Below are 57,671 nucleotides of genomic sequence, written 5' to 3' on the forward strand. Positions count from 1 at the left end.
ATGCGGCGTTATCTATTTATCCTTAAATAGATACAATATACCCACAATCGCGGGGTGGAGCAGCCCGGTAGCTCGTCAGGCTCATAACCTGAAGGTCGTCAGTTCAAATCTGGCCCCCGCAACCACTTCTCTCTCACTTGGCAAGTCTTAGATATAGACTCCAAGGATTCACGTCACAAGAGAAATTTGCAGTCGGGCATCGCCTTTAAGAGGAGGCGGCGCTTACGAGGCTATTTATTTCCTGACTTTTCAATAGCTTAAAAATGCAAAAAACCCGCTGGCGGCAACCAACGGGTCTTTGAAAAGGCTTAAACTGCCCTCGCTAATAATGGGATCAGTTTAGGCGACGGGATTGCTTTGTCAAGAACAAAAGCAAATAACCGGCCTGTGCCGACAAAAATATGAATCTGGACGACTCTGTTGTCTGCCCTTCGGGGCCCAAATCCGTTCCAGGCCTTGCCCGACGGACGGAAAGTTATGGCGATTTACTCGCCTTGTGTGACGGTTTTACCGGCTGCAATGATGTGACCACGGCTTCGGTAGTCGGTCTCGTGAGCCGAGGCATTTCCTGTTTATCCCCCTGTTTGACCGATCTTTCCGTTCGTGTTCTCATTCTGCTGATCGAGCATGTTTATGATGTGCGTACCTGGCGCAGTGGCCGCTTGACGGTCTGGCCAGGCAATCGGCGTTTGGCCGAATTGACCGGTAAGAATGAACGGTCGATCCGGCGGGCATTATGTTTGCTGGAGGCCAATCACTGGATTGTAAGGCGGTATTCCGCGTCGAACCGGCGTTCGGATGGCAATGCCGGGATTGATTTGCGTCCGGTCGCGGCACGTCTGCATGAGTTGCGCCAGGCGGCAGACTTTCTCGAACAGAAGATAGAGTCCGCCCGCGAACAGGCGAAGGTCGAACGAGATGATCTGGCGATGATGAATGTGTCAGAAGAGGTGACAAAAGAGTCCGGGGTGGTGGACGCTTCTGTCCACCTTAAATCCTACAAGTTAAATCCCGGTTCTACGAACCTTGTACAAGGCGGGGCTTCGCAGGCAATGCCCGGGCAGAGATCGAGCCCGACAATTTCCAGTCTTGATGTGGATCGGGAAATCCTGTTTTTGATGGTTCAGGCATCCCCGACCTTGCAAAGACAGCTTACGGCAGCCGAACTGTGTGACCTGATGGGACCGGAACCGTCTCGTGCCTCCATTCAGGCGGTTGCGACGGCTGTTAAATCGACCCTTTCCCGCCAGATCAAATTGCGGCCCGCTGTCTGGCAGGTGGCGCTGGCCAAACATGGCTGGGCGGCGCTGGCCGCTGTGATGGTGGCGGTTGACCGTCAGGGCGTGCGCGACCCAGCTGGCTATCTCTATGCCATGCTCAAATCGGCCCGTTTGCGCGATACCGTGCGCCACAATTTACGGGCCATCGAGCAGCAGGAGAGTGGTCATGCATGATTTTCTTCCTGCCGTTCACCAGCCTTCTGACTGCCAGCTTTTATTTGCCCGAAAAGCCCGGGGTCTGGCACATTTACGGCGCTGGAACGGGGCCTGTGATGTCTCTGTTGCCCAGTATTGTGTGATGGCGTGCGATAACGTTTCGCGTCGGGCCGCGCCCTATGGCCTGATCCATGACATCGAGGAAGATGAAACCGGGGATCTTCTTACGCCTGTGAAGCAAAAGATGCGCGAACTCGGAATCTGGCACCGCTTTGAAGCGGAGATCGTTTTGCCGATCCGCAAGTTTTACACGGAACTGGCGGGACTGTGCTGGCCGTGGCCCGCCGATGTGGTGGCGGAAGTTGCCGACATCGACCAGCGTTTGCAGGTGACGGAATATCGTGATGCGGTTGATCGGAACCTGGTCCCGGAACCGTCACCAGCTTTTTTTGAGTTGCGGTTTCCTGCTGATTTTGGCCTGCCGGGTCTGATTTTCCGGCGAGCAGTTCGTCTGTTCGGGCGCGGTGAGGGTCAGGAGAAGATATTGTGCCGAAAACGCAACCTGTGGTATTTTTTTTGCCTGAGGCAAGGCATGTGAAACCCTTCGCCCGAGTGGCGTTTGGCGTGTTCTGTGATGTTGTCGCGAAGTCGTGCGTCTATGTTGGCGCGCGCAAAGCCTGCCAGGCGGTGAGGAAGATATTCTGGTTGGGCATGGAGATCTTGATCCGTCGTATCGAGGTGGTGATTCTGGCACCGATCCTGAGCAGTTTTTGTCGGATGGTATCGGGCGCGGCCCGGGCCAGGTCGGTGCCTTTCAGGGCGCGCAGGCGCAGTTGTGTCATCAGCACATAGGCAAACCCGGCAAAGATCAGGCGCAGCTGGTTGGGTTTGAAGCCATGGGCCGAGGTTTGGTGGCCAAACAGGTCGAGCTGGCAATCCTTGATCCGGTTTTCCATGTCGCCGCGCGGGCAGTAGATGTTCTGATAGATTGCCCGGGCCATGGCATCGCGGTCGTTTGGAAATGCCTTCACTTCGCGGATCACCAGCGGGGTGTTCCAGTTTAGAGAGGTGACCAGAAAGCGGACCCTCTGGTCCCGACCCGGGCGGTGCAGGGTTTTACAGATGACCTGTCGCGGTCGCGGCCAGCTTCCCGATTTGGGTTGATGAGAGAAATGGCCGAATATCTCTACGGCAGCGTTGCTGTCGACCATCGCCACGGCAGCACGGCTCCTGATTTTGCGGGCCTTGTGCAGTAGCCAGGTGTTGCGGGGCAGGCCGAAGATATAATCCACGCGGTTGGCCTCGCACCAGTTCATCAGGTTCTTGCGCGCGAACCCGCTGTCGCCCCGGATCAGAATTTTCACCTTCGGCCAATGCGCGCGGATCTGGCCAACGATCCGCTTGATCGCTTTCTTCGCGCCGCGCGCCCCGTCGGCATTGCCCGCGCGCAGCCGGGATAACAACAAGTGGGGCCCGCAATAAATATAGAGGGGCAGGAAACAGCGGTGTTCGTAATAGCCATTGAAGAAACCGCCGTCCTGATGGCCGTGGGTCTTGATGTCGGTCGCGTCGATGTCGAGTGTGATGTGGTCGGGCGGGACATCGTAGCTTTCCACAAACAGCTCGACATAGAGATCCTGAAGTTGCGACGTTTTTGCCGCGAACTTGTGATAGCGGCGATCCCCTTCGATGAAATCCTGCTCCAGCCGCCCAAGGGTGGACGCGCCGGCTCGTTGCCTTGGCGGATGGCCCTGCTGCGTGTTTGCTGTCGCCATCAGCTTCAGGCAGGGATCGTTGCGCAGATCGTTATGATCCGTGAGATCTTCGTAGCCCAGCGCGATGCCGATGATGCGTTGAGCCAGCAAATCGGGCAGGTGATGCCTCACCCGGGCCGGGTCCCGGTGATCGTCGACATACCGCGCCATGCGCGACCAGAGGTTCAATCGAGCGGCGGTTTCGCGCAGCAATAATCCGCCCGCGTCAGAGGTTATCTCGCCCCCGTCGAATGCCGCCAGAACCCGCCGTCGACCGAAATCCGAGAACTGCATCGAAAAAACACCCTGTTATTTTTTGGAAACCGGGAATTCATTCTAACATCCAGATATCATTGCGAAAATGAGGATAACACCAAAATCTGGTGACGGATCCGGGTTTATGGATCGGGCCGGGCGGCTGTTTCCGGCATGGGAGGGTTGAAAAATGGATTGTGCAATCCACAAACTCGCCGAAGCCCTGCCCAGTGTCGAATTTTATAGTGAATTTGAAAGGTCCTCAGCCAATTCAATGTGGTTTTCTTAACTATTAACTTCCGTTAGATCTCTGGGCTGGGTGCTCACAACTAGCAGAAGAGCTGTGAGTTGCACCAGTGCAGATGATCAAAATTTTTAATTATTCAAGATTATTTGGTTGTTTCTTGTTTTTAGTGTTTTTTTGTTCGCTTCGCTGATTTTTTAGGTTGGATTATTGGTTCGTTTAATAAAGCTCCGAGGATGTTGTGGTGACCAATTGGTATGGTGATTTCGGCCCTTTGGTGGCGAACGTGATTAAAGGGTCTTGGTTCAGTTAATAGAGGTTTTTTCTTTTCATAGATTAAAAAACACTTTTGGGTTTCAAGGGCGGTGAATAATACTTTATCAAACGGGAAATTTTCTTTACTTAATAAGAAGTTTGTCCATTCTCTAAGTAGCTTGTTTGAGTTTGTGTTTTCGCTGTGGCAGATGAGAATGATATCTTTGAAAATATTGGATTTAGCGTAGTCTTCATGTTTTTTTAATTTTTTCATCGCTCCTTCGTAGATATAAAATTCATCTACGAATATTTCCATTTTTTTGTTGGCGTGGTTGATTTTTCCCCCGTTCTTTTTGTTTTCTGCAAATGCTTCGTTGATTTTGTTTATTCCATACGTTTGATCGTTAAAATATGCTTGGACATCTTCTTTGTCCACGGAGGTGATTTCTATGCCAACTTTGAATGAAGGATTTTTTTCATCAAAATCAGAGCGGGGTTCTATTACGTTTATTGCGGCATCTGGTCTATCATTTTGACTTTCATCTATGTTGTAGAATCCGTACAATTTATCTAATTCTGTTTTTGCTAAATCAAGAACCTTGAGTTCCAAGTTTCGTTTTTTCATGGCGTGCTCCTATTTTTAAGTGGGTTTTATTAAAAATATAGTATAATTCAGAATTTTGGGGGCAACAGTTAAATTGAGATTTATGTTTTTTTCTCGAGTAACGGTAGGTGCTACATTAGCTTGGTTTGTGTCTGTTACAATGAAATTATAGCTAGTTTTGAGGTGACGTCTCAATGGCTGCCTTTCTCGCTATTGAACCCGCTAATGTCTGGGTTGTGGATGGGGATACCGTGATGGTGGCCGGGGATCGCGTGCGACTTCTCGATATAGATACACCGGAAATTTACAGTCCACGCTGTAAGTCGGAACTGCAACTTGGTTTGAAGGCGAAGGCGAGGCTTCAAACACTTGTTCACAGTGCGCACGAAATTGCGATCCATTATGCCGACCAAGATGATCGATATGGACGCAAATTGGGAAGTTTGTATCTCGACGGTGAAGATGTAGCTGTCACTCTTTTGGCAGAAGGTTTGGCGCTACGCTGGTATCCAGGCAGGAAGGCCTGGTTGGCACGTAAGACAGTTTGGTGTGGTGATGAATGAGTTCTCGACGGTCGAAGGCATCAGCTTTGCGCCGGAGGAGGATCTTATTGGTTTTGCCTTCTGATATGCTGAGTGTTTCATTGTGAGGCTGATCTTGATGATAGGCCGCAGCCAGGACTTCGCCCTCTGCCGTAAAGCAGAATCAGGGTCCCGGTTCAGGCCTTGACGGCCTGAACATCCCATATTCAGCTTGACGGCATTCACCCTTTTTTGACGACGGGAAGAAGTTGAACCGGCCAGAGCGGTCCTTCGGTTGTCATTCAGAAAAGGGATACCCAAGATGCACACGGTAACAGATCACGATATTCACACTGCCAAACAGATTGCCCGCCAATTCGATGCCGCCATCCGGGCAAATGAGAGCGATGCTGCGCAAAAAGCTGCACAGGCTTTCAGGGCTTTGATCGTGTCAGCCAATGGTGACAGGGGTGAATTTGGCAGTTTTGCCCCGGACGGGGCTGGAGCGGCGATGACAGGAACATTTGCCGCCGAAGACGGCTTCATGCATGTGCATGGCTGCAACGAGGAATACAGGCTAGCCTTAACAGCCCATGGCATTGAAAATCTCAAAAAACTCATCGAAATCCATCGGCGCGACAGCGAAAGCGCCTCGTCTTTTGGGGGAGGGAAAGAGGCTACTTTAGCTGTTTTTCCGAAGCTCTTCCCATTCCCTTACCAGATTCATAACGACAGGCTTAGCGTTCTCAATCATTTCTTGGGGCCCAAACTTGGTTTCTAACTGGGCTAGTCCACGATTCAACGAAGGACCAAGCTCAACGCTTGCTTGGTGAACTGAGAGGTTGCCAGTTTCAAGAGTGGCTAAAACTTGAAGGGAAGGACCCGATGTGCCGTTGTCCAAAACCGAGTGAAAAAAGTTATTTGTAAGGCCAAGATGCTTGGCAATTTTGTTTCCGAACTTGCGTCCTTTGCGCAGTCCGCCTTTTGTCCAGATGAGGATCATGAAAACGATCCACACAGAGAGTAAACCGACTGCTATGTAAGAAAACATTTGAGGCCCCTCGAGAGATGCAATCTTCAATTTCAACTTTATGGCGATAGCATAGCAATGGAAGGTGTTTTCTTGAAAGCATTAAACTGCGAACGGCTGGTAGCCGAGCGTTGGCGACTGTGACACAATCGTGATACACAGGATTTTTAAACCCGCCGCTTACAGTGCTAGCCTATAATCTATGTTTTTCAGTTCTTTATCTGGAAGATGGCGAAGAGGGTGGGACTCTCTACCAAGTTGCCAACAACCCATTGATATTTTAATTCAACCTTCGTACGTTCGGTAGGTTGACGGGTATTCTCAGATAATGCCGTTGTCAACTATTTGTTGTCACTCGCGAGCAATGCGGAATGTCGGCAAGGAAAGTTCAGTTGGACTCACGTGGCGTAAGTCAGTACCGATGATGATTATCGATGTTGCTAAAGGAGGATGTAGATGTCCGATACCAAGCACAACTACAAATGCCCTCTTCATGCAGTTGATCGGCGACTAGAAGATTTGCATCGGCAGTGGCATCAGGCGGAGCAAGCTTACTTTGATCCAGAAGCATTCCGGGTTGCCATCCAGACTGCGATACAGACGGCTAGGACGGTTTCCTTCATTCTTCAGAGTAACAAAGCGATAATTCCGCAATTTGATGTTTGGTATCAAGCGTGGCAGGAACGTTTAAAGGCGATACCTCTCATGCGCTGGATGGTCGATGCAAGGAATCGTATTGAGAAGCAAGGCGACCTTGAGAGCCATAGCTGGGTTCGAGCAGAGATACTTGCTTCCCATCTCAATGAAGGCCCAAGGGAAGACGTTCGTGCAGACCTTTTCGATGGTGCGAAGCACATCCTTGAAAACGTCCCAAAGAACGCCCTCGGAGCGCATATACTAAAAGATGGCGTGCTGCGGATAGAAAGACGATGGGTCGAAAACTCACTACCGGACTACGAATTGCTGGATGCCGTGGCCATTGCGTACGGGCATCTATCGCTCCTGGTCGCGGATGCTCACCGTCATATGGGTCTACTGGAGCCAACGGTCTCAACCGAGAAGGGTGAGCTTCCTTACGACCGAGCTATGGCCGGTGGACGCATGCCATGCATGATTGGGCACCATGAGAACAGGCTCTTGGACATCTGGATCGCGACCGGGCAGTTATTAGAGTTTGAGGCGCATCGCGTGAAGTTGGACGTCGAAAAGGCAAAGGAAGCCGCCAAGCGTTATGGCATTGAGATGACCGAGAATCGCAGTCATGATCTGGATGTTCGTAGCCATGCGCGACATTTCTTTAAGATGGCCCGTCAGCTATTTTTGCACGACGGCCATCACGTTTTCATGATCATAATTTTTAAGAACGGCAAGCCGATCGACATGAGGGAGGTGCGAATTGAGGAGCACGGCCAGAAGTATGTATTTATGCGAAGCCTTGCACATGACGTGCTGCGGTTGGGCGGAGATGCGGTCCTAACAATAAGTGAAATCTGGCGGGCCCAATTCGATAGGAAGCATGCCTACAAAAGGGCGGTCGATATGCCGGACCGAAAAGAAGGTTTGGCTGCCACTTTGGTGATGAAGGAGGGTGAGCCATTCCATCTATACGCAGAAATCAACAGATCAGGCACTTTTGTTCAACTGGAGGAAACCGTCGAATTGGATGGCGGCTTTCCGTATGCATTCGCTCCCATTTATGCCGCATGGGGGCGGCAGCCACCTGGCCCTCCATCAACTGCTGATGTCATAACAGGGAGACGCTCTAGCAGGCTCTCTCGACTTCGACGGATCCTAGGCTCATCTACGGCATTGACGTTGATCGCCAGCCTAAGATCCAACTAGCAGGCACTCACTGATGAACGTCCAAGAGCATCGTACTATAACCTTGAGAGATATTGACGGATGTCAGCCGACGACAGAGTATAGAAAAACCGCCATCAACGGGCTCGCAACCCTCCGGCGGTTTTTCACAGAAAAGAGGCGTCTTCCGGGCGATGAGAAGAATAATCCGCAACATCTTGACGGTCCGTCAGCGCGACCGGAGCAAAAGCCGGACTACTATCTGCCGACCTGCTGACCTGCCGTACTGTCGACGCCATTTGTTCAGGGTGCTGTGCCCAATCCCCTGCCGGATCGCATATTCCCGCACTGACACACCAGAGGCAAAGCTCGCGGCAACAAGACGCTGCTTTTCCTCTGTCGTCAGACGGTGTCCGTTGACAATGTCAGAACTACATATGTCGGCCAAATCCCGATTTCCCAAGCTGTTCGGAGACACCGCTCCCTCTTGCTCCTAAAATCCGGTCTTTTACTCTCTCCCGCAAGGTAGGCGTGAGTGGACGCTTACTCTATATCTTCGATTGCTCTTATCAAGTTAAGGTGGGCTGCACGCAGCGCTTACCTTGATCTGCCGTTTATCTCCGAAACGGGGTTCCTGTCGTATTTTTATGCAGAATGGCTGCCTATGAGCGTGAATGAGGCCGCCGACATCATTTTTTGCCAATATGCTAAAGTGGGAAGATGACGAATATTGACCCGAAATATCGTCAAAGCAGGTTGGATCGGATGCCGGATTTTGTTCAGATTTCCAGCAGCGACTTTCCGGGTGTTCTTACAAAGATCGATAGCACCGGGCAAATCGGGTTTCAGTTTTGAAAGGATACGATTTTTAAACCGGCAAAATTTTGCCGGTTTACTTTTGTTGGCCGAGAATGCGCACCATTGCTGGAATGTCGTATTCAATTTCGCAGGTCCGATACCAGCGTTTGCCATCAGGGTCCCAATGGGCAGTGATGGTGTAGCTTTTCATCGTATTGCGCAATTGGGTGACGGCTTCAGGGTCACGGCTCCAGACCCGCAGTTTTTCAATGTTTTTGGTGAAGCGCGCATGGATTTCCCGAATGTTGGTAGGGGGAGAAAGCTCCGCCAGAGCGCGTTTTTCCCGGTCAATGTCAAGGCGGGTGAGGCGCATTTGTTCGGTATTGTCCTCGAACCAGGCTTTGAGTTCGCTGGTGTCGCTGCCAACGCCAAAGGTGCTCAGGGCATGTTCGGCCCGATTGCGTAAGTCCTCAAGTTTCTGCTGTGACTTTTCGAGATGTCGGACATGGCGCTGGCGTTTGCGCTCTATTTTGTCGCTTTGATAATAGGCGGTAATGTCTTCGGGCTTGAGCCGCAGGGCTGCGGCCAGCACCGCTTCCATCAGATCGGCATAGCGGACAGCCCGATTGGCACATTGATGATGGCGGCAGGCATAGCGGTCTGCCCAGTGTGCTCCCATGCGAATATTGTGATGGGCGCATTTGAGGCGACCGGCAAACAGGGCAAAAACTTTGCCGCCGGTTTTGATTTGCCGTTCCCGCCAGTCGCGGATGCGCGATTTGGCAATGGTGTCTGTTTCGACCGGATCTCGTAACTTCACAGTGGCACGATATTCGGCGGCCTTGCTGGAACGTTCATCCAGCATCGCCTGCACCGCATCGAAAGTTGCATCATCGATAATTTGCAATTCCGGGATCGGCACATGAATCCATTCGCTTTCCGGGCGCATGACCGAGAGTTTTTTGCCGGTTTCCGGGTTCTTGCGATATTGCATCCGGTTAAAGGTGACAATGCCGCGATACAGTGTGTTGCGCAAAAGGCCTGTCTTGCGTACCCGTGTGCCAACCAGTGTGGTGGGTGCCCATTTTCCGCCAGAGGGGGCTGCAATGCCCATCCGGTCCAGTGCATTACAAATGTGGCGCAGTTTTTCGCCACTCTGATACATGGCAAAGATCTTGCGGATGGTTTCGGCCTCGTCTGGAACAATTTTGCGTTTGCCATGTAATAGTCCCCCAGTCTCGTCCAGCCCCCGGACGATTTCGTAACCATAGGTGCGGCCACCCGGTACGCTGCCGCGTAATACGGCGGCGACCATGCCTCGATGGGTCTTATCCGACAGGTCCTTGAGGTAAAGCGCATTCATTGTGCCTTTCAGGCCGATATGCAGCTCGTTGATCACACCTTCGCTGATGGTTTCGACCTCAATGCCGACAAAAACCATTTTCTTGAAGAAATGGGCTACGTCTGCCTGGTCGCGACTGATGCGCGAGAGATCTTCACAGATGATGCGGTCAAACCGGTTGTCGAATGCTGCCATAAGCAGGCTGGAAATTCCGGGCCGGTTTTCCATCATTGCGCCGGAAAAGGCTTCATCGTGATAAATATCGGTGATCTGGTAATTCTTTGCCAGGCAATAGGCTTCACATCTGGATATCTGGTCATGGCTGCTTGTGATCTGACGATCCGTCGAATGACGGGCATAAATGGCAACTCTCACGTATTCCGGCCTATTGCTCTTAAAGGTAATCAGAGGAGGGAGTGATAGGCCGCCAATCATCCACATGAGATGCCACGGTGCAACCTGCAAAACGGATAGGTTTTTGGCGGAAATCCGCCATGTAATATATACATTTCAAATGTTTGCAGGAGATTGCAGAAGTTTGCAGAAGTTTGCACGACAATGCGGGAGTTTGCAGAAGATTGCACGAAGTTGTATAACTCTCCCCTGTCGTTGGTCTGGCAGGATAGGTGTGGTGGGCCCACCACACTGCCCGAGAATGGGCATCCTGCTTATTCGCATGGCGGTGCCATGCTTAACGTGGTCTTAAAGAAGGGTAGAGGGCCGATGATGGAATAGGTTTAGAAATTATCTGAATGTTAAGCCCGCTGTCTACCAAGCTAACCCAATAAGATGGGTCCAGATTTGCTGCCTTATAAGGGAATGCTATGGCGTTTAATGAAGACTCACGAGTGAAGATCCCACTCATTCTTCACCTGATGCGTTTGGGCTATCAATACCTTTCACTTAAAGACCAAACTTGGGATCTTGATACCAATATATTTCCAGCTTTATTCAGTGCAGCGATCACAAAAATCAATCCCGGTATTGAAGAGTCGGATGCAGTGCGTTTGCTGGAAGATGTCAAGTTGCTGCTTGATAACGAAGACCTAGGTCGTGCCTTCTTTGAGCGTCTGTCTGAACGTTCCAATACTAAACTGATTGATTATGAAAATTTTGATCGCAACACTTTCCATGTTGTCACAGAACTGACTTGTCAAAATGGTGATGAAGAATTCCGTCCTGACGTCACTTTGCTAATTAACGGCATGCCGTTGGTGTTTATTGAGGTGAAGAAGCCAAACAATCGGGAAGGCATTCTGGCCGAGCGTGACCGGATCAACAAGCGCTTTCAAAACCCTAAATTTAAGCGCTTTGCCAATATTACCCAGTTTATGATTTTCTCCAATAATATGGAGTATGATGATGGCGATCCAGAACCAGTACAAGGTGCCTTTTACGCCAGTAGTTCTTACCATGAGCCTGTATTTAACTATTTCCGTGAAGAAGAAATCTTAAACCTAACCGCACTACTTAAGCCTCTGTCGGATGAAGACGAACGGAAAGTCTTAAAAGACACCAATCTGGAAGTGATTCGTAGTAACCCAGAGTTTCTGACCAACAAACAGCCCGAGCGTCCGACCAACCGCATTTGCACCTCTTTGTTATCCCGTGAACGCTTTGCCTTCATCTTGCGCTATGCGCTGGCCTATGTGTCAGAAGCCGACGGGCTACAGAAGCAAATTATGCGGTACCCACAACTGTTTGCTACCAAAGCCATCGAACGCAAGTTAAGCGAAGGTGTTAAAAAAGGCATTATTTGGCACACCCAAGGCAGCGGTAAAACCGCCCTGACATTTTACAACGTGCGATTTTTAACCGACTACTTTCAAAAGCAACAGGTTATTGCAAAGTTTTACTTTATAGTTGACCGCCTAGACCTGCTGCAACAAGCGCAACGTGAATTTATCGCCCGTGGCTTAATCGTACACACTATCAACTCACGGGATGCCTTTACCCGTGACATCAAAGCCATGCAGGTGATCCATAACCATTCTGGCAGGCCAGAAATCACCGTGGTGAACATTCAGAAGTTTAAAGATGATCCAGATGTTGTCAGCACTAAAGATTACAACGTCGCGATACAGCGCGTGTACTTTTTAGACGAAGTTCACCGCAGCTATAACCCCAAAGGCAGTTTTTTAGCCAACTTGAGCCAGTCAGATAGCAACGCCATCAAAATTGGCCTAACTGGCACGCCGCTATTGGGGGATGACTACAACTCACGCGCCTTGTTTGGTGACTACATTCATAAGTACTACTACAACGCATCCATTGCCGACGGTTACACCCTGCGCTTAATCCGTGAAGAAATTAGCACTCAATACAAAATCGAATTGCAAAAGGCTCTTGAAAAAGCCGAAGTGAAAATGGGCGATGTTGATCGTAAGCTGATTTATGCCCACCCAAGCTTTGTTGAGCCGATGTTGACTTACATTGTGACCGATTTTGAAAAAAGCCGTGGCGCATTAAACGATTCCATGATGGGTGGCATGGTAATTTGCGACAGCTCAGATCAAGCCAAACAGATGTTTGAAATTTTCAATGGCGTTTATGCCGATGCACCTATTCTGCCGCAAACAACCAATTCAAGTGGCCAGGTACTCGAAGTCGCTGAACCTGCGCCAGCCGCTTATTCTGAATCTGTTAAACAAGCACAAAAGGTAAAAAACGCCGCCCTGATCCTGCATGACATCGGCACCAAAGAAGAGCGCAAAAACTGGGTCGAAGACTTCAAAGCGGGCAAAATCGACTTTTTGTTCGTGTACAACATGCTACTCACTGGCTTTGACGCCAAACGACTGAAAAAACTCTACTTGGGCCGAGTGATCCGCAAGCACAATCTGCTACAAGCACTCACACGAGTGAACCGTACTTACAAAGACTTCCGCTATGGCTATGTTGTGGATTTCGCCGATATTCGTAAAGAGTTTGATGCCACCAACAAAGCCTATTTCGACGAATTGCAGTCGGAACTTGGCGATGAGATGGAGCACTACTCACACCTGTTTAAGTCGCAGGAAGAAATCAAACAAGAAATCGAGCATATCAAAGACGTACTGTTCCGTTTTGATACCGACAATATGGAAGAGTTCTGCAATCAGATCAGCCAAATACAAGATCGCGACACCGTGTTAGCGCTAAAGAAAGCCTTAGGTGATGCGCGCAGCTTGTATAACTTGATCCGCTTGCAAGGCGAGTATGACTTTCTCGATGACCTGGATTTTGCCAAGCTCAATGTGCTTTACCGTGAAACCAGTAACCATCTTGATTTACTCAACCTTAAAAACGACTTGGAAAGCGGCCAAGATACCAGTACCTTGCTCAGCCGCGCCTTAGAAGACGTGATATTCAAGTTTGTAAAAATCGGCGAAGAAGAGCTGGTACTGGCCGACAAACTGAAAAACACCCTGCGCCAAACCCGCGAAGCACTGGCCAGCAATTTTGACCAGCAAGACCCACAGTTTATCAGCTTAAAAGAAGAGCTAGAGCGCCTGTTTAAAAAGAAAAACCTCAGCGAAGTGACTCAACACGAAATGGTTGCCAACATCGACGCGCTCAATAAAATTCACGATCGCGTCAAAGAACTCAACCGCCAAAACAACCAACTGCGGCAAAAATACATGGGCGACGCCAAATACACTCGTATTCACAAGCGCTTGCAAGAGCGCCAGCAAAGCCAAAGCGACATCAGTGAGTCAGAACGTAAAATCTTTGCAGCTTTAGCGGGCGTAAAACAAGATGCCGACGAGCAAGTGCTCAACAACAGCCAGGTGCTCGACAATGAAAGCTACTTCGAGCGCCAAATGATGCCGCTGGTGATTGGCCGCTTTATGAAAGAGCAGAATATCAAACTCAACGCCGACGCCTCACGGTATATTAATCACCTCGTCGTCGCGGAATATTCAAAAGAATTTAATACTGGCAGCCAAGCGTGGTAATGCGAGTAAAACTGATTAGTAAGTAGAAAAAAACAAAATGGTTGAATTAGAATTTCAGCAAAAAACCAAAACCCTGATTGATAGCTTAAAAAGCATCTGTGCTAACTACGGGTTAGGTAACGACGGTAACGAATTTAAAATCATTACCCAAACGTTTCTGTATAAGTTTTTAAACGATAAGTTTGCCTTTGAAGCCAAAAAGCTCGACGACAACATCGCCAAAGCGGAAAAGTGGGAAGAAGCCCTAGCAGCCATGAGCGAAGACGATCTCGACATGCTGCAACTGCAAATGGGCGGCGATACCGCAAGGCTAAAACCGCAGCACTTTATCAGCTACTTGTTTAGCCAACAAAACGCGCCAGACTTTGCCAAACTATTTGACGATACCCTTATCGACATTGCCATTACCAATAACGATGTGTTCGCGGTAAAAACCGATGGCGGTGCAAAAGTGGTGCTGTTTGACCGCATCAGCCAATACATTGCTGATGATTCAAAGCGTGATGCCTTCTGCCGCGCCATTATCAATAAACTGGTGGAATTCAGCTTTGAGCGTATTTTTACACAAAAATTCGATTTTTACGCCACCATCTTTGAATACCTGATCAAAGACTACAACAGTAATTCCGGCGGCAAATACGCCGAGTATTTTACCCCCCATGCTGTAGCACGCATTATGGCGGAAATCTTAGTGCCCAAAGAACAGCGCGGCACCGTGCGCAACGTGGCCTGTTATGATCCATCCGCTGGTTCGGGCACTTTGTTAATGAATGTCGCCCATGCCATTGGTGAAAACCGCTGTAGCATCTACACCCAGGATATTTCGCAGAAATCTTCCAACTTGCTGCGGTTAAACCTGATCTTAAATAACTTGGTGCACTCAATCCCGAATGTGATCCAAGGTAATACCGTGCTCCATCCTTACCATAAGGATGGCAAAGAGTTAAAACGCTTCGACTATATCGTTTCTAACCCGCCGTTTAAGCTCGATTTCAGCGATTTTAGAGACGAGCTAGATAGCAAAGAAAATAAAGAGCGTTTCTTTGCCGGTATTCCCAAAATCAAAGCCAAAGCTAAGGACAAGATGGAAATCTACCAATTGTTCTTGCAGCACATCATTGCCTCTCTTAAATCGGGCGGCAAAGCGGCCGTAGTAGTGCCTACCGGCTTTATTACCGCACAATCAGGTATCAACAAGAAAATCCGCGAACATCTGGTGAAAAACAAAATGCTGGCGGGTGTGGTTTCCATGCCATCTAATATCTTCGCCACCACCGGCACTAACGTGTCCATCCTGTTTATCGACGCCAGCAACGATGGCGATGTGGTTCTGGTGGATGCCTCAAACCTGGGCGAGAAAGTCAAAAACGGCAAAAACCAAAAAACTGTGTTAACGTCGGAGGAAGAGCAACGGATTATCGATGTCTTTAACGCCAAAGAGGCGGTGGAGGATTTTTCCGTCGCGGTGAGCTATGACGACATCGAAGCCAAGAACTACTCACTAAGTGCTGGCCAATACTTCGATGTCAAAATTGAATATGTGGATATTACCCCAGAACAGTTTTCGGAAAAGATGCAGAGCTTTACCAGAAATCTGGATAGCTTGTTTAGCCAGTCTCGTGATTTGGAAACTGAGATTAAAAAGAAGTTGGCGAGGTTGAAGTATGAGTAACCTCAAGAAGTATCGGTTTTGTGACCTATACACAATGTCTTCCGGGATATCCTCTACGAAAGACCAGGCAGGGCATGGTAGCCCATTTCTATCGTTCTCTGTGGTATTCAATAACTATTTCGTGCCAGATGCACTGCCCGACTTGATGGACACATCTGACAAAGAAAAAGAAACCTACTCAATAAAGAGTGGTGATATTTTTCTTACTCGAACCAGCGAAGTGGTTGATGAACTAGCGATGAGCTGCGTAGCTATCAAGGATTACCCGAATGCCTCATATAGTGGCTTTTTGAAACGACTTCGTGCAACACAAGCTGATATCACCTACTCGAAATTCATGGCTTTCTACCTAAGAAGTCCAATGTTCAGGAAAACCATGACAAACAACGCTGTCATGACGCTTAGAGCAAGCCTGAATGAGGCTATATTCTCATATTTGGATCTTTTGTTGCCCGAATATGATGACCAAGTGAAAGCGGGTGATCTTCTTTATCTTTTAAACGAAAAAATTGCACTCAATAACCGCATCAACGCCGAGTTGGAAGCCATGGCCAAAACCCTGTACGACTACTGGTTTGTACAGTTCGACTTCCCCGACGACTCACCAAAAGGTCAAGGCAAACCCTACAAATCCTCCGGCGGCAAAATGGTCTACAACCCAGCCCTGAAACGGGAAATACCGGAGGGGTGGAGTGATGGCACACTGGAAGATCTTGGCCAAATTGTTGGTGGCAGTACACCTTCGACCCAAGATCCTGAAAATTTCTCGACTGATGGCAGGCCTTGGATAACGCCTAACGATTTATCTAATAATCAAGGCAACAAATTCATTTCCCGAGGTGGGCAAGATGTCTCTGCTGAGGGTATTAAAAACGCTTCGTTGAAAATGTACCCCGCAGGTACTGTTTTGCTTAGTTCAAGAGCGCCAATTGGTTACATGGCAATATCAAGAAATGAAGTAACAACGAATCAGGGGTTTAAGTCCTTTATACCAAATAAATTATATTCAACGGAGTTCATCTATTACACGGTTAAAAACTCTCTTAAAGCGATTACTAAATACGCTTCTGGATCGACGTTTAAAGAGGTTTCAGGAGGTACATTGAAAACGGTTAAGGTTGTTTTACCTAGTGGAAATATATGCGATGCGTTTACCGAGAAATCTAAACCTATTTTTAGCCAGCAAGATAATATCGAAAAAGAAAATATACAATTGGCCAAACTCCGCGACTGGCTTCTCCCATTGCTCATGAACGGTCAGGTTACTGTTGGGGAGGTGAGCTAAATGTTAAACCTTACATCACACCGTTTAGTCAGGAGGCAGCACGAAATTTAACGTTGCACACTTAGGCGGTATGGATAAGGACACCGTTGAACTGGGTGATTTAACCGTGATCTAAGGCCCCAATGCTCTGAGCCCTTTAAACTGGATCGTTTTTGATTGGAGTTTTCCGCGCTAGATTTCTGGTTGGAAAAAGGAGCTGAACATATGAAAGCATCGAATTTTTCGGACGCACAGAAGGCGTTTATTTTGAAGCAGGGCGAGAGTGGAATGCCGGTTGCGGAAATATGTCGCAAGGCCGGTATCAGTCAGGCGACATATTTCAACTGGAAAAAGAAACATGCGGGTTTGTTGCCCGACGAGATGCGCCGGCTGAAGGCTTTTGAAGGCGAGAATAATCGGCTGAAAAAGATTGTTGCTGACCTGACACTTGATCGTGAAATGCTTCAGGATGTTATTCGCCGACAGCTTTAAGGCCTGCCTGGAAGCGCAAGCTGGTCGACGCGATGTTGGTGGATTGGGGAATATCAATCAGGCGGGCCTGCAAGGTTTTGCCGTTTGACACATCGACCTATCACTACAAATCCCGTCGGACGGATCAGGCCGCCGTCGAAAGACGGATCAAGGAGATTTGCGAAGCGCGTGTTCGCTATGGCTATCGACGTGTTCACATCCTGTTGCGCCGGGAAGGTTGGGTAATCAATGTGAAAAAAAACGCGTCGAATTTACAAAGAGTTGGGTCTCCAACTCAGAAACAGGCATCCCAAGCGGCGGGTCAAGGCCAAGCTGCGCGAGGACCGGCAGATTGCAGTCGGACCAAACGACATCTGGGCGATGGATTTTGTGCATGATCAGCTTGCCACCGGAACGAAGTTACGCATTCTGACCGTTGTCGATACCCATTCACGCTATTGTCCTGCGATCGACCCTCGGTTTACCTATCGGGGTGAGGACGTGGTTCAGACGTTCGAAAGAGTATGCAAGCAAGCTGGTTATCCAAAGACGATCAGGGTGGATAATGGCTGCGAATTTATCTCTCGTGATCTCGATCTGTGGGCCTATGCAAATAGCGTTACACTGGATTTCTCACGTCCTGGAAAACCGACGGATAACGGCTTCATTGAGGCTTTTAACAGCAAGCTACGGATGGAATGTTTGAACACCCACTGGTTCATGAGCCTTGCAGATTCTCGTGAAAAGTTAGAGAATTGGCGTAGACACTGCAACGAGGATCGTCCTCATTCGGCAATCGGGTACAAGGTCCCAATTTCACTGCATTATCCCGGCGATGCTACCAGCCTGTCACCGTGATAAAAGCCGGAAAACTCTCATCTCCGGCGGTCCAGAATTGGGTCTCAGAGCAATTTAACCAAAGCCTCTACTTATGACTGGAGGAACCTTGGGGCGCAGGTCGGCCCCTATCAGCGCTCACTTGATGAAGGACATACGGTCTTACCTAACGTCTCTACTTATGACAGGAAGAACGTTGGGAGGAAGGTTACTGTCTTTAGAAGGTAACAGGTTTCAGAGAGTGAATGTCGTTTCACCGCTACCTTTATAGACGGGCGGAGACACTTAAACCTCGATCTCGATACCTTGTCTGATGGTATTGCTAATCGGGGTATACAGATCTATTTCGGCATCAGGAGCTGTTAAAGTGACGATGAGCGCATAACGCCCTTGTTGTTCGCAGATTTGACGGTTCCTTCTCTCCTTCCACCAGCCAGAGACAGGCTTGATGCAGATTATGTTGCGGGCAGCGAGCTGTGCACCGGTCCCGCGCCAAACATCGCAATGCAGCGAACCGGCTGAAATACTATTTGGACCCAATAACCATTCGCCGCTATCTGGCTCGGCTGGTGCTCCTGCCCGGCGAGGATTTTCGCGTTCCTGAGCATTGATACGCTGTTTGAACTGGTCTGTGCTCTCACGGGGGCGCTTTAGATCGAACCGAAGGCCAAAGGACTGGTAGCGATGCGGATCAATTGCAGCCGACTTTCCAGGGTTGGGCTCTACGAAATATGATAAGGTGATCTTGAGCTTGAACTCCTGATCGCCGTATTGCTCAAGGACCTCTCGTGGCCAAGGGAGTGGGTAATAATGGCATTCGTTAAAGACAACGCTTTGTTCACGCCTATAAGGCTGGATCGTCCTTTGAGCCATGAGCGCAAGGTCGCTGGTAGCCGATGCTGTAGCACGTCCATAGGACGGCACGCCATAGCCAAAGGTCCGTACAAGCTGTTTTCGTTCCCGCAAACGCCCCTCATTCGTGAGACGCTCTTTCATGCGCTCCGTCCAATCAGCACTATGAACAATGAGCGCGCGAATTGTCTCAGGCCATAAATTTGGATGGTCTGCTTGTAAGCGTGCGGCCAATCTCGCTGCCTGAGCGGTCGCGGCGCTAGTTGCTGCGAAATTGACGATAGGCAGTCGATCCACCTCCGCACCGGTTGACAGCAATTCCAGAGATGGACAATCAATCAGGTCGCGGCCATTGTGTGAGACGGCCCGATTACCGGCCTCGAATACGACTTCCGGCTTTATCGGTGACTTGCCTGAATGCCACCCGGTGGAGTTTCTGGAAAAGGGGCTGATATCGCCAGCTTCCACCACAGGGCGGTGCCCTCTAAAATAGGGATCAGCGGGATCAATGTCCGTCTTGTCGGTATAGCCACCGATTGAGAGAGCATTCCATGCTTGGGCCGGGTCTTCAATAGGATGATCTGCCAGTTCCCCCAAGCGGTCGACCTGCATCGCGTTCCTAACATTGCCGCCGGATATACAGAATAGTCGGCGGGGCCGGTCGGATTCATCGCCTGCAAGGAGGCCTGCCGCCGCGCGATCAACGCAAGCGCTCCAACTGCTCGCCCGTTCGCCTGAGCGGTCGTCATTGGTGACGGCCATACAAAATACGCGTGAGTTGGCGGGATTCTGAATCTCCACCTGCGCCACAGCGTTCAATGTGATTGATCCGTAATGGGATGGCTCATTGGGATCGAAACCATCCGCTGGCATGATCCGCACAGATTCTAGCCGGTGTCTAAGCCGGTATTCTTGCAGGTCTTGTAGACGCGCAAACAGATCGCCATGCAGGGCAAGACCGGCCATTGGAGTGCCGTGGCTTTCTCGGACGTTATCTGCAGATGGCCAACCTGGACGAGCAGCCATAAGGTCTCCTTCAGCCAGTGCCGGTTCAATCAGCACATGCGCCCTGTTAACACCTGTGTCGAGAAGGCACACGCGTGGCACATCCGCTCCGGGCCAGATCGTGCGCTCGGCAAGATCCTCCGCCCAGTCATGCTGGTTGTCGTGCTCATCCTCCAGAAAGAAATTTGGCGTGTCGGAACCGCGACGCAATTCCATGATCCCGTCTGCGACAACAAGCGTAAGCTCAATATCTGCGCGGCGCGCAAGTACGGGAATGACTGTGGATTCCGGAAATTTCAGCCAACGGTCCTCATCGGCGATACGGCATTCCATACGCCGATAGACAGCGGCAACATTATCCGCTACGTCGGGTCTGCACCAGACCTCCCACCAGATGCGATCCTGCGGATTGTCTGGTAGCGCAGTGGGATTATCTGTCCAAAAAGAAAAAAGGCGGGCACGCCGGATCGTTTCGATGGGATCAACGTAATTGTTATTCGGGGGCTTATTGCCTCTCTCTGTTAATTCTCCGGTCGCATAATCCTGAAAAATGTTCTCTAGAACGGGCACCGATGCATCGGGAATGAAAACAACGGTAGAGACTCGCTTTGAGACCGGATCGATTTTTGTGGCGCCAACGACAATATGATCCCGCTGGCGTTCGAGTTTTTCTGCTTTCGCACCTTTTCGCAGTTCGACTTCGTAATACGCACCGTCGCTTGCCGTCAAACCTTCTGGGAGTTTCGCCTTTGCACGCGCTTCGTGTTCCTCACGAAAAGTTACTCGAAGCTGCTCCTCCAGAACTCTGCCGTGCTCTTGCCGGATCCTTGGCGCTTGCCCGTCACCGACATTCTGGGGAGGGGAGCTATAACGCCTGGAAACGGCAAATTCGGAAATATCAAAGTGAGTCCGGTTAAATTCAGGTGGCATGAGACTTTCTTATGTTGATCGTGTCGTTAAAAATGCCTCCTGCATTTCACGTCGTTCCTGTAAACGTCGTGAAAGTTGCTCGGTGGTAACAGAGTTTCTTTCATCAAGGATAGCAGCCTTGACGGCATCTTCAGCTGCTTTAGCGATTTCGGCCTGACTAAGTCCCGCGGCTGCAGGAAAGATTTTCGTCCACGTTAGCCGCCCCACCTTAAAGGGCCGTAACCCGATTGTAATTATCCGCTTAATGTCATCTTCTGACGGCATGTCGAAAGTTAGCACTAGGTCGAAACGTCGCAGTAGTGCCTTGTCGAGCAATTCTGGATGGTTGGTTGCCCCAACAACGAGGCTATCGGTTGAACTTTCTTCTTCCATGTATTGGAGGAAGGAGTTCAGGACCCGCCGCATCTCAGCTACATCATTCGTGGCGCTACGTCGACCGCCTACAGCATCAAATTCATCGAAAAGAAAAACACCCCGACGCTTGGCTGTTTCATCGAAAACAAGCCGGAGCTTGGCGGCTGTTTCCCCCATGTATCGCGTAATAAGCGCTTCAAGACGAACTACAAAGAGAGGTAAACGAAGCTGACCAGCGAGCGCTTCAGCCGTCATGGTCTTTCCTGACCCTGGAGGCCCCAGAAACAGAACTCGCCGATTGGGGGTTTTTCCATGCTCTCGGAGCCAATCCCGCCGCGTCTGTTGACGTACCAGATCATCAAGTCGATCACAAAGTCGGGAGTTCAGAACGACATCTTTGAGGACGTAACGTGGCTCACGAAATTCGATGATACTTTCCAGATCACCACGTGGCTGTGCAAATTGAATGGGGACCCCGGATCGAGATCGGGAACGTGCTTCTTCTACAGCTCCACGAAGTGCTTCCGCTGTTGTACGGCGCCCCTGTCGAGCTTCGGACGCAGCAATTTGCAAAGCAATTGAATAAAATTGCTCATCGTCATCCTCTGCGCGGCTGCGCAACATCGCTAATATTTGCTTTGCGTTCGACACTAATTTAATCTCGCTTCCTGCTCAATCCTAACTCTTAATACGTTAGAATTTCGTATTAGAATGCGGATGCTTTTTATATAACAAGCGCAACCCAAAAGTCGATTTTTTTAATGGTTTTGCAAATGTGCAACTGTTTCCTTCTTCCTGACAAACTCTACTCATTTCTGGTGGAGTTTGAAGTGGGCAGGTCACCAGCCAACTTTTTTGTTGCTTTGGCATGAAACTATCACGCGGGCGACACAGGTACTGAACCAGTTGATTAAAGCCTGGAGCAAACCCCCGCAGAAAGTGCGCTGCAAGTGCTTTTGGCAGATTGACAGATATTCCGGCAATTTTTAAGGGTCATGCTGGGATAAACAATATTACAAATGCCGATTTTTTTGTAGTGATTTTCTGACCTGGTTTGCCCCGGTTTGGCGCAAAATTTCTCCAAATGACGTCACATTTCCTTTCCTGGCATCTTCTGAAAGTGGCGGCACAAGTAATTTTGCTTTCACAGCTTCCGCAGCTTCTTTTGCCAGTGTCATCGGACGGTTTTCTTTGGTCATATGCGCATCCGTCGCCGCAATCACGATTTCATGCTTGGGATTAAGTCGACGTATGGTTTCAGCCACAGCCTTCAGGTTCTCGGTCGTTACTGTCCACACCACCGGTTTTCCGGTCTGTCTGTTAAGTTCGATGGCGCTAACCAGATCATCGGCAATTATGATCGGCTCTTTGGGGCTTTTTGAGAGCTTGCCGCCAACGACGTGATGCAGTCCCTTGTCGCTGCCAGGCCCCGTGATCATATCGCCTGATCCATCGGTATCGACCCGGTAGAGCGCGGCCAGACGGTTGCCGCTGTCCCGCAACGGGATCAAAACCTTGCCGTTTTGATCGATACGATATTGCGCCCAGGCTTTTGTCGTGTCCAATTCCGGTCGCGCCTTGATGGTCCGTTTGTCAGCGGGGTTGGCTGCCTGCCAGATGGACCAGGCATCATCGCCCACCTTTTGGGCCAGTTCAGTACGCAGGGCGGTCATGGTTGGTGTTTTGGCCGGATCATCCTTGATCTGTGTTTTCCAGACATTGCGATGGGTCTTGATGGTCCGGGTTCTGATCTGGCCGGTCTCGTCGCGATATTCTTCCTCGACCTCCACTTCTTTGGTTTCCGCAACTTCCAGCGTGATCCAGTCGCCGGGGTTGGCGTCGGTCTGGTCCACACTTTGGGCAATATCAATGCCCCATAGGGTGCGCTCGACGCCGTTGGTATCCTGAAGGGTGACAAAACTGGAATCCGACTTCTCGGGATCGAACTTGTAAGGTGCTGCACCGCTGGCGATCAGGCGTGACGCCTTGTTGCCGTCATGGGGCGCAGCATAGTCTTTGAACGAAGTTGCCATTTTCGGGCGCACAATCTCCATGCCCAGCTTGGCGGCTTTTTCCGTGTCGTCTGGCTGTTCTGTTGCGCCGAGTGCGACCAGTATTTCGGCGTCATCGTTCCTCTCGCGCATTTCGCGGGCCAGATCCGCCCAGTCCTCCGGTCTGGCGGGGACCATCACCGGGCAGTTTGTCGCCCGATGCAGGGTAGCCGCGTCGGCGTAATCCCGGGCGATGATCAGCGTGTCTCGATCCCCGCGTCTTTGCGGATCAATCCTGTGCGTCAGCATCTGATCGGATGGGCTTTCCTGCACCAGGCTTTGGCGACCCTGTTTATCAATCAGCATGATATTTTCAATCCTGCCGGAGCGGTCGCGCATTGGCACGGCAATGTTGCCTTTGGCTGTGAGCTTGACGCCATAGCTGTGCAGGCCAGTGGCTTTCAGCCAGGCTGAATTTTTGGGTTTGGCCCAGTCGGGGCAGCCATCCCAGACCATGAAGGTTTTGTCATCAGTCGCTTGAGCGAATGCACGACGAATATCGGTAGCATCATCCTGATCGGGCAGGGACACAAGTGGGACATTGGGTTGGCGGGGTATATCTGGATCGGCAATGATTGCTTTACTGTCCGGGTATCGCCGTTGATGCTCTTTAAGTACCTGGCGCATGTCATTGGGATCGGCTAGGACCACCACAGGTCGCCGTGTCGCATCATGGATTTTAACGGCATCAGCATAATCGGCGGTAAAGATCACCGGGCCTTTGTCGATCTGCTTTCGGGTATCAATGAGATGCACCAGCCCGCGTGTCCGTTCATTGCCAATATCGAGGCTTTTGCCGTCCGGCGAATAGAGCCGCACGGCTTGCAAATGGCCATTGCGATCCCTGAACGGCACCAGAAGGTTGCCCTCATCATCCATGCGACAGCCGCGACCGGTCGCGCGGGTCTCTGACAGCCAGGACATCGATTTGGCTTTGGCCCAGTGTCCGGCCTCTTTCCAGGCTTTTAGTGCCGGATTGGCCAGTTTTGTTACTGGTGTGGGGCGATCCTCGCCAAAGACCAGATGCAGCATTTCCTGATGGGCGATCAGGAACACCGCAGCCAGCGGATCACGATAGGCCTCACTGACCAGAAACAGTTTCCAGTTTGACAGCGACCGGCTCACCAGACTGGAGGGCCGGGCCGGGGTCAGTTTTTGTGTGCCAAGATATTTGCGCCAGAGCGGCGGCATGGTCGGATGACGCAGGGTCGGACGGCGTTTATAGCGCCGTTTGGGGCGAGATTGCTTTGCCTGTGTCGCTTTCTGTTCATCGATAGGTGGCTTGAATTGCCCGAGTTTCTTTTCCAGCGCGGCTTTGCTCATGGAACGATCCAGCGCCGACGCTTTCATGCCTTGGCCATCCGGCCCCATCAGAACAAAACCGTTACCGCGCTTTTTAATCCTGATGTCGTATTCAGCAAGAACGTCATGCAGTTCCGGCCAGTTTTTTGCTTCTGCCGTTTGTTTTAAAATCCCGTCGCGATGATCCAGCACATGGGTTTGAAAACTCTCCTGCCAGGTCTGCGATTCATAATCCCGGGCTGAGGGCGAGAGTTTGGCACTGTTATCCATACGCTGCGCCATGCCGTTATCCACAAACAGGCCATATTTCTTTTCGAGCTGGCGCGAGACACGATCCAGAACTTTGTAATCGCGATACGGGGTAACGAGCTGAAGCGTTTCTGGATGCACCCGGTTAAAGGCGATATGCATATGGAAATTGTCGGTATTGATATGGGTGCCGGCGACATATTGATGCTCGGCAAAGCCAAGTCCCTTGGCATAGGCCGTTGCAATGTCCTTGAGGTCCTGTTCAGACAGTCTTTCTTTCTCCCCGGGGCGGAAAGAAACAATCATGTGGTAGGACTTGTCCTTGACGTCAGGCTTCAAACGCCGAACCGCGTCAATTTCGACGAGCGCGAGATCAAGATCCTCGCGCTTTTCGCCCGCGCCGCAATTGGCAATCCAGAAATGGTCGAGCTTTTCGCCGGCCTCTTTGGCCGCTGCGATATAATGGGCCAGTTCCTTGTAATTATCTGCGACCTTCGGGTCTTTGGGGATCTTTTTGGCGATCATGGGGCTTTGTGCCGGATGGAATGATCAATCTGTCGCACCAGGTCTTTTAACGCATTCTGGGTCCCCTCGATCTCGACGATCAGCTGATCAAACTTGGCCAACAGATCGGCGCTCAGCGGTTCATCGAGGGCGAGTTTAAAGAGATTGCCGAGGCGCGCCTGGTCGGCATTGACCTTGAGAAGGTCAAGTATGGCCTGGGAGGCTTCAAACGTGCGCTGATCGGGCAGTTTGCTGTTCATCAGAAGACGGCGTAGCAGTTCGGAGCGGCTCAGGCGTAACTGGCCTGCCAGCCGGTCGAGGCGGGCCAGTTCGGTGTCATCCAGATAGGTTTTAACCAGGTTGCGGGTGGTGGCCATGTGTTTGTTCTTTGTTTTCTGTGGGAGGCAGCAACATGACCGGCAATATCAATTTGGTGCCGGTCATGTTGGTTGAGCGTTAGATCGCCACTTGCTGGCCCTGGTGACGCTGTTGTTGTCTGGGGGCAGGCAGGGTCCGGGCCTTTTGCACCTTTTGCGTCAGACCCAGTTCCTTGATCTGCTGTTTGACGGTTTTGGCCAGGCTGTCGATGCCCCGGGCGACATGCAGATCGTTATAATCTGTCAGGCCCGCCTGTTTTTCGGCTTGGGAGAGGTTGGGACGAATAACAGCCCCCTCCACCCGGGCGGCGGCCCGTTCGGCTCCTTTGAGGCCGGGATTGATGCCCTGTTTGGCCTCGACCCCGTGATCATCATCGGCAGCAAGGATCAAAGGCCGGTCGGGGAAGGCTTTTTGCAGGGCTTCGGCGACCGAGGCGAGATTGCCGCTATCCATCGCAATCGCGGTTTGATAGCCGGTTGCCATATTGAGGCTTTTGCCAGTGGCATATCCTTCGGCAATCAGGATCGGGCCTTTCTTTGTACCCGGGATCATGTGCATCAGCCCGGTTTTGCGGCCATCCTTAAGGAAGCGTTTGCTGCCATCGGGCGTGATGACCTGGACATTCTCGATGAAGCCTTTGGCATTTGTCATCGGCATCAACAGATTGTTCTGAATGTCTTCTTTCAGCGTTTCACCACTGACCTGCTTGCGTTGCAAATAGACATGATCTCCGCTGGCCGTATCGGCCCCCTGAACCATGGCATAGGCGCGTTTGGCCACTTGCTTGTATTGCGCCTTGAGGTTTTCTTCCATTTGCGCCTTGCGGGCGGCAGCTTCGGCCTTGCTGCGTTCAATCTCGGCCGGGTTGCGCTCGGCCGCCGCGCTGACCCATTTCACTGGATCGTTTCCGGATTTGTAATTGACGATATTGCCGGCCGGAATGCCCTCGATAAAGCCGCGATAGGAGCCGCTTTTCTGGCCCTTGCGGTCGCTTTCCACCGACACCCGATGCCATTTGCCATCCATTGTCGGCAGGCCGTCAATCACCAGACCGTTTTCCCGACAGGCGAGAGCAAACTCTTCTTCCGGGCGCATCCGGGATTGTGGCGGTTTGGTTGTTGTTTCATTCCAGCGCGCAAAGGGTTTGAGATCGGCATCGTCGCGGACATACCAGGACTTGGCGCGGCGATCCCACTTGGCCCCGAGCGCCTTGGCATCGTTCTTTTCGCTGTAAGGCACGTTCAGGTAATGGCGTTTCTTTGAGGTATTTGGTTCTGTCCCCGGGGCGAGATCATTTGCCATATCTTCTTTGGGCTGGGGGGCTGGTGCCACCGTTGCCGTTGCGGCCAGCGCTGCCGCCCGGCTTTCCTGCCGGGCCTGTTTTTGCTCGGCGATGAACCGCTCCGCCATCGTCTGTCCCGGATCGGCACCGAGGCTTTTGATCAGGTCACTGGTGCGTTGTGCTTCCGGGACGAACCATTGCGGGCGCAGCGGTTTAAAATAGTCCTGATCGCGATGGGCGTCATACATGGCCGAGAGCAGTTCGGCATGTTTGGAAGACCGGCCTGCGAGCTCGGCCATGGTCGAGAAGGTTTCCCGTTCCTGGTTAAAGGACCGTTCTTTCTTGTCGGGATCATCAGAATATTGCCACCAGACATCGATGCGTTTGAACGCGGCCCCGGCGTCATTCAAGGCCCGGGCCTCGGTATCGGGCAGGCCGTCAAGACGGGCGGCATGCAGCATCCAGTCTGATTTGATCTTGACCGCCGTGTTTTCCGCCTGCCGCTCAAAGACCCGATCCGCAACCCTCTGCGCCGGATCCGTGCCGAGGCTTTTGGCCAGATCGTTTGAGCGCTGATCGGCGGGAATGAACCAGTCAGGCCGGCGCGGTTTAAAATGATCCTGATCAGGATGGGCGTCATACATCACCGAAAGCAGTTCGGCACACCGCGAGGAGGACTCTGCCGGTTTGGCCATGCGGGCAAAGGCTTCCTGCTGTTGCCGTGTTGCGCGTTCGCGGATGGCCGGATCGCCAGAGCCTTGTCCGGCGATATCGATCTGATCAAAGGCATTTTTGGCCTCGATCATTCTTTCGATATCCATGTTGATCAAGTTTTCAAGCCGGCCAGCATGCAGCAGCCAGTTCTGCTTGACCTCCTTTTCGTTCCAGCCCGGGATGTCTTCGTTGTGTTCGGGTACAATTCTGTTTTTCGTGACCATGTTGGCGGCCTCCTTGCGCTTGTCTTGCGCCAGAACCGGTTTGAGCTGCTCGCGCATGTCCGGTTCCATGATCCAGCTTTTGATGTTTTCGGCATCACGTGCAGCGGTGAAGAGAACGTTGCGATCTTCCTTGATGGCGCGCATCCAGCTTTTGACATAGCTGGCATGGCGCTCCGGATAATGGCCAAGGCCCAGTTCGGTGCTCAGCATGTAGCTGCCAATCTCGGCGCGCAGTTCCTCTTTGGCATAGACTTCCGAGCCAAACGGCCCGAACTCGCGAGCCATTCTGGATTGATGGCCGGTGGCATGGCCAAGCTCATGAAGCGCGGTTGCGTAATAGTCATATGGGCTGCCAAAGGCATCTTGCGGCGGCAGATGAATTTCATCACTCATCGGGCGGTAAAAGGCGCGATCTCGCTGATCGGCACTCCGCCCTCTTTGAGCAGCTCCTCGGCCCGTTCCACCGGCTCGAAGGTCGGTTCCGGTGCAATCCCGACAAGAGAATTCCCGGACATGCGGGCTGGTTGCGCTTTATAACGTAGTTATAGTCACGTACCAGCGTTCGTGACGAGGCCGCACGGTATGTTCGAGAATTTGCGGCAATTTTCGTAATGTTGCCGACGATCTTGGGAACGCAGGTGCCAAATCGAATGTAGTGTCTGGTATTAGTGAGTTTTGAAGTCTGTCACCAATAATGGGCACACCCAAACGCGTTGAGAGAAGAATAAGACTTACTTTATCCTTCTGGATCTCCCACCGCCTTCACAGCTTGAAAGTGCATGTTTATATTAAATTAATGTCGTTTCCATAGCCCGCAAATCGCTTTAAATCCGTCATCAAAAGATCAAGTCGCACTTGTTCCCAGAGGACGATTTGCGGGTATTATTATGGCGGGTGTGCTCTGGCGTCGGCAGAATTGCAACTGCGTTTCACGGATTGGACAAAAGGCAAGCAAGGAGAACGACAGAGGCAAAGATTAAAGGCCGGGCGGCACCGCGACCGGCCTTTATCAAGGGCAAAATAACGAGATCGTTTCGATTTATGTTCCCAAACGTTTTTGGGCGATTTTGGCCTGCTTTTCGACCTGCCCATCCATCCAGACACGGCCGTCAAGAGCTGCCTTTGTGCGCTCGGGCCCTGCTTCTTCTGGTGTGCCATTATGGAATGGGGGTTTGGGGGCATATTCCAGGATAAGGGCGACCCGGCGGGCGGCTTCTTCGCCTTTTAATTTGGTGGCAATAACCAGGGCAAAATCAATTCCTGCTGTGGGGCCGCCTGCGGTAATGCGGTTGCGGTCAACAACAACGCGGTCATTCACATATGTTGCGCCCATAAGCGGTAGAAAACGGGTAAGCGGCCAAAATGTCGTGGCTTTGTAACCGTTTAACAGCCCAGACCCGGCAAGCGTTATGGCACCGGTACAAAAAGCTGTCACCCATTTCGCGCGGGACCCGCGATCGGCCAGAAAATTGATGACCTCAGGGTCGTTCATATAGGCAACTGTTCCCATGGTGCCGCCTGGCACAAGCAATACATCAAGATCGCGGGGACATTCGGCAAATGTATGTGTCGGTGGAACTGGAATGCCGAGTTCGGTTGGCACCGGGGTTTTATCCTTCCAGACCAGGAAAATCCGGCAGCGAAGAATTTTAAGCACCGTCATCGCCCCGACAAGGTCAATCGCAACCATTTTCGGATGCACCAATATCGCGACGGTTGGCGCATCTGCGGGAAGTTCCATCATGTGTTTTGGATGTTCTTCCTCGATTGCTGCGTGGGCAATATTGGGGACCGTTGCGGGAATGGCCGCTGCCATCCCTCCCGCCGCAGCAAGGGTCATGAAAGTGCGGCGGTTAATGGTTTCATCCATGTGTCTTCTCCGGAAGCGTTGACAAGGTCGTCGGCTTACTTGGCAACAGCCCTCGCCGTTAGACAATGTGAAACGTCAATCACGCGCGAAAAACGGGAACTTTCATGTTTTTTTTGCCTGCCGGTTTCCTGCATGTATTGCCTCAAACGGCGGTTCTAAGCGGCAAGCACGTTAGGGGCGGAAATCTTTATGGTTAAGATAAGAACTTGATATTTGAGAGGTCATTCGTCCCGCCAGGATGAAGAAAAACAATTTTGCATTATGGAAAATTCTTAACGCCAGGCTGTTTAACGCATTACCCCGCATCATCCCTAACCGGGGTTATTCATTTTTAAATGCGCCGTCATCATTGACCGTAAATGGCTGATTTGTTGCGGTGGGCTGATATTTGTCAATTCCGCAGCAGATTGTTTGTGACAATGTCCGACATTCAGACCAACAGGAGACGTGGTTGACGTCGCATAAATCAGAATTACGGCAGGCTGGAATATGGCCAGGCAAGGTTAAGGCTTTGCATGTCGTGATCCGCGTTCTTCTGATTGTGCCATTTTTTGTTCTTTCCCTTGTTGCGCCCGGCACCATGCCGGTTCCCGCCAGCGATGGTGGCATGCGTATTGTGATTTGTTCGGGCCACGGCCCGGTGGAAATCATTGGACATGTGAACGCGACGTCACATCCGGCACAGAAAAATTCAAATACGCCGGATCCACAAACGCTCTGTGGCTGGTCCGTGATCAGTCATTCAGCGGTTCCCGCCAATTTTGTCACAATGATTGGCCCTGTTGAATTTTACACAATGCCGTTTTTGAAATCGGCAAAGGCCCAATGTTACCTGCCGCGCATTGTTCTTTTGCGCTCGGTGCGTGATCCCCCTTATCGCCCCATCGCGATATAGCGGCACATCCCTGTCAGCCGACAGCGATTTATGGGGTGTTGCCAACTTTTAGGGGAAGTACCCAGCCGATAGTCGCACCGCATGTGGGCGGCGACGGCGCGATAAGGGCCAATAAAATGAATTTTCGTAACAATAAGCACCTGCTTGCGGCAGTGCCTCCTGCTGTATGGGCGGGGGCTGTCCTTTGTTTTTCTGATCCCGTTTCTGCCATTGCACAAGACAACGCCGTGGAATTAAAGCCGATTGTGATTGAAGTGGATAGGCAGAAGTCAAATCTTACGCCTGTTTATCCTGGCGGGCAGGTCGCGGCGGGGGCCGGGTTGGGTATTTTGGGCAATCGGGGCGATCTTGAATCACCCTTTAGTACGCGGGCCTTTACGTCCCAATTGGCGCAGGACCAACAGGCGCGCAGTTTAAGTGACGTGATGATAAATGATGCGTCTGTTTCCCAGACATTCCCGCGAAGCAGCTACCGCGATGTGTTTCGAATTCGTGGCTTTGATTACTTTACCTATAATGTGCTGCTGGATGGAATGCCGGGCATGTTACCCAAACAACGTATTGTGCCGCAAAATTTTGAACGGTTCGAACTGTTAAAGGGGCCAGATACCTTCCTCAACGGCGTGGTGGTTGGCAGTGCCGTTGGCGGTAGCATCAATGTGGTTCCCAAACGGGCGCAAGATGAACCAACGCGGCGGTTAACCCTTGGTTACAGCTCAGATGCACAACCATCGATCAGCCTGGATATGGGGCAGCGTTTTGGCAAAGACAACGCATTTGGGGCAAGAACCAATCTTACTTTCCGCGATGGTGATTTGGCTGTCGATGATCAAAGTGAGAGATTGGGGTCTGCGACGCTGGGGCTGGATTATCAAGGCGACCGGCTGCGTCTTTCGGCGGATATGGGCTATCAGAAAAGCCATACCGAAAACCCGGACTGGGCCTTTCGTCTCGCACCCGGCGCAAATGTGCCCGACGCCCCCGATAGCACAATAAACCTGTCACAGGACTGGGCCGGTTTTGATAGCAAGGATTATTTCGTCGCTGTGCGCGGCGAGTACGACATTTCTGTTGTAACAACGGGATATGCCAAACTGGGCTACGCCCATACCGAGACAGAGGGGACAATTGCCTTTCCGTCAAACTTGCAGTCAAACGGGGACTTTTCCGTTGGCGGCACCAGCTTTCCATCGGGTGGAAATCATCGCTATGCCGAAGCTGGCTTAAAAAACCATTTCGATACGGGGCCGGTAAAACACGACCTTGTTGTGGCGACATCCGTTTGGGACCTGGATTTGAAGGCGGGTTTTGCCAATTTGGGGATTGGCGGCAGCTCGAATATTTATGCGCCGGTGGCTTTTGCCGGGCCAGCATCGGGATCGGAACTGACCCTGGATAAAATTGGTAAAACCACAGAAAGCCGTTTTACCAGTGTGGTTGTCGCCGATACCCTGGGTTTTGCTGATGATCGTTTTTTGCTTACCCTTGGGGCACGTTCGCAACGTATTGTGACAAAGGGGTATAACGCGACCAGCGGGCAACAAAAATCAAGCTATGATGAAACACGCTTGACGCCAGCGATAGGTGCTGTTTGGCGCGTTCGCCCGGATATCTCTGTTTACGGCAATTATGCAGAATCCCTCCAGCAAGGGCCGTCAGCTCCGGCGGGTACGACAAATGCAGGCGAGGTTTTTGCCCCTGTCGTTTCCCGTCAGGTTGAAATGGGCATAAAATACGATGCAGACAAATGGGCCGGGCAACTTGCTTATTTTGCTATTCACGAGCCCACCGGCATTACCGATGCTGCCACCAATCATTATGGTTTGGATGGCGAACAGCGCAATCGCGGGGTCGAGTTAACATTGCAAGGAGAACTCCGTGACGATCTTCGTGTCCTTGGTGGCGTAACAGTTTATGACGCCATTCTAACGGGATCGGCCGGGGGAATGGTTGACGGAAACCAGCCCATTGGTGTCCCAGACTGGCAAGCCGTACTGGGACTGGAACAGGATATTGCGTTGGTATCAGGGCTGAGTGTTTCGGGTCGGATTATCCATACGGGTGAACAATATGCCGATGCCGCGAACATGCAAAAACTGCCCGACTGGACACGTCTTGATATTGGTGCCCGGTACGAAATTGACCGTCCTGATAGTAACCCGATTGTCCTGCGGGCCAGTGTTGAAAACGTATTGGGGCTGAATTACTGGTCTTCGGCGTCTACTGGTCAGGTTTCGGGAATTTCTCGCGGGGCGCCACGCACTTTTCTAATTTCGACCTCGTTTGATTTCTAACCACAAGTCACATTTTTCTAACGACTTTAGGGCATTATCGAGGAAGCCTGCGCACAAAAATTATATGTGCGTTGCTTCCCGCGGTGTTCGTAGCGGTTCATGCTAAGCGGATGGAGTGCGCAATGATGATGCGCACTCCCCCGAGCTGATTGAGGGATTTATCGAAAATCGTCGACCCCAGAAATGGCCAGAGCAGATTCGACATACTTCTTGCTGCGAATTGGCTTCTGTCTTCCTCTGGCGTGAACGCTGCGAGGGAGGCCGCAACGATGGACCATGGTTCATTGACAATTCTGGCAACTGCTTTCTCAGGAGGGCCTTGAGCTTTGAGAAAGCGATTTCGATCGGGTTAAAGGCCGGCGAGTATGACGGCAGGAAAACAAGCTGCGCTTTCCAGCGCGACATCCTGATAATCATCAAGAATTGCTATTTTGACCCTCTCAATACCCGGCCGAATAGTTTACCGGGATCCAATCATAGCCATTTTCCCTTGCGCGTACTCGACCAAGTCCCGGAAAGGCAAGATGTGCACCCCCGAGAAGTACGCCCGACTGTGCTGCGTGTTCAAACAGGGCGCGACGGGTTTCTGCGGCTTGGTCGTGGTTGCTGTCAAACGCGATTGTCACATCTGGCTTTGGAAATTGCACGGAGCCAACATGGATCAGGTCGCCGATAACCAGCAGCCGTTCGCCTTTGCTCTCCACTTTGTATACGACACTGCCAGGCGTATGACCGTAAGCGGAGGTCGCGGAGATGCCTTCCAGAAATTGGGTGTTGCCGTCGAAGGCCTTGAAGCGGTCACTTTCCACGTAGGGCTTGAGTGACGCCATTGCGCCCGCGAAGAAGCCGTCGGGGTCGCCCTCTTTTGCCTTGTTCGTTTCAGACAGCCAAAACTCGGAATCGTGGCGGTCGGCATAAACAGTTGCATTTGGAAAGGCTGCGGCGCCTTCCTTTACAAGTCCACCCACATGATCGGGATGAAGATGGGTTAGCATGATGTCGTCGACCTGTTCCGGCTTATACCCGGCCGCCTTCATGTTCTCGACAAGTTTGCCCAGCCTGGGTCCGAACAAAGCTCCGCCGCCAGCGTCGATGAGAATTAAACGCTTTCCGGTATTGATGAGGTAAGAGTTGAATGAGGTTTCAACGGGAACACCAAGATGGGATGCAGCCAGCAATGCGCGAGTGTTTTTCCCGGAGCCGGAAAGTAGTTTGTCCACGGGCAAGTCAAGAGTTCCATCACTCACCACCGTCACCTCGAAGGATCCAACCATGAGACGGTAATATCCTGGAGCCTGGGTCCGTTGCATCTGTGCTGCGGCATTTGCCGGCGGCGCAAGCGTAGGTGTTCCCAGCGAAGCTATTGCTACGAACGCGGCAAGTGAAGATGAGTATGCAAACTGTCTGATCATGTCGAATATCTTTCACAGAGTCTCAGGCTACTGCGTTGCAGTGCGATTAATGAGATATTGATTGACCGATATATGGACCAGGCAAAACCCATTTTCAAATTGATAGTAGCTATGATAGGTATCTCTAATGAAGATAAGAGATACGACCCTTCGAAACCTTGATCTTAATCTCCTGCACGCTTTTTCCGTGCTCATGGAGGAAAGGAACGTCAGCCGTGCGGCTGAACGTTTGCTGATTGGTCAGCCTGGTCTGTCCACGGCGTTGAAACGTATGCGCGTTACACTTGGAGACGAATTATTCGTGCGCGTGGGACGAGGGTTGCAACCAACTGCGCGAGCATTGGCGATTGCTCCTGCCATTGAAGATGCGTTGGCAGGCATTGAAAGGGCGGTTCGCCCTCCGACAGCTTTTGATCCTGCCACATGGTGCGGTGAATTCCGTATCGGCATGTGTGACAATCTGGAGATGGTTTTCTTGGGCCCGCTAGCTGCGCGCCTTCGGGAAGAAGCCCCGGGAGCACGGGTCGTGGCAATCGCTGCATCGAAACGTGATTCAGTGCAGTTGCTTGAACAAGGAGCTTATGATTTCAGCGTTGCTGTGCATAATGAGCCAGCCTCCTGGCACGTCCGACAACACTTGTTCGATCAGCATTTGCTTTGTGTATACGACGAAAAGCAAATAAATCTGCGAACGCCGGTAAGTCTGGCGACTTACGCAAATGCGCCACATGTTGTCGTTTCATCCGAAGGGAACCTAACGACGGATGTCGAATCTTTGATCGAGAATGCGAGCGGCAGAAGGCGAGATATTGTCGCAAGCGTCTCGCGCTATGCTGCTGTGGCGCCGTTGTTGCAATCAATCCCTGCAATTGCGACGATCCCGGAGACCATCGGGCGTTGCATGGAACGTCTATATGGACTGCAGGTCTTCTCCCCACCACTGCAAGTGCCGGTTGAACCAATTTCAATGCTTTATCGTCGGCTCGATCTTGCCGATGAGGGGCAGGTGTGGTTTAGGCGGCTCTTTAGCGAGGTTGTTGCATATACGCTGGCGACATCCGGCTGCAAGGGTGCTTTGGGAAGACAGGCAGTTTGATGCGACCCTTTTCCGTTCAGCAGCCATACGCCAATTATTGCGCTTGTTGGCGCACTTGATGCTAGCGGTGGCCGGTTCCGTCAAACAAAGAGCAGATCAGTCTGGAAAAGAGTCTGTATGACAGCGGGTTATCCCGATAGGTTCTTGGGTGCTAGCAGCCAATGGCCGCAATTTGAATAGAGCCGAGATTTGTAGATACCTTGCCCTTAAAAATGAGGACAAGGAGAGGATTATGAAGCCCCCCGTTTACCGAAGATTTCAAGATTGACGCGATCAACCAGATTACCGAGCGGGGACATTCCGTTCGTGATGTTTAGCAACGATTGAGCGTCAGCACTCATTCTCTTTATGTTTGGGGGAAGCAATATTAAGCGTCTCCCGGCGGCGCGGCAAAGGATGACCAATCAGCCTGGATCAGGCGATTGAAGCAGGAGTTGGCGCGACGCCGGGAGCGTGACATCTTAAACAATAAGTCTTGTCCATCGATGGCATATCTCCAGGCTCAGTCTTCGGGTAGCTGCAAGTACAAAGACGTATACCACACGAAATAATGTTTGTGTGGTATTGAGTTTTCGATAAGAACAATCTATCTTACCACACAAACATTATTTCGTGTGGTAAGATCATGGCCCAGTATTCAAGCCTCTCAATGGCAGCACAAGGGTGGTACTACGATTTGATTTCGTTGCTTCTGGATGAAGAAGTTTCTGAAATCAGAGGGTCTGTTCTTGAGAAAAAAAAGGGCAATCGGGTCTATCTTTATGACAATTATCGTATTGGCGGAAAAACGGTCCAAAAGTTCATCGGCCTGAAAACCGACGAACTACTAGAACGCCTGTCAGACATGAATGAACTGAAGAAAAAGCGCGATAATCGCAGAAAAGCTCGTTCTGACCTTGTCAAAAAATTGAGGACCGAGCGAGTTCTTTCGCCCGATGTTTCAACCGGCAAAGTCTTGTTCGCCCTTTCGGCTTCAGGCACGTTTCGTTTAGGCGGAGCATTGATCGGTACGAACGCATTCCGTGCCTACGAGCTGGAACTTGGGGTGCGTTTTGATTCAAGCAATGCAGTTGGCACAAAGGATCTCGATATTGCAAGCTTCGAGAGGTTCTCGATTGCTGTTGACGATGTTGCCATACCAGACATTCCTTCTGCCTTGAAAGCGCTTGGTTATGACGCGGCGCCATCCCTGGATTCCCGAAATACCTGGAGGTGGATAAATCACAGCAATAGCTCTGTTGGTGAGGTAGAGTTTCTCACCCCGTCCTTTGATGAGACTGAGGGGGTCAAATACCTTCAGGCACTGAAAGTAAATGCTCAATCGCTGCATTATCTCAACTTCCTTTTAAGAGATGCGATTGATGCAGCGTTGTTGTATCGGGATGGTGTTCTGGTGAAGATCCCCAGGCCTGAAAGATACGCAATCCACAAACTGATCGTGGCGTCCCGACGCGCCGATAGAGGCTTGTTGAAATCCAGGAAAGATCTGATGCAAGCTACGCTCCTGATGGAAATTCTCCATGAGACCCGGCCTGGTGACCTGTTCGATGCTTATCATCAAGCGCAGGAGAACGGCTCTTCATGGCGAAATCATATCGAAAAAAGCTTCAGGCAAGCACCGCATCTTAGAAAGCTGGTAGAGTGAACTACAGCGCATCAAATTATGCTTTGGGTTCCACCAAGGATTGACTTGAAAGGCTGTTCGGTATGCGGGGGGATGGAAAGGACCAGCACCTTGGCTGGCAACTTATATAATTTGGGAAGATCATCGTCCCCATAAGTTTCCCCAGCTTCCTCCAAAATGCATTTGCAGACGGTCTCCAATAAAGTGTTCTCTGACTTGTACAGCGAACTTTCTAAAACCATCTTCTGACATCCTATTCTGCCTCCAATATATATTTTCGGCATTTGGCCCGATCAGTTGACAGAACCCCGCAATCAATTAGTTATTATTTTTCTAATATATCTTCAACGTTGGTTGTTTCACGGGCTTTAGGCAAAGCCCCCAGATGACGCTTTAGAGTGGCAAAAGAACACTCCAACGCTGCCGAGCCTAAGACGAAATCGACTTTAGATGATTGATCAAAAAATTTCAAAAACCGAACAACGCTTAGCGTGTCGAACATACGCAGGGCTCAGCTTCTTGAAGATGCGCCACATCCTTGTCGTTCACGTCACATAACGCAAACAACAAGGATGGCTGGATAGCGGTGATTTGCGATGCTTCTACCGTTTTACCTGCTTGCGTCCAAGGAACAGGACCGACGCGATCGCGGCCAATATCAAAGCAATTGAGGTGGCGCTGTGGAACAAAAACCACGGGTCTCCCCCTGTCGCCGAGAAGGCTTCTCGCGCGTTCTGTTCAAGTGGTCCTGCAAGAATGAATGCAATGACGAAGGGAAGGACAGGGACACCGCTGCGTCGGAACACATAGCCAAGAACGCCGAAGCCCAAGGTCACCCAAAGCGCGAAGAATGAGGTCTGCTGAACGTAAATCGCCGTCAGCGTGACCAGTAACACCACGGGCAGCAGGATTGGTCCGGGGATGCGGGTCAGTATCCCCATCGATCGCATAAAGCGGCCGCCGATGGTCCAGTTCAGGATATTGCCGATCGACATCAGGGTAAAAATGCCGAAAGCGGTCACCAGCTCCGGGTTTACCTGCGGGGCGGTGAAGTGGAAGACTTGCGGGCCGGGATTAAAACCGCCGATGCTGTCGGCGGCAAGGATCAGGAAAACCGCCGCAGCGTTGCCGGGAATGCCCAGCGACAGCACCGGGATCAGGTTGGCCCCGGAAACCGCAGAATTGGCGGCTTCGGTCGCGGCGATCCCTTCGGGTGCGCCCTCGCCAAAGGGGGTGTCGCCGGGCTTGCTGCGTTTGAAATGCCGCCGTGCCCCCAGGGTGTAGCCCAGCGTCGCCGCAAGGGTGGAGCCGATACCCGGTAGTGCGCCGATGATTGTACCAATGAAGGCAGAACGCGCGACATAGGGGGCGATACGGCGGATATCGCCGGGTTGCAGGTCGTCTTTGGCCGGGTCATGCGGGACTTTCTCGTCCTTTTTGCCAAAGCGGCTTTCGCGCCATAGACCTTCAATCCCGATGAGGATTTCCCCGATGATCAGAACGCCAAGGACCGCCGAGACCATCGAAAAGCCGCTTGAGAGATCTGCATCCCCGAATGTCAGCCGCGGGGTGAGGGCCTGTCCCGTTCCGACAAAGGCGGCGATAAGCCCCAGTGCGACCGATAACAGCCCCTTGCCCCTTGAATTGCCTATAACCGCCGCAATGAACGAAATAGACAGGATCAGAAGGGCGGTCTTTTCGGGAAGGTCAAGATAGGCCTCGACCGCGACAGCGAGGAAAGGCGCACAAACAAACAGCACGAGGTCCGAGAAGGTATCGCCGGTCACTGATGAAAGTTGTGCGATGCGCAGGGCCCGGCGCGGCTGACCGGCCTTTGCCATTGGATAACCATCGAGCGTGGTCATCACGGAATCTGGCGTGCCGGGCATATTGAACAGGATCGCGGGCACGGCGCCACCCACCGTTGCCCCTTTCATAATGCCGATCAGAAAGCCGAAAACCGGCAACAGGGCATCGGGGGTGAAACCGAAGACGGAAATCAGGATTGGCAAAGCAATCGCCATTGCCATCGGCCCGGCCAGACCCGGTGTCGCCCCGACGGCGATGCCGGTTAAAAGGCCGCCCAGAACCATCACCGGGGCGGCCGGGATCGCGATGCCGGCGAGTGTGAATAGAGGATGCCCTTCGAATACGGCGAGGATACCAAGCCAGATATAGTGAAGAATCTCGGTCATACGTCACCATTCGGGGGCAGCAGAAGGTCAGGGAAGGGGACGTCGAAGATCAAGATCAGCAGTGCGGTTGCCGCCAACCCGATGAGCAGGGCACGCCAGCTCAGACGATGCTCAATTAACGAAATCAGCATCGTCACCAGGAAGGTGCCCCCGGTAACGAAGCCTGTATATTTCCAGGGCGCGGTATCTCGCAGGTCGCGATAGCTGTGGTCGGTGCTGCCGACCATGTGCGCCAGCCCGACAAGAACGGGGCCGGTCCAGCGCATCAGGATCACCGATACAAGAAACAATGCGAGGAACAGCCCCACAAACCGCAGATTGGCAAGGGACAGGTGTGGAAGCCCTTTTTTTCCACGACCTTCAAAGACGATAAGAAATCCGGCCACGACCATCAGGACGAAGGCGGCGGTAGGTGCAAGCGCATCCCCAATAGAGACCCGCCCGCGCAGTTTTACGATCAGCCCGGTCGCGGTGTCGTCCGGCACCCAGGCGAAGATCGCCAGTAGGGCGACCATGACCACGCCAAGGCCAAGCACCACGTCAGTATTCATACGTCGCATGTCCATTCCCTTTCCGGGGCGAACGGCCCCTGCCTGCCTTCTCGGCTCAGTTGGCCGAGGCGGTGGCAAGCAGGTCTTTTGATTCTGTCATCAGCGTGTTTAGCTTGTCATTCAGCGCCGCGCCGGTCAGAACGGCGGGTCCGCCAAAGCTTTTGACGACCAAAGCATGGGCCTGCGTTGCGGGATCATTCAGCACGTCGGCGATGGCATCGCCGATTGCCTTGCGCGCTTCCGGGGCAAGCCCCTTGGGTGCTATGAACATGAAGTAACCGTCCAGTGAATATTTACTGCCCAGATCCGTGATAAGCGGTGCGTTGGGTGAGTCTGCCAGCTTGTGCGACACAGCACTGGCAACATTGACCATTTCGCCCTGTTGTACCGGTTTTCCTTGTGCCCCTGCGACCCAGCCAAGGTCGAGATCGCCGCCGCGCAGGCCGTTCATGACGCCGGCACCGCCCTTGACCTGGACAATGTTGAAATCTATCCCGTCGGCCTTGCCTAAAAGATAGGTCACGTCAGCCCAGCGGTCCGTCGCAACGCCGAAACGGATCGGCGTGCCAGCCTTGGCCGCCGCTTTGATCTTGTTCCAGCTGTCAAAGGCGCCGCCCTTCATGGCGACAAGCCCGGTCTGAAATTCCACGGTTGACGCCAGCGGAGTAAAGTTCTTGGCGGTCAGGCCGGGCTGCTGTGCGGCCAAGGCGCTGTAGGTCAGCGTTTCCGTCACGACCATACCGATTGCGGTGCCGTCGGCAGGTTCTTTTATGAGCTGCTTGGCAAGGTTGAGGCCACCATTGCCGGTGACCTGCTCGGGCAGGATCTTCCAGCCATATTTGTTTTCGATTGCCTGTGCGATCAATCGGGCCTGGGTATCGGCCCCGCCGCCGGCGGCGAAACCGATCATCAGCTTGATGGGGCCCGGGGGTGTCCAGCCTTCTGCGTGTGCGGAAAGGGGTAGTGATAAAAGTGCTGCCGCCAGTGCGAGCGGGTTTAGAAATTTTTTCATTTTTTCCTCCCTGATTGCGATCAGGTTTGCAGACGAAAGTGGACATGTCAACGAATAAGGTTGACATGTCCACTTTCCTGAGGGCAGCCTGTGTGACCAGGGAGGAAAACCATGCCAACGAAAAAGGGACCAGTGAAAGGCGGTTTCGACATTGACCTGTTGCTGCCGTTTCAGATCACCCAGCTTAGCACCCGGCTGGCCGCTCAGGCGCGCCGTATTATCGCGCGACACGGGCATCTGACGTTGCCCCAATGGCGGATTATCCGCATCGTTGCTGCGGGCGTTGCCAGGAATTCGACCGCTGTTCGCAAAAGTACCGGCATTGACAAAGGCCAGTTCAGCAAGACGGTGAACGCCTTGGTCGCGCAGGGCTATATCCTGACCCTTCCCAATGAAGGGGATCAGCGCCAGTTCGAAATCGCGCTGACGGCCAAGGGGCAGGCCGCGCATGACCGTCTCGCCCCCGAACTTGACGCCCGTCAGAGGCACCTGATGGCAGCGCTTACGCCCGAACAGCGCGCGGTGATTTTTCCGGCGATCCACGCTCTCGCGGAGGCCGCCGACACCATTGATTTTCTTGAGACATCCAGCACCGAGGACTGACCATAATGACCCGTTCCAGGAACCTTCTCGTCATCATGTCGGATGAACACCAACCCCAGGCGATGGGGTGCGCAGGGTCGTTCGTGAAAACGCCAAATCTTGATGCGCTGGCTGCGCGCGGCGTGCGGTTTTCCAATGCTTACACGCCCTCGCCGATTTGTGTGCCAGCCCGTGCCGCCTTTGCCTCGGGCCGTTACGTTCATGACATACGGCTTTGGGATAATGCCATGCCCTATACCGGCAAGCCGCGCGGCTGGGGCCATGCGTTACAGGACCAGAAAACGCGGGTTGAATCGATTGGCAAGCTGCATTATCGCGCTGCCGAGGACCCGGCTGGTTTCGATGTCGAGCATATCCCGATGCAGGTGGCTGGCGGGCATGGCATGGTTTGGGGGTCCATCCGGCGCGAGGACGAGCGCGTGGTAAAGGACGGCCGCATGCTGGGCGATTATATTGGTCCGGGCGAAAGCAATTATACCCGGTATGATACCTCTGTTGTCGAACGCACGGAGGAATGGCTGGCCGCCGCGACAGAAGACCAACACCCGTGGTGTCTTTATGTCGGTCTCGTCGCGCCGCATTTTCCGCTGATCGTGCCACAGGATTATCTCAATCTTTATCCGACCGACAACCTGCCGCCGTTGAAACTGCATCCGCGCGACGGCTACGTTCATCATCCTTGGGTCGCCAAGCAGGATACCGCCCTTGCCGGCGACATCGCGATGAAAGACGAGGCCGAACGGCAAATGGCCCGGGCCTGCTATTACGCGCTTTGTACCTGGATGGACAATAATGTTGGCCGGATCGTTGCCGCGCTGCAAGCGCAAGGCCTGCTTGAGGACACGACCATTATTTATACCTCCGATCACGGCGACAATGTGGGGGCGCGTGGCCTGTGGGGCAAGTCAAACATGTATGAGGAATCGGTCGCCGTGCCGCTGATCGTGGCCGAGCCGGGCGCCAAACCGTCGGTCTGCGCCACGCCCGTCAGTTTGCTTGACGTGTCGGAAACCATCGTCAGCCATTTTGGCGCGACATTGGAAGGCGATCGACCGGGCCGCTCGCTTTACGATATCGCATCGGAACCCGAGGACCCCAACCGTGTGGTTTTCAGCGAATATCACGCGGTCGGTGCGGTCTCGGCCTGCTATATGCTGCGCAAGGGAGGCTGGAAACTGATCCATTATCACGGTTTCGAGCCGGAGCTTTTCGACCTTGCCAACGATCCCGAGGAAACCGAAAACCGGGCCGCAGACCCGGCCTGTAAACAGATCCTTGATGATCTTTATGCGGAGCTGAAGGCCATCTGTGATCCCGCCGCGATGAACGACTTGGCCTTTGCGGATCAGGATGCCCTGATCGAAGGTTATGGCGGGCGCGACGTGGCGATGAATATGGGCGCCCCGGCCGCAACCCCGCCGCCGCAAATGACCTGATATCCTGTTTGAGTCCTCTTTGGTGTTAAAGACGGAGCTTTAGCAGTTTTGCCGCGGTTATGGACTGGACGCCGTATTCATACATGTCACTTCGTGCGGCTACCGTGTAAACTCAACACATGGGGCAAAAATTTACTTCTTCATGCTGATGTTTGGAGAAACTAAGATCGATGCCCGATTTTAAGAAAACGAACCCGTCTTCAATCACTTAGGTGCAGAAAAAACTTGTGACAGGATTTTCCGCCGGATCGACATTACGGCCATTTTGGAAGCAGGCAGGGCGCTTAATCCCGTTGGTGGCCGCCGTTGACAGCATTGCGCTGCTTTATAGGCGAAACCGGCTTATCCGGGTTCCTGGGTGATGCTCTGTAAGCGTACAGCCAGAAGTCAGAGCTACCTCGCAGGAGAGAGTGAATGACCGGATTTTAGGAGCAAGAGGGAACGGTGTTTCCGAACAGCCCGGGAAATCGAGATTTAGCTGACAGATGCAGTGATAACATTGTCAACGGTCGCCGCACTTGGATGCCGCACTGGGATGTTCGCCGGTTCTGATGCCGGAGGTGATCGGGTAGTAGCGATTTACAGCCTGATTGTTCGCGAAGCTGAGCGAGCGTAGCGAGAACAAACAGCAAAGATGCAGGAGCTTGACCTGCGAAAATATCCCGCTGTCATCCTCGACCGTATTGCAGATCATCCGGTCAATCAGATCGACGAACTCCTGCCCTGGAACATCGCCCCCCAAGTTTGAGTGCCTCTCTGAAAGGGTATCGCAGGCCCTGTCAAGGTAGCCGTGAGAGGCGTTTGCTGAACAGATACGAGCGATGATGCCGCTGCTTTTTTCGGGAAATTTGGAGCGGGCCCGGGAACTGCCTTGGCCTGTTTCTTATTGCTTTAGATCGCGGATTTCCCGATCGACGCCCCGCCATCGACATGAAGTGTTTGCCCGGTGATAAACGCGGCTTCGTCAGAGAGCAGGTAGTTGATTGCTCCGGCTATTTCTTCCGGTTTGCCAAAACGCCCCATCGGAACGCCTGACAGGTACCGGGCTTCGCCACCGCTGCCGATGGGATTGTTTGTCCGAAAAAGCTCTGTTTCCGTTGGTCCTGGCGAAACGGCATTGACCGTGATCCCGGACGTAGCGAGTTCGAGGGCCCAGCTTCGAGTGAAGCTGACGAGCGCCGCCTTCGCCGCCGCGTAGCTGGTCCGCTGCACGCTACCAAGGACAGTGAGGCTGGAGATGTTGACGACGCGTCCCCAGCCTTGTGTACGCATGGCTGGAAGTGCTGCTTGCACGGCAACGAGCGCCGGATGCAGATTTACACGCATAACTTCTTCAAGTGTCTCGACCCTAATATCTCCGAGCGGTTCCGCCCGAACGAGACCTACGTTGTTGATAACGCCGTCGATCTGATTTTCGCGTGCGATGGTAGCAAGCTCGTCGCTGGCGGCGGGGTTGGATAGATCTAGCAAATGAAGATCGCCGGGAAAGCCGTCGGTTGCATTGCGGGCAACGCCGATTACCTTATGCCCCTGATGGACCAGGCGGTGTGCGACAGACAGACCGATGCCCTTGCTGGCACCGGTGATCAGGAATGTTCTATTCATCAAAAAATCTCCCGGCCCCGCCTCCGAAGAAGCAGGGCCATTACTGGTTGAACGGATCAGGCAGGGGTGCGGCCTGCTGCGACGTGCAGTGCTGGCACCATGTCTTCCGGCTCCGGGCGGTGGGTGTAGTCCGGGTTCACCTCGGCGTAGAGGATTATTCCGTCCTGGCCGACGACGTAGCGGGCGGGCATCGGCAGGGTCCAGCTTGGATCACCGTTGAAGGCTGGCAGATCGTTCTTGAGCGACTTGTAGAGATCGACCAGGTAGTCCTGCAGTTCGAAGCGCAGGCCAAAGGCAGCTGCAACCTCGTTGTTCGGGTCCGACAGGATCGGAAATGTCAGGTTGTTCTGGCGCACTGACTTGCGGCTGTTGACCGGGTTCTGCGGCGAGATGGCGACGAGACTTGCGCCCAGTTCCCGGAATTTCGGCAGCGCCTCTTCAAGGGCCTGGAGCTCCATGTTGCAGTATGGGCACCAGACGCCGCGATAAAAGCTTATGACCAGTGGTCCGCGGGCAAGCAAATCTGAGGAGGAAACTGCCTTGCCTTCGGGGTCGGAAAGGTTAAAGGCAGGCAGTTTGTCTCCGGCCTTCAGGGCTCGCTCAGCTGCGCCCGAAGCGATCAGTTCGGCTGTGGCGCGACGCATGGTTTCGATGACTGAATAAGGGACCTTATAGGGTGGCTTGCCAGCTTCGAAATCGGCTTTGAAAGCGTCCAGTTTGGCTTGAAGTGTCATGGTTATCGTCCTTCTTGTTAATATTTTCCGATGGGATGTGGCGGCGGCATGTCGACCGACGACGGGCAAGGTGGGTGCCTATCGGAACTCGCCGACAGTCTGCGGGCCGGCCAGTTCGATGATGGCGTGCTGGCATCGGGCGCACCGTGCTTAATCCTTCCACTTAGGCATTGCCGTTCGGCGCCAATCAAACGGCGTTTTGGGATCAGCCGTTGGCGGCCATTGAACGAGCAACCTCGGCGGCGCTGATGCCTTCCAGGGCCAGTCCGTAGCCAACACCTTCATCAATGATCCGGCGCAGCTTCTGGGTCAGCGCGATGCGTGTATAGCTACTGGTCAGTGGTGGTAGGGCTGCAATACCTTCGGCGATCTCATGGGCCCGGTCCAACAACTTGTCGGCTGGAACGATCTCGTTGACGACGCCCCAATCTTTGGCGGTTTGCGCATCGAGCATTTGGCGGGTGAGGATGAAATACCTGCCTCGGACGCTGCCGATTACTTCCGGCCACAATAGATTGACGCCATCGCCAGGGACAATGCCGAAGTCGAAATGCGGCTTGTCCTGAAACACTGTATCCGGTGTGGCAAGGATGATGTCCGTCAGCAACGCATATTCCGAATGCAAAAGGACCGGTCCGTTCAACGCAGTAATCATTGGCACTTCAATATCTAGGATATTCATGAGGACCTTTTTGCCCTCACGATAGATTTTGTCGTAGCCGCGCGGTGAGAAGAAGTCGAAGCCTTCGGGGCTGATCGCATCCATGAAGGCGTCGCCCGAGCCGGTGAGAATGACAACGCGGTTTTCGGGGTCGGACCCGATCTGGTGAAAGAGGTCGACGAATTGCTCATGGGTATGGCCGTCGAAGACGAGTTTGCCACCGTCTGTGTGGAAGGTGACTTCGAGAACGCCGCTCGGCGAACGGGTCAGGCGAGCATTCGAGAAGCTGTTCTTGTAGGATTCAAATTGAGACATGGTGGTTTTCCTGTTGGTCTGTATGGAAATGACGGGAGAGTAAGGTCAGGCGGTGGGTAGGAGGCTTTCGACACGAGCGATGGCCCGCTGGATGGCCGGACGCGCCATTACAACCTCGTACCAGCGTGAAAGATTGTGATGACTGTCGAGGGTCAAGCCGGGAAACTGCCGGCGCCACAGCCAGCCGAAGTGGGCTATGTCGGCGATCGTGAATTCGTCGCCTGCAACGAAGGCCTGTGTGGAAAGCTTATTGTCGAGCAGGCCGAGGATCCGCTCCGCTTCGGCCGTGAAACGTGCTTCGGCGATTGGCTGTGGCTCGGGCGAGGAGCGTTTGAAGAAACCAGCATTGCCGAATGCGGGGCTCAGGGCCGAGGCGTGGAAGAAGAGCTGTTCGAAGACGCGCGCGCGAGTTGCTCCGCGGGTTGGCAGGAACCGGCCGGTTTTTTCCGCCAGATAAACGAGGATGGCGGCGCTTTCCGTTAGGACAAGGTTATCATCTATCAGGACCGGTACCTTGCCGTTCGGATTGAGCGAAAGAAAAGCCTCTTCCCTTTGTCCGCCCTTTCGGACATTGACTGCCTTGAGGTCATAGGCGAGGCCGAGTTCCTCGAGCGCAACCAGTACCTTGATGCTGTTCGGTGTGGCAAAGGCGTAGACTTCGATCATGTTCGTCTCCATCGGATCGTGTTTGCTAGAGAGAGTTATGACCATTCCTTTAATGTTGCGGCAGGTCGCTTGAAGCGATAATGGTTATTCCCAAGGAGAATGAGCAATGGACAGATTTCAGGCGATGACCGTCTTCGTGCGCGTGATTGAAACGGGATCGTTTTCAGGGGCGGCCAAGCGGATTGGTGTCGGCCAGCCCGCTATTTCCAAGACCATTGCCCAGTTGGAGGATCGCCTTCAGGTCCGCTTGCTCATTCGCTCCACCCATGGCCTGTCGCCAACAGATGCCGGTATTCGTTTCTATGAAAGAGCAAAGGTGGCCATTCAGGAGGCGGATGAGGCAGAGCTTGAAGCGAAGGGGGCGGGTGCAGGCCTTTCAGGCCGTCTCCGGGTCTGTGCAGCGACGACATTTGCTCGACTCATGGTTATTCCGCGCCTGCCAGAGTTCCTGTCCGCTCATCCGGAGCTGGAAGTGGATGTTGTTCTAGATGATCGTGTCATCGATCTCGTCTCGGAGGGCATCGACATTGCGTTACGCATGGGTGACCTTGCGGATTCTTCTGCCATTGCGCGCAAGATCGCCACGGGGCGTCGTTCTGTGGTCGCGACAGCTTTTTATCTCGAAAAACACGGCGTACCTCAAGTGCCTGCAGACCTTGCCATGCATGAGGCGGTCGTCTACACCCAGCTCGGAAATAGCTGGATTTTTAAAAGGAATGGGACAGAGGCCTCTGTCGTCGTGGCAGGACGGACCCGCTTCACTGCCGCCGAAGGCATCCGCGAGGCTGTCAAGGCAGACATGGGGCTGGCCGTGACGTCGGACTGGATGTTTTGGCCGGAACTGCGGAGTGGCGACGTGCAGCGCGTTCTGGAGGATTGGGAACTTCCCGATATCGACCTTTGGGCGGTCTTTCCGACGGGGCGTCTGGTCAGTGCCAAGGCAAGGGCGTTTGCGAATTTCGTTGAGCAGATTCTTCAGTAAGTCAAAGATTTTATTGGTTAAGACCCGCCCACAGGACCCGGCCCTGACTGTTGCTATGACAGGCGGGACCAGGCCATGCGTCAGCACCGCTGAGGTCTGTTAAAAACCCGGAAGTAAACCAGCAGGTATGCATCGCTTCATGACCACGTCCCTGTAGCTTGGAAATAATGCTTGCATTAGGAACCGAATGGTTCCATAAGTGGGCCATGATAAAACGCACTCAGACATATGCGTCCGTTGGTCGCCCTCGCGAATTTGAACTTGATGATGCAGTTCGAAAAGCGATGGACGTATTTTGGGACCGTGGATATCACGATGCATCCCTTCCCGACTTGCTTAAAGGCATGGAGCTGTCGAGGGGAAGTTTCTATAAGGCTTTTGTAGACAAGAGAGGCGTCTATTTGCGCGCTCTTGATCTCTATATCGAGGATGCCATTCGCTCGGTTGGAGAGACGCTGCATTCGCACTCGTCGCCAAAAGGCGCAATTCGGGAAGCATTTTTGCAGCATGTTGATTATTCGTCTGGCACGCTCGGTTTACGTGGGTGCTTTGTTGTCTTTGCGGCTCTTGAGATGCTTCCTGATGATAAGGAGGTCTCAGCCCGAATTTCCCGCCTGTTTCGGCGACTGCAAGATCTTTATGCGGCAGCGATCATAAGAGCTCAATCCCTGGGGGAAATTGATCCCGGGCTCGATGATCGAACGCTTGCCAGATTCCTTGTGTGCCAGCTTCAGGGTATGCGTGTTCTGGGCAAGGCAGGAGCAGATCGCGATGAAACGAGGGCTATGGTCGACTTGGTGCTAAAAGCGCTTAACTAACTCTAATTTGGAACTAATTGGTTCCAAATTTTTCTATTCCCGCAAATTGGTCGTCCGTTTCTCCAGGGCGATGTAGAGGCACATGTGAGACATAGCTTTGACGTCAAAGACAATCCCGATCCGCGTCGCTGGATTGCACTGGTTATTTTATTAGTCGGGGCTTTTTTGCCCCCACTTGATTTCTTCATCGTGAATGTGGCGCTGCCCTCAATCCGGGAGGACTTCCGTGCTTCAGCGGCGGCAATGCAACTGATTATTTCGGGCTACGCCACAACCTACGCAGTTATGCTGATTACAGGGGCAGGCTGGGAGACCTATATGGTCGTCGAAATGTTTTTCTGTCAGGAATGCTCGGGTTTGCTGCTGCTTCTGCCTTATGTGGATTTGCGTGGTCTCCTGTTGTTCTGATCATCGGTCGTGTCCTTCAGGGATTTGCCGCAGCAATCATGGCGCCGCAGGCTTTGGCGTCAATTAACGCAATTTTTCCCGACCACGAAAAATCAAAGGCGCTTAGCTTCTATGCCCTTACGTTCGGGGTGGCATCAATGGCCGGCCTTTTCCTTGGTGGAGCGCTGATTGCGCTGAACATTTTTGCTCTTGGATGGCGGGCAATCTTCATCATCAACCTTCCTGTGATCGCGATCACCGCGCCGTCGGCATTTCTTCTGTTACGCGAAACCAGATCCGAACATCCAGGCACGCTTGATATCGGCGGAGCATTGCTGATCGCGCTTGGACTTTTTGCACTGATCGCGCCGGTGATAGAGGGCCGGGAGCAGGGGTGGTCGGTTTGGCTTATTTTAATGCTTGCCACTTCCTTGCCGTTGTTTGTCCTGTTCTGGCGGCATGAAAAACACATTGAGTCGATGGGAAGAGATCCCATTCTGGCGCCGAGCCTGCTTAAAAATCCGGGGTTAATGCGGGGTCTGTTAGCTGCATTGCTCTATTACGCCGTTGCGGCCTTCTGGCTGATATTCTCGGTCTATGAGCAGGGCGGCCTTGGTCGGACGCCGTTCGAGGCCGGGTTGGCGATCCTTCCGGCGGCAGTCGGCTTTGCCCTTGGCCCTTTGGCAAGTGAGCGCTTCCTTCGCATCTTCGGAAGATTTTCCGCCGGCCTGGGTATGGCAATACAAGCTATCGGTCTGCTTGCAACGGCCGTTCTTATCTCTTTCGGGTTCTCACATTTTGTTTTCGTTGCGCTTTTTGTTGTTGGCGTAGGGCAGGGAGTTGCTCTTCCCAATCTTGTGAAAAGCATCGTGCAACGGGTCGACAGGTCGCAGTCAGGATTGGCTTCCGGTTTGGTCAATTCAACGTTCCAGATGGGTGGTGCGCTGGCAGCGGCTGTCATTGGCGGATTGTTTTTCACCGTTTTAGGAACGGCAACCGACGTTGAATCCACGGGGCGCGCATATAGCGTTGCCGCAACAGCGATAGCAATCTGTCTTCTCGTTGGAGGATGGCTTTCCATCGGTTTGACAACGAACAAAGAATTACCCCGATGAGCAAAAATATCGATTGATCCAGTTATCGGCGCGCCCGCTAACGGCGTGACTATTCCTACCGTTTCTGCCGATTACCGGCAGATAACTGTTCCCTTACCGAGCGACACATAAACATTTTGAGGTATACCATCATGGATAACATCCCTTTCCTTCCTCTTGCGGGTAAGCGCGCGCTTGTCACCGGGGCCGCACGCGGCATTGGTGCAGCCATCGCGCTGAAGCTGGCCGAAGATGGCGCAGACGTTGCCATCACCTATGAAAAGTCAGTCGAAAAGGCCGAAGCTCTTGTTGCTGGGATCCGCCTTTGACTGTCGTAAATCTCGGCCAAAACCAACAATTCGGCGTGTTTGGTTGGCACTCTTTGAGCTTCGCGCTAATAGCTGCAATCTTGCCCGTCAAAATCTTCTTGCAGGCTAATTTCTGTTTCCTTGGTAAATCCCTCTATAACAAGGCTTCCATAGATTCAGAATTTCAGCCGTTTGGGAATATTTTTATGAGCTGAAGTCTCAGCAGATTGGTATTATATCTCAATTAAAGTGTTTCGAAAATGGAAGTTTTAGGCGAAAAAAACTGTTAGGGAAATTGCAGGGCATAGGCGAATTCAAGAGATAAATGGTAACGTTCTTGCACGTTTTTCTAGTGCAGTGTCGAATAAGGTTGATCCTATCGGAATGAATAGGAGTTATTTGCTCGATGACTAACGATTTTTATTTTATTGCTGAATCTGAAAACGGTATGGGGCGGTGTCTCGTTCCGAAAGTGTCGTGGTCGGATGATTTTATTGATGTTGTTCATAAAGAAAAAATTTCTGTTTTGAGGTTGACGGATTCAATGGGGTGGAGAGATGGTGATATATATTTTCTTGAGAAACTCCAAAGCGTTGGATTACGCGGTGTTGAGATATACGCTAGGGGAGTGAAAGACATAACGCCTTTGCAGTTTATTCCGAGTTTGGAGTATTTGGGGCTTCAATGTGAGTTTAATAAGGCTCCAGATTTTTCATAATTTAGTCATTTAAAAATATGTAAATTGTTTTGGCGGCCAAAAGTCAAATCTGTTTTTAGCTGCTCTAGTTTGGAACAATTGAACGTTGTTAATTATCCAGGTGAAGACTTGAATGTTCTGGCGACCTTGGCCGGTTTGAAGTGTCTTCAATTAACATCCAGAAGGCTTGTATCTCTTGCTGGCATAGATTCGTTGCAAGGTCTGATAACATTGGATTTGGCTTATTGCCCTAAACTGGGGTCGTTGACGGGTATTGAAAGGTGCCAGAAACTTCAAATGGTTGAGCTGAAAAACTGTAAGAAGGTAGGTGACGTTTCTTGTCTTGGTGAGCTGCTAAACTTAAGAGAATTATTTATCAATGATTGTGGTACGATCAGGTCGTTGCAGCCACTTGCGAAGTGTAGGCATCTTGAGAATTTAATATTTTATGGTGATACAAATATAGAAGATGGGGATTTGGCAACCATTCTGGAAATTCCCAAGTTGAAAAAAATGTGGTTTGCCGACAGAAGCCATTATAGTCACAAAAGGGATCAAATTTCTGCTGCGATTTCTTGAATGAATAAATCTCGGTAACGAGGGGCTTGTTGTGTTAAGAAACAGCAAGGTCAGTTTGCCGTTATAGATGTCGATGGCATATGGAGTGTTGAATCCAATTGAAAATCTTGCAGAATAATCTCAGGTACATGTTGTCAAGCACCGGATAGTGGTTGACGGTAATGGCGATATGGCGGGTGTGGATACGCATCTGCATTATATCCAGGTCGATGATTCCAGTCTGGCGATCCACAAGATCACGATTGCGCAAGACACAACGCAAACGCAAAAGACACTCTGCTACTTGCTTGATCATGTCACCTTTGTGGTTCTGACGACGGATGCCGCTGGTGCAGTGAGTGAGGTGATGTCCTGTAATGTACTCAGGGCCCGTCGGGAGGTTAGCTGGGAAGCGGGAGTGCTTTCGGTTCGTCCTGCGACGCGACGCTGCTTTACTAGGCATGAGCAACTTTGTGCGGTTGGTATCGTTCACATGAATGGTCGCATCTATGATCCGGAACTGGGCCGTATTCTCTGACTCGATCCCAATGTACCAGATTCGACCGTGACACAATGCTTTAATCGCTACGGCTATATACGTAACAACCCTCTCTTCTATGTTGATACAACAGGATTCTCACTTTCTCAGAATACACGACGCGGAGAGCTTGGAGGACGAGGTTGAGAAGCAAATGATTATGGCGGTTGGAGTAGTGGGAATGATCGAGGAGGAAATAATCCTCGATAAAGAAGTGTTCGTATTACTGCAGAGGCGAAGAATAAGCAGACTGTGTTGGTGAAAGCTAATAATAAGGACGAAAGCTCTTACCGGTGCATGTGAGTGTTCTCTGGGGGCTCACGTTGACTTCATAAACGCTCTCATCAATGCGGTGTTGGGGCTGATCAGCGCGAATTTTCGATTAGCTTAACACCGGATTTACAGAGTTATCCCGAGATTAGATCCCCTGCCTCTGTAGAGGAACAGGTTGCTCGAGGGCTGCAGATGGTTGGGGCGTTATGACCCGTGCGGCAGGGGAATTGTCCGCTGTGCGTAACATTTTAAAATTTAAACATGTTGGATCTTGAAATAACAATAATAAGGTACTTCAAAGAATGTGGCAGGGTTTGAGATAAGTGGTTAAAAGTCTCAACCTGGAGGAGGTAATTTGAATGGCTGTGTCTTTAATGCAGCAAAGAAAAAAGAGATTCGTTTAAATGAAAATTCCTCCGGATTTTTTATGATTGCTTCAAAGAAATTCAAGTGATTTAGCGTCAAATCGCACGTTGGTATTGTGCCTCATGTTCATCAGTCAATTCGAAATGTGATATCGAAGGGCTCCTTAGGTGAAATTAGTTCAAAAACTAAATCTGGGGGTGTAACTTCACCTTCAACTAAAGGTGTGAGGCAGCTATGTAATCATCTATATAATGGGGATAATATGGAATATTCGTTTGACTGCTCCCAGTTAGTCGCTGTTAGAAGATCTTCTGGATCGTTAGCGCCAAGTGAAGCGTGCAGAATCCTCTCTGAAGTTTGGGACGGTGAAGTTAAGTATGAAGACCAAATTGATTCGGCAAAAGTTAATTATCTGCGACGGTATAATGGGCCTTCACTTGAGCTATTTGAATTTGTAGATAAAGAATTCATAGGTGAGTTTGAAGATTGGCATGATGCTAATCATGTTCCACGGCGAGTTGAGCAATTTGAAGATTGCATTAAAAAATTTATGAGATGCGGTTATGGCGTGGAAACGGTTTTTATCATAAATACACCCACAGAGAGCCAAAGTAGAGTTCATCGAACGGCTAGTAATTCATTGTTGGGTGCCCTTTACGCTATGTCTTTGTTTTACACCGATGAGGGAGCGGGTTGTGAGGTTTTGATCGTTAATCTAAAGAAATGTGGTGATATTCAAAAGGACACATAAAAGGACGTAAAAGAAGGTATATATGAGTTCATAGATGCTGCAGGTGGAAATAGTGCGGCAAATTTTGAAATATATCTAATCGCCGGTAAGGGTTTTAAATAAAAAAGGGAAAGTTTTAGGGAGCCCCTTAAAAAATCAACGTTCATATCATATTGATCCGAAAGAATTTGTAAAATACAGAGAGCCAAACCATGTTAATGCAAATATACTTCGAGGTTACAAGGGGGCTCTTGATAAGAAAAATTTCTCGTACAAGGAGTAATTGTAAGTGGATAACAATCAATTAATATTTAACTTCCGTGGTTTCCTAATTTCGTCTTGGTCAAATGTTATGGAGATTTTGGAGCACTTGGACTGGGATGATTCACCTTATTTTCTTGACGACTGGATGCAGGCGAACTGGGAGTTTTTCGTCGAAAAGCATGCCTTGGAATCTGAGCAGTTCCTTGTCCCTTATGGCGGCAATAGCTCATCAGAATGTCGTTATACAGATAAGGGTAGAATGTTAACTCATCGTGTGACTTGCAAGAAAAAGGGAGAATCGAAGTCCCAGTACTATTTCTTTAAGTTTGTGACAAAAGATGATGGATGTATTAGAATTTGGTCGCCTTTCGATTATATTTATGTTGAAGATATAAAGACTGGTGATAGATTTTATCTTGCTTTCGATGAGGTGGAGTTTTCTGTTGATCAGATAATTTGATTTTATAAATATTGTAGGTATTAAATTGAAATAAAGAAAAATTAATTTGTGCTCGCCTATTCGCTCTGCGCCCTGAAAACAGGATCCAGTGGAAATGAGCAATCCTTCGTAGGATTGAGGTTGAATGGGGCGGAAGTATTCAAATGGGTTAAACAGAGAGTGTTGTCCCCAGTATATGGTTTTATAGGCTTTCCCGGAAAAATGGGATGCGGTTGGTGTGTCGACATAAAAGTAAACCGTGAGTTCTACCTGACAGCCCCGTTAAAAATGGGGGGATTACCATGTCAGTTTGGCGATCCACAAAATCACGATTGCGCAAGACACAATGCAAACGCACAAGACATTCTGGTACTCACTTGACCATATTGGCTCCGTGGTTCTGACGGCGGATGCCGCAGGTGTGGTAAGTGAGGCCATGTCCTATGACGCGCACGAGGCACGCCGTGAAGTAGCATGGGAAACAGCTCTTCTGCCAATCCGACTGTGACGCAAAGCTTTAATCGCTACGCCTATGTACATAATAATCGTCTTTCCTATACCGACCCAACCGGGTTTTCGTTGTCTAATTCCGATGGTTCAATAGTATCGGGGCCGAACGGGTATGGGATGCCTAAAAATGACCTTGATGGTTGGAATGGATGGGATGGAAGCATGGAAGTCAAGGAGATGGCTAGCCTCTTCCGTGAACCGTGATCGCTTCATGTCGTTTGTCTCCTTCTTCATGACAGACTCTACTCATTTTTGGACGAGTTTTAAGGGCTCAGGTCAGGTGGGCAATCCCACTGGTGGAACAAAACGACATGGTCCAGTAGAGCTGTTGGGGAAACCGTAATGAAGATATTTAAAGAATCTATGTTTCAGCCAGATGGGTCTATCGTTCAACTTTTTGATATATTGCAGAAGTTGGAGAGAAATAAACTGATGTGGTCGGTGCTGTACTTCGAGGGTATTGGCCGAGCACCTAATTTACTTTCGATGGAAGAGTTTGAGCGAGAAATTGAAATAGGAGAATTAGGATTTACTATGGATTGGGCTGAGTTATTTGCGTTCTCTCAGGGATTGGAGCAAACATTTGATTGCGTCGTCGTTGGATACAAAAGGGATCAAGTGTTTGATAAAAATAGAATATTGAACGGAGAGGATGAGGGATGTGAAGTGATTATTGATGCGTTTGACAGTGAAGAGTGGATAGTGAAGGATCAGGGAAATGATAATATTTTGGATGTGGTCTGAATTTATCTGACAGGATAGGTTTTTTATGTTTCACAAAAAGCAGAAAAATCAGGGACGGGTTTTTTATTGATGGAGCGATGGTTCGCAATGATTATGAGGTTCGTTTCATATCCTAATAATCCGTACCGGTTCTTCCTTGATGCCTCTCAGGGTAATCCGAACATTGACGTTCCGAACGATTTTCCTCTTGACCGCCAGGAGTTGTGATACGTCTTTATGGGTGGAAACTTTACCAAACCTACTTCGCTGCCATTTTATGATTGTGATGATGTGACCGGTTTAATTTCATGATGAAATCTGATTTCTCCTTTAGAGTCCTACCCAATTAGGTTGAGGCATAACCGGAATTTCTGAAGTGGTTTCTGCAATCCTGAGGCAGGAATTCATCAAGGAGAGAACCAATCGTGTGCCATGTATCTTCTTTGGTTCTTTCTTAGGCTCTACGTAGTAGTCTTTCGAGCTTTGCAAAGATCTATTCAATTGGGTTGAGATCAGGACGGTAGAGCAGCAGGAAGAAAACATGTGCGTTTACCTGGCGAATGGCTTTGCGGACAGCCTTGCCCTTATGAGATGAAAAATTGTCCAGAATAACAGCATCTCCGGAGTTGTGGATCAGTACGAGACACTGTCGAACCCATGCCAAAAACCGTTCGGCATTAATTGGACGGTCGAAGACGTACGGCGCTAGATAAATCGAAAAATATAAAGAGGCGACAGGTAATAATGGTCGCTTGGTTTGCTGAAGTCCTTTGAGGTAGGAGAAGTAATGCTAGCAGACTTGATAAAAAATTACGTTACTCCGCTTTTGAAACAGCATGGCTTTAAAAAGAAGGGTTTAACATGGAATAAATCTAATGATGGATTTGTTCAGGTTGTGAATTTTCAATTGAGCCGTTTTAACAGCGATGTGGAAAAGGATTTCACGATAAATATTGGTGTTTTTAATTCGCAGGTGTGGAAAAAATGCTGGGGAAAGGAGCCGCCAAAAGTTATCAAAGAAGAAGATTGCTTCCCACGTATGCGAGTTGGCCGGTTGTTAAACAAACCAACGGACCACTGGTGGACGTATGATGCGAACACTAATGATAGTGGTATTGGTAAAGAAATTAAGGGGATACTTGGAGAAAAGTGTTTACCGTTCTTAAATGCTATGTTGGATCAGAATGAAGTTTTTAGATTCTATTCAGTTCATACAGAATGCTTAATGCTGATAGAGAAGGTTTATTTGGCGATCATTAAACATGATGTCGGCGACGTTCGTTACTCTGAAGAATTACTATCTGAGATTGCTGTCGCTTCAAAAGATTGGGCTAAAAGAGTTGATCAGGTTCGTTCTCAGCTAAGCTAGGGTCTGAACCCAATTGGAATGCTTGAAACTTACAGCCGAAGTGTGATTCACCCTTTGGGAAAGGGAGTTATCACATGGCACGATTTGGTTTGAGCGATAAAGAATGGGTGATCATTGCTCCGTTTCTTCCGGTTAACGGTCGGGGACCGAAGCGTTGCGATGGCATAATAGTTCTCAAGGGCATCTCTTACATTTTTTGAACCGGCGCGCTCAGGCGGGATATTTCGGGAAGGTATGGCGCGCCTATGACACTATAATCGTTATGTCCGCTGGGGAGAACGCGGCATATGGTACGATATATTCGGGCCCTGGCATCAGAAGATGAAGATGTGCTTGTCTTTACCGACAGTTCGATTGAGAAGGCTCATCGCGCAGCGGCTGGGTCAACAAAGGGGAACTCGCAGAGGGTATTGGACGCTCATGCGGCGGCAGGACAAGTAAAGTTCACGCCGTTGTATATGTACTCGGTCGCCCGTTGCGCCTTGCGATCAGTGGTGGACAGCTCCATGACGGCAAAATAATCGAATGTTTTCTGAATTGGGCAAAACCACCCTTGGCCATTGTTGTCGAAAAGGTCTAT

General features: G+C 51.3%; 49 protein-coding genes, 1 tRNA gene and 2 pseudogenes (1 of these 52 running past the window's edge). 31 read left to right on the top strand and 21 right to left on the bottom strand.

Annotation, left to right across the window (positions count from 1 at the left end; all coding sequences use genetic code 11):
- Nucleotides 1-48 precede the first annotated feature (48 nt).
- The 3 genes from J4E05_RS16370 to J4E05_RS16380 all read left to right on the top strand — a co-directional run bounded on the left by J4E05_RS16370 (nucleotide 49) and on the right by J4E05_RS16380 (nucleotide 2,034).
- Nucleotides 49-125 (top strand) — tRNA-Met (locus tag J4E05_RS16370).
- Nucleotides 126-401: 276 nt separating this feature from the next.
- The gene (locus tag J4E05_RS16375; protein ID WP_349597623.1) at nucleotides 402-1,454 is read left to right on the top strand and encodes a helix-turn-helix domain-containing protein; all 1,053 of its coding nucleotides are present in this window, start codon (nucleotides 402-404) and stop codon (nucleotides 1,452-1,454) included.
- Nucleotides 1,447-2,034: a hypothetical protein gene (locus tag J4E05_RS16380; RefSeq protein ID WP_349597626.1), complete on the top strand. Its 588-nt coding sequence runs from the start codon at nucleotides 1,447-1,449 to the stop codon at nucleotides 2,032-2,034. The genes J4E05_RS16375 and J4E05_RS16380 overlap by 8 nt, the downstream gene beginning before the upstream one ends.
- Before the next feature lie 58 nt (nucleotides 2,035-2,092).
- Here the strand turns inward: J4E05_RS16380 and J4E05_RS16385 are convergent, their stop codons facing one another.
- Together J4E05_RS16385 and J4E05_RS16390 are read right to left on the bottom strand one after the other, a co-directional pair.
- The gene (locus J4E05_RS16385; RefSeq protein ID WP_349597629.1) at nucleotides 2,093-3,484 is read right to left on the bottom strand and encodes an IS1380 family transposase; all 1,392 of its coding nucleotides are present in this window, start codon (nucleotides 3,482-3,484) and stop codon (nucleotides 2,093-2,095) included.
- Nucleotides 3,485-3,855: 371 nt separating this feature from the next.
- Nucleotides 3,856-4,569: a hypothetical protein gene (locus J4E05_RS16390; RefSeq protein ID WP_349597632.1), complete on the bottom strand. Its 714-nt coding sequence runs from the start codon at nucleotides 4,567-4,569 to the stop codon at nucleotides 3,856-3,858.
- A gap of 173 nt (nucleotides 4,570-4,742) precedes the next feature.
- Between J4E05_RS16390 and J4E05_RS16395 the strand changes: the two genes are divergently transcribed.
- The 3 genes from J4E05_RS16395 to J4E05_RS16405 all read left to right on the top strand — a co-directional run bounded on the left by J4E05_RS16395 (nucleotide 4,743) and on the right by J4E05_RS16405 (nucleotide 7,941).
- Nucleotides 4,743-5,111 carry a thermonuclease family protein gene (locus J4E05_RS16395; protein WP_349597634.1) on the top strand — a complete coding sequence of 123 codons (369 nt, stop codon included), beginning with the start codon at nucleotides 4,743-4,745 and terminating at the stop codon, nucleotides 5,109-5,111.
- A gap of 280 nt (nucleotides 5,112-5,391) precedes the next feature.
- Complete coding sequence (locus J4E05_RS16400) at nucleotides 5,392-5,850, top strand: hypothetical protein (RefSeq protein ID WP_349597637.1); 459 nt, start codon at nucleotides 5,392-5,394, stop codon at nucleotides 5,848-5,850.
- A 705-nt stretch (nucleotides 5,851-6,555) separates the two neighbouring features.
- On the top strand, nucleotides 6,556-7,941 hold the full coding sequence (locus J4E05_RS16405) for an Ea47 family protein (protein WP_349597639.1): 1,386 nt from the start codon (nucleotides 6,556-6,558) through the stop codon (nucleotides 7,939-7,941).
- Nucleotides 7,942-8,128: 187 nt separating this feature from the next.
- On the opposite strand, the gene J4E05_RS24095 is transcribed toward J4E05_RS16405, so the two are convergent.
- Both J4E05_RS24095 and J4E05_RS16410 read right to left on the bottom strand, forming a co-directional pair.
- Nucleotides 8,129-8,377, bottom strand: a complete 249-nt coding sequence (locus tag J4E05_RS24095; protein WP_503012349.1) for a transposase — start codon at nucleotides 8,375-8,377, stop codon at nucleotides 8,129-8,131.
- 414 nt (nucleotides 8,378-8,791) lie between these two features.
- A complete protein-coding gene (locus J4E05_RS16410) occupies nucleotides 8,792-10,414 on the bottom strand; it encodes a recombinase family protein (protein WP_349597641.1) in 1,623 nt (540 codons plus the stop codon).
- 449 nt (nucleotides 10,415-10,863) lie between these two features.
- On the opposite strand from J4E05_RS16410, the gene J4E05_RS16415 reads away from it, so the two are divergent.
- From J4E05_RS16415 to J4E05_RS16430, 4 genes and pseudogenes are all read left to right on the top strand, one after another.
- On the top strand, nucleotides 10,864-13,977 hold the full coding sequence (locus J4E05_RS16415) for a type I restriction endonuclease subunit R (RefSeq protein ID WP_349597644.1): 3,114 nt from the start codon (nucleotides 10,864-10,866) through the stop codon (nucleotides 13,975-13,977).
- Between the two features lie 37 nt (nucleotides 13,978-14,014).
- A complete protein-coding gene (locus J4E05_RS16420; protein ID WP_349597647.1) occupies nucleotides 14,015-15,649 on the top strand; it encodes an HsdM family class I SAM-dependent methyltransferase in 1,635 nt (544 codons plus the stop codon).
- Nucleotides 15,642-16,934: a restriction endonuclease subunit S gene (locus J4E05_RS16425; RefSeq protein WP_349597650.1), complete on the top strand. Its 1,293-nt coding sequence runs from the start codon at nucleotides 15,642-15,644 to the stop codon at nucleotides 16,932-16,934. Before J4E05_RS16420 ends, J4E05_RS16425 begins: the two co-directional genes overlap by 8 nt.
- A gap of 204 nt (nucleotides 16,935-17,138) precedes the next feature.
- Nucleotides 17,139-18,242 (top strand): annotated as a pseudogene (locus J4E05_RS16430) (IS3 family transposase).
- A gap of 264 nt (nucleotides 18,243-18,506) precedes the next feature.
- Here the strand turns inward: J4E05_RS16430 and J4E05_RS16435 are convergent.
- The 6 genes from J4E05_RS16435 to J4E05_RS16460 all read right to left on the bottom strand — a co-directional run bounded on the left by J4E05_RS16435 (nucleotide 18,507) and on the right by J4E05_RS16460 (nucleotide 29,936).
- Nucleotides 18,507-21,008: a S8 family peptidase gene (locus tag J4E05_RS16435; protein ID WP_349597653.1), complete on the bottom strand. Its 2,502-nt coding sequence runs from the start codon at nucleotides 21,006-21,008 to the stop codon at nucleotides 18,507-18,509.
- A gap of 9 nt (nucleotides 21,009-21,017) precedes the next feature.
- Nucleotides 21,018-22,013: an AAA family ATPase gene (locus J4E05_RS16440; RefSeq protein WP_349597656.1), complete on the bottom strand. Its 996-nt coding sequence runs from the start codon at nucleotides 22,011-22,013 to the stop codon at nucleotides 21,018-21,020.
- Nucleotides 22,014-22,375: 362 nt separating this feature from the next.
- Nucleotides 22,376-25,489, bottom strand: coding sequence for a TraI/MobA(P) family conjugative relaxase (gene traI / locus J4E05_RS16445; RefSeq protein WP_349597659.1), 3,114 nt, complete (start codon nucleotides 25,487-25,489; stop codon nucleotides 22,376-22,378).
- Entirely contained in the window at nucleotides 25,486-25,845 is a 360-nt protein-coding gene (locus J4E05_RS16450) for a plasmid mobilization protein (protein WP_349597662.1), read from the bottom strand. The genes traI and J4E05_RS16450 overlap by 4 nt, the downstream gene beginning before the upstream one ends.
- Before the next feature lie 79 nt (nucleotides 25,846-25,924).
- Nucleotides 25,925-28,459 (bottom strand): zincin-like metallopeptidase domain-containing protein, encoded by a 2,535-nt coding sequence (locus J4E05_RS16455; RefSeq protein WP_349597665.1) that lies wholly within the window; start codon nucleotides 28,457-28,459, stop codon nucleotides 25,925-25,927.
- A gap of 646 nt (nucleotides 28,460-29,105) precedes the next feature.
- Nucleotides 29,106-29,936 carry a DJ-1/PfpI family protein gene (locus J4E05_RS16460; protein ID WP_349597668.1) on the bottom strand — a complete coding sequence of 277 codons (831 nt, stop codon included), beginning with the start codon at nucleotides 29,934-29,936 and terminating at the stop codon, nucleotides 29,106-29,108.
- Nucleotides 29,937-30,387: 451 nt separating this feature from the next.
- Between J4E05_RS16460 and J4E05_RS16465 the strand changes: the two genes are divergently transcribed.
- Together J4E05_RS16465 and J4E05_RS16470 are read left to right on the top strand one after the other, a co-directional pair.
- The gene (locus J4E05_RS16465; RefSeq protein ID WP_349597670.1) at nucleotides 30,388-30,831 is read left to right on the top strand and encodes a hypothetical protein; all 444 of its coding nucleotides are present in this window, start codon (nucleotides 30,388-30,390) and stop codon (nucleotides 30,829-30,831) included.
- Nucleotides 30,832-31,058: 227 nt separating this feature from the next.
- Nucleotides 31,059-33,125, top strand: a complete 2,067-nt coding sequence (locus J4E05_RS16470; RefSeq protein WP_349597673.1) for a TonB-dependent receptor — start codon at nucleotides 31,059-31,061, stop codon at nucleotides 33,123-33,125.
- A 291-nt stretch (nucleotides 33,126-33,416) separates the two neighbouring features.
- Here J4E05_RS16470 and J4E05_RS16475 read toward each other — a convergent pair.
- Both J4E05_RS16475 and J4E05_RS16480 read right to left on the bottom strand, forming a co-directional pair.
- Nucleotides 33,417-33,515, bottom strand: a pseudogene (locus tag J4E05_RS16475) (transposase); the annotation flags it as partial.
- Between the two features lie 50 nt (nucleotides 33,516-33,565).
- Nucleotides 33,566-34,537: an MBL fold metallo-hydrolase gene (locus J4E05_RS16480; protein ID WP_349597676.1), complete on the bottom strand. Its 972-nt coding sequence runs from the start codon at nucleotides 34,535-34,537 to the stop codon at nucleotides 33,566-33,568.
- 127 nt (nucleotides 34,538-34,664) lie between these two features.
- Here J4E05_RS16480 and J4E05_RS16485 point away from each other — a divergent pair, with 127 nt between their 5' ends.
- Together J4E05_RS16485 and J4E05_RS16490 are read left to right on the top strand one after the other, a co-directional pair.
- On the top strand, nucleotides 34,665-35,633 hold the full coding sequence (locus J4E05_RS16485) for a LysR family transcriptional regulator (protein WP_349597679.1): 969 nt from the start codon (nucleotides 34,665-34,667) through the stop codon (nucleotides 35,631-35,633).
- 625 nt (nucleotides 35,634-36,258) lie between these two features.
- Nucleotides 36,259-37,278 carry a nucleotidyltransferase family protein gene (locus J4E05_RS16490; RefSeq protein ID WP_349597682.1) on the top strand — a complete coding sequence of 340 codons (1,020 nt, stop codon included), beginning with the start codon at nucleotides 36,259-36,261 and terminating at the stop codon, nucleotides 37,276-37,278.
- Nucleotides 37,279-37,289: 11 nt separating this feature from the next.
- Here the strand turns inward: J4E05_RS16490 and J4E05_RS24100 are convergent, their stop codons facing one another.
- The 4 genes from J4E05_RS24100 to J4E05_RS16505 all read right to left on the bottom strand — a co-directional run bounded on the left by J4E05_RS24100 (nucleotide 37,290) and on the right by J4E05_RS16505 (nucleotide 41,015).
- Nucleotides 37,290-37,541 (bottom strand): abortive infection family protein, encoded by a 252-nt coding sequence (locus tag J4E05_RS24100; protein WP_503012350.1) that lies wholly within the window; start codon nucleotides 37,539-37,541, stop codon nucleotides 37,290-37,292.
- 318 nt (nucleotides 37,542-37,859) lie between these two features.
- On the bottom strand, nucleotides 37,860-39,452 hold the full coding sequence (locus tag J4E05_RS16495) for a tripartite tricarboxylate transporter permease (protein ID WP_349597685.1): 1,593 nt from the start codon (nucleotides 39,450-39,452) through the stop codon (nucleotides 37,860-37,862).
- The gene (locus tag J4E05_RS16500; RefSeq protein WP_349597688.1) at nucleotides 39,449-40,003 is read right to left on the bottom strand and encodes a hypothetical protein; all 555 of its coding nucleotides are present in this window, start codon (nucleotides 40,001-40,003) and stop codon (nucleotides 39,449-39,451) included. Before J4E05_RS16500 ends, J4E05_RS16495 begins: the two co-directional genes overlap by 4 nt.
- A 55-nt stretch (nucleotides 40,004-40,058) precedes the next feature.
- Nucleotides 40,059-41,015, bottom strand: a complete 957-nt coding sequence (locus tag J4E05_RS16505) for a tripartite tricarboxylate transporter substrate-binding protein (protein ID WP_349597691.1) — start codon at nucleotides 41,013-41,015, stop codon at nucleotides 40,059-40,061.
- Between the two features lie 111 nt (nucleotides 41,016-41,126).
- Here J4E05_RS16505 and J4E05_RS16510 point away from each other — a divergent pair, with 111 nt between their 5' ends.
- The 3 genes from J4E05_RS16510 to J4E05_RS16520 all read left to right on the top strand — a co-directional run bounded on the left by J4E05_RS16510 (nucleotide 41,127) and on the right by J4E05_RS16520 (nucleotide 43,802).
- Nucleotides 41,127-41,618, top strand: coding sequence for a MarR family winged helix-turn-helix transcriptional regulator (locus J4E05_RS16510; RefSeq protein ID WP_349597692.1), 492 nt, complete (start codon nucleotides 41,127-41,129; stop codon nucleotides 41,616-41,618).
- Nucleotides 41,619-41,623: 5 nt separating this feature from the next.
- Nucleotides 41,624-43,054, top strand: coding sequence for a sulfatase family protein (locus J4E05_RS16515; RefSeq protein ID WP_349597695.1), 1,431 nt, complete (start codon nucleotides 41,624-41,626; stop codon nucleotides 43,052-43,054).
- 634 nt (nucleotides 43,055-43,688) lie between these two features.
- A complete protein-coding gene (locus tag J4E05_RS16520; protein WP_349597697.1) occupies nucleotides 43,689-43,802 on the top strand; it encodes a transposase domain-containing protein in 114 nt (37 codons plus the stop codon).
- A gap of 143 nt (nucleotides 43,803-43,945) precedes the next feature.
- Here J4E05_RS16520 and J4E05_RS16525 read toward each other — a convergent pair whose 3' ends face one another.
- The 4 genes from J4E05_RS16525 to J4E05_RS16540 all read right to left on the bottom strand — a co-directional run bounded on the left by J4E05_RS16525 (nucleotide 43,946) and on the right by J4E05_RS16540 (nucleotide 47,035).
- The gene (locus tag J4E05_RS16525) at nucleotides 43,946-44,659 is read right to left on the bottom strand and encodes an SDR family oxidoreductase (protein WP_349597700.1); all 714 of its coding nucleotides are present in this window, start codon (nucleotides 44,657-44,659) and stop codon (nucleotides 43,946-43,948) included.
- A gap of 56 nt (nucleotides 44,660-44,715) precedes the next feature.
- Nucleotides 44,716-45,393, bottom strand: coding sequence for a peroxiredoxin-like family protein (locus tag J4E05_RS16530; RefSeq protein WP_349597703.1), 678 nt, complete (start codon nucleotides 45,391-45,393; stop codon nucleotides 44,716-44,718).
- A gap of 205 nt (nucleotides 45,394-45,598) precedes the next feature.
- Nucleotides 45,599-46,369, bottom strand: a complete 771-nt coding sequence (locus J4E05_RS16535; RefSeq protein ID WP_349597705.1) for an enoyl-CoA hydratase/isomerase family protein — start codon at nucleotides 46,367-46,369, stop codon at nucleotides 45,599-45,601.
- A gap of 45 nt (nucleotides 46,370-46,414) precedes the next feature.
- Nucleotides 46,415-47,035: a glutathione S-transferase family protein gene (locus tag J4E05_RS16540; protein WP_349597708.1), complete on the bottom strand. Its 621-nt coding sequence runs from the start codon at nucleotides 47,033-47,035 to the stop codon at nucleotides 46,415-46,417.
- Between the two features lie 106 nt (nucleotides 47,036-47,141).
- On the opposite strand from J4E05_RS16540, the gene J4E05_RS16545 reads away from it, so the two are divergent.
- The 12 genes from J4E05_RS16545 to J4E05_RS16600 all read left to right on the top strand — a co-directional run bounded on the left by J4E05_RS16545 (nucleotide 47,142) and on the right by J4E05_RS16600 (nucleotide 55,743).
- Entirely contained in the window at nucleotides 47,142-48,017 is an 876-nt protein-coding gene (locus J4E05_RS16545) for a LysR family transcriptional regulator (RefSeq protein ID WP_349597710.1), read from the top strand.
- 167 nt (nucleotides 48,018-48,184) lie between these two features.
- Nucleotides 48,185-48,835, top strand: coding sequence for a TetR/AcrR family transcriptional regulator (locus tag J4E05_RS16550; protein ID WP_349597713.1), 651 nt, complete (start codon nucleotides 48,185-48,187; stop codon nucleotides 48,833-48,835).
- A gap of 84 nt (nucleotides 48,836-48,919) precedes the next feature.
- Complete coding sequence (locus J4E05_RS16555) at nucleotides 48,920-49,243, top strand: MFS transporter (RefSeq protein WP_349597716.1); 324 nt, start codon at nucleotides 48,920-48,922, stop codon at nucleotides 49,241-49,243.
- Nucleotides 49,183-50,337 carry an MFS transporter gene (locus tag J4E05_RS16560; protein ID WP_349597719.1) on the top strand — a complete coding sequence of 385 codons (1,155 nt, stop codon included), beginning with the start codon at nucleotides 49,183-49,185 and terminating at the stop codon, nucleotides 50,335-50,337. Before J4E05_RS16555 ends, J4E05_RS16560 begins: the two co-directional genes overlap by 61 nt.
- 131 nt (nucleotides 50,338-50,468) lie before the next feature.
- Nucleotides 50,469-50,645: an SDR family NAD(P)-dependent oxidoreductase gene (locus J4E05_RS16565; protein ID WP_349597722.1), complete on the top strand. Its 177-nt coding sequence runs from the start codon at nucleotides 50,469-50,471 to the stop codon at nucleotides 50,643-50,645.
- Between the two features lie 385 nt (nucleotides 50,646-51,030).
- Nucleotides 51,031-51,342, top strand: a complete 312-nt coding sequence (locus J4E05_RS16570; protein ID WP_349597725.1) for a hypothetical protein — start codon at nucleotides 51,031-51,033, stop codon at nucleotides 51,340-51,342.
- A 78-nt stretch (nucleotides 51,343-51,420) separates the two neighbouring features.
- Nucleotides 51,421-51,900, top strand: a complete 480-nt coding sequence (locus J4E05_RS16575; RefSeq protein WP_349597728.1) for a hypothetical protein — start codon at nucleotides 51,421-51,423, stop codon at nucleotides 51,898-51,900.
- Between the two features lie 148 nt (nucleotides 51,901-52,048).
- Nucleotides 52,049-52,417 (top strand): hypothetical protein, encoded by a 369-nt coding sequence (locus tag J4E05_RS16580; RefSeq protein WP_349597731.1) that lies wholly within the window; start codon nucleotides 52,049-52,051, stop codon nucleotides 52,415-52,417.
- A gap of 901 nt (nucleotides 52,418-53,318) precedes the next feature.
- A complete protein-coding gene (locus J4E05_RS16585) occupies nucleotides 53,319-53,807 on the top strand; it encodes a hypothetical protein (RefSeq protein WP_349597734.1) in 489 nt (162 codons plus the stop codon).
- A gap of 268 nt (nucleotides 53,808-54,075) precedes the next feature.
- Complete coding sequence (locus J4E05_RS16590) at nucleotides 54,076-54,510, top strand: hypothetical protein (protein WP_349597737.1); 435 nt, start codon at nucleotides 54,076-54,078, stop codon at nucleotides 54,508-54,510.
- A 325-nt stretch (nucleotides 54,511-54,835) separates the two neighbouring features.
- Nucleotides 54,836-54,997 carry a hypothetical protein gene (locus tag J4E05_RS16595; RefSeq protein WP_349597740.1) on the top strand — a complete coding sequence of 54 codons (162 nt, stop codon included), beginning with the start codon at nucleotides 54,836-54,838 and terminating at the stop codon, nucleotides 54,995-54,997.
- A 344-nt stretch (nucleotides 54,998-55,341) separates the two neighbouring features.
- Entirely contained in the window at nucleotides 55,342-55,743 is a 402-nt protein-coding gene (locus tag J4E05_RS16600; RefSeq protein WP_349597743.1) for a hypothetical protein, read from the top strand.
- A 472-nt stretch (nucleotides 55,744-56,215) separates the two neighbouring features.
- On the opposite strand, the gene J4E05_RS24105 is transcribed toward J4E05_RS16600, so the two are convergent.
- Nucleotides 56,216-56,437, bottom strand: coding sequence for a transposase (locus J4E05_RS24105; protein ID WP_503012355.1), 222 nt, complete (start codon nucleotides 56,435-56,437; stop codon nucleotides 56,216-56,218).
- Between the two features lie 72 nt (nucleotides 56,438-56,509).
- Between J4E05_RS24105 and J4E05_RS16605 the strand changes: the two genes are divergently transcribed.
- Nucleotides 56,510-57,091, top strand: coding sequence for a DUF4304 domain-containing protein (locus tag J4E05_RS16605; RefSeq protein ID WP_349597745.1), 582 nt, complete (start codon nucleotides 56,510-56,512; stop codon nucleotides 57,089-57,091).
- Nucleotides 57,092-57,500: 409 nt separating this feature from the next.
- Nucleotides 57,501-57,671, top strand: partial view of a transposase gene (locus J4E05_RS24110; protein ID WP_503012356.1) — the 5' portion only. Its footprint extends 126 nt past the window's final position; the window shows 171 of its 297 coding nt (coding positions 1-171); the start codon lies at nucleotides 57,501-57,503; the stop codon falls past the right edge of the window.

Origin of the sequence: Thalassospira sp. NFXS8, from assembly GCF_040148805.1 — a bacterium.
Lineage (GTDB): Bacteria > Pseudomonadota > Alphaproteobacteria > Rhodospirillales > Thalassospiraceae > Thalassospira.

Excerpts from the sequence above, each read along its gene's own strand:
- J4E05_RS16375 (WP_349597623.1), top strand. The coding sequence starts at position 402 with ATGAATCTGGACGACTCTGTTGTCTGCCCTTCGGGGCCCAAATCCGTT.
- J4E05_RS16380 (WP_349597626.1), top strand. The coding sequence starts at position 1,447 with ATGCATGATTTTCTTCCTGCCGTTCACCAGCCTTCTGACTGCCAGCTT.
- J4E05_RS16385 (WP_349597629.1), bottom strand. The coding sequence starts at position 3,484 with ATGCAGTTCTCGGATTTCGGTCGACGGCGGGTTCTGGCGGCATTCGAC.
- J4E05_RS16390 (WP_349597632.1), bottom strand. The coding sequence starts at position 4,569 with ATGAAAAAACGAAACTTGGAACTCAAGGTTCTTGATTTAGCAAAAACA.
- J4E05_RS16395 (WP_349597634.1), top strand. The coding sequence starts at position 4,743 with ATGGCTGCCTTTCTCGCTATTGAACCCGCTAATGTCTGGGTTGTGGAT.
- J4E05_RS16400 (WP_349597637.1), top strand. The coding sequence starts at position 5,392 with ATGCACACGGTAACAGATCACGATATTCACACTGCCAAACAGATTGCC.
- J4E05_RS16405 (WP_349597639.1), top strand. The coding sequence starts at position 6,556 with ATGTCCGATACCAAGCACAACTACAAATGCCCTCTTCATGCAGTTGAT.
- J4E05_RS16415 (WP_349597644.1), top strand. The coding sequence starts at position 10,864 with ATGGCGTTTAATGAAGACTCACGAGTGAAGATCCCACTCATTCTTCAC.
- J4E05_RS16420 (WP_349597647.1), top strand. The coding sequence starts at position 14,015 with ATGGTTGAATTAGAATTTCAGCAAAAAACCAAAACCCTGATTGATAGC.
- J4E05_RS16425 (WP_349597650.1), top strand. The coding sequence starts at position 15,642 with ATGAGTAACCTCAAGAAGTATCGGTTTTGTGACCTATACACAATGTCT.
- J4E05_RS16435 (WP_349597653.1), bottom strand. The coding sequence starts at position 21,008 with ATGCCACCTGAATTTAACCGGACTCACTTTGATATTTCCGAATTTGCC.
- traI (WP_349597659.1), bottom strand. The coding sequence starts at position 25,489 with ATGATCGCCAAAAAGATCCCCAAAGACCCGAAGGTCGCAGATAATTAC.
- J4E05_RS16450 (WP_349597662.1), bottom strand. The coding sequence starts at position 25,845 with ATGGCCACCACCCGCAACCTGGTTAAAACCTATCTGGATGACACCGAA.
- J4E05_RS16455 (WP_349597665.1), bottom strand. The coding sequence starts at position 28,459 with ATGAGTGATGAAATTCATCTGCCGCCGCAAGATGCCTTTGGCAGCCCA.
- J4E05_RS16460 (WP_349597668.1), bottom strand. The coding sequence starts at position 29,936 with ATGGATGAAACCATTAACCGCCGCACTTTCATGACCCTTGCTGCGGCG.
- J4E05_RS16480 (WP_349597676.1), bottom strand. The coding sequence starts at position 34,537 with ATGATCAGACAGTTTGCATACTCATCTTCACTTGCCGCGTTCGTAGCA.
- J4E05_RS16485 (WP_349597679.1), top strand. The coding sequence starts at position 34,665 with ATGAAGATAAGAGATACGACCCTTCGAAACCTTGATCTTAATCTCCTG.
- J4E05_RS16490 (WP_349597682.1), top strand. The coding sequence starts at position 36,259 with ATGGCCCAGTATTCAAGCCTCTCAATGGCAGCACAAGGGTGGTACTAC.
- J4E05_RS24100 (WP_503012350.1), bottom strand. The coding sequence starts at position 37,541 with ATGCCGAAAATATATATTGGAGGCAGAATAGGATGTCAGAAGATGGTT.
- J4E05_RS16495 (WP_349597685.1), bottom strand. The coding sequence starts at position 39,452 with ATGACCGAGATTCTTCACTATATCTGGCTTGGTATCCTCGCCGTATTC.
- J4E05_RS16500 (WP_349597688.1), bottom strand. The coding sequence starts at position 40,003 with ATGAATACTGACGTGGTGCTTGGCCTTGGCGTGGTCATGGTCGCCCTA.
- J4E05_RS16505 (WP_349597691.1), bottom strand. The coding sequence starts at position 41,015 with ATGAAAAAATTTCTAAACCCGCTCGCACTGGCGGCAGCACTTTTATCA.
- J4E05_RS16510 (WP_349597692.1), top strand. The coding sequence starts at position 41,127 with ATGCCAACGAAAAAGGGACCAGTGAAAGGCGGTTTCGACATTGACCTG.
- J4E05_RS16515 (WP_349597695.1), top strand. The coding sequence starts at position 41,624 with ATGACCCGTTCCAGGAACCTTCTCGTCATCATGTCGGATGAACACCAA.
- J4E05_RS16520 (WP_349597697.1), top strand. The coding sequence starts at position 43,689 with ATGCAGGAGCTTGACCTGCGAAAATATCCCGCTGTCATCCTCGACCGT.
- J4E05_RS16525 (WP_349597700.1), bottom strand. The coding sequence starts at position 44,659 with ATGAATAGAACATTCCTGATCACCGGTGCCAGCAAGGGCATCGGTCTG.
- J4E05_RS16530 (WP_349597703.1), bottom strand. The coding sequence starts at position 45,393 with ATGACACTTCAAGCCAAACTGGACGCTTTCAAAGCCGATTTCGAAGCT.
- J4E05_RS16535 (WP_349597705.1), bottom strand. The coding sequence starts at position 46,369 with ATGTCTCAATTTGAATCCTACAAGAACAGCTTCTCGAATGCTCGCCTG.
- J4E05_RS16540 (WP_349597708.1), bottom strand. The coding sequence starts at position 47,035 with ATGATCGAAGTCTACGCCTTTGCCACACCGAACAGCATCAAGGTACTG.
- J4E05_RS16545 (WP_349597710.1), top strand. The coding sequence starts at position 47,142 with ATGGACAGATTTCAGGCGATGACCGTCTTCGTGCGCGTGATTGAAACG.
- J4E05_RS16550 (WP_349597713.1), top strand. The coding sequence starts at position 48,185 with ATGCTTGCATTAGGAACCGAATGGTTCCATAAGTGGGCCATGATAAAA.
- J4E05_RS16560 (WP_349597719.1), top strand. The coding sequence starts at position 49,183 with ATGCTCGGGTTTGCTGCTGCTTCTGCCTTATGTGGATTTGCGTGGTCT.
- J4E05_RS16565 (WP_349597722.1), top strand. The coding sequence starts at position 50,469 with ATGGATAACATCCCTTTCCTTCCTCTTGCGGGTAAGCGCGCGCTTGTC.
- J4E05_RS16570 (WP_349597725.1), top strand. The coding sequence starts at position 51,031 with ATGACTAACGATTTTTATTTTATTGCTGAATCTGAAAACGGTATGGGG.
- J4E05_RS16585 (WP_349597734.1), top strand. The coding sequence starts at position 53,319 with ATGGAATATTCGTTTGACTGCTCCCAGTTAGTCGCTGTTAGAAGATCT.
- J4E05_RS16595 (WP_349597740.1), top strand. The coding sequence starts at position 54,836 with ATGCAAACGCACAAGACATTCTGGTACTCACTTGACCATATTGGCTCC.
- J4E05_RS16600 (WP_349597743.1), top strand. The coding sequence starts at position 55,342 with ATGAAGATATTTAAAGAATCTATGTTTCAGCCAGATGGGTCTATCGTT.
- J4E05_RS16605 (WP_349597745.1), top strand. The coding sequence starts at position 56,510 with ATGCTAGCAGACTTGATAAAAAATTACGTTACTCCGCTTTTGAAACAG.